At 69.0% G+C, this 57,671-nt stretch carries 43 protein-coding genes, 1 tRNA gene and 1 pseudogene (2 of these 45 cut by a window edge); 29 read left to right on the forward strand and 16 right to left on the reverse strand.

Annotated features, from left to right (window positions below):
* From ACZ7LS_RS15600 to ACZ7LS_RS15620, 5 genes are all read left to right on the forward strand, one after another.
* Nucleotides 1–431 carry the 3' portion of a DUF5063 domain-containing protein gene (locus ACZ7LS_RS15600; RefSeq protein ID WP_356515286.1) on the forward strand. The gene continues 238 nt to the left of window position 1, outside the view, so the window shows 431 of its 669 coding nt (coding positions 239–669); its start codon lies beyond the left edge, outside the window; its stop codon occupies nucleotides 429–431.
* Between the two features lie 234 nt (nucleotides 432–665).
* Nucleotides 666–1,937 (forward strand): aspartate kinase, encoded by a 1,272-nt coding sequence (locus ACZ7LS_RS15605; protein ID WP_382521090.1) that lies wholly within the window; start codon nucleotides 666–668, stop codon nucleotides 1,935–1,937.
* 43 nt (nucleotides 1,938–1,980) lie between these two features.
* Nucleotides 1,981–3,039 (forward strand): aspartate-semialdehyde dehydrogenase, encoded by a 1,059-nt coding sequence (locus ACZ7LS_RS15610; RefSeq protein ID WP_382674769.1) that lies wholly within the window; start codon nucleotides 1,981–1,983, stop codon nucleotides 3,037–3,039.
* Between the two features lie 422 nt (nucleotides 3,040–3,461).
* Nucleotides 3,462–4,037, forward strand: coding sequence for a SigE family RNA polymerase sigma factor (locus tag ACZ7LS_RS15615; protein WP_385134898.1), 576 nt, complete (start codon nucleotides 3,462–3,464; stop codon nucleotides 4,035–4,037).
* Nucleotides 4,034–5,425 (forward strand): hypothetical protein, encoded by a 1,392-nt coding sequence (locus ACZ7LS_RS15620; protein WP_385134896.1) that lies wholly within the window; start codon nucleotides 4,034–4,036, stop codon nucleotides 5,423–5,425. Before ACZ7LS_RS15615 ends, ACZ7LS_RS15620 begins: the two co-directional genes overlap by 4 nt.
* Before the next feature lie 132 nt (nucleotides 5,426–5,557).
* On the opposite strand, the gene ACZ7LS_RS15625 is transcribed toward ACZ7LS_RS15620, so the two are convergent.
* From ACZ7LS_RS15625 to ACZ7LS_RS15635, 3 genes are all read right to left on the reverse strand, one after another.
* Nucleotides 5,558–6,310, reverse strand: coding sequence for an SURF1 family protein (locus tag ACZ7LS_RS15625; RefSeq protein ID WP_385134895.1), 753 nt, complete (start codon nucleotides 6,308–6,310; stop codon nucleotides 5,558–5,560).
* 96 nt (nucleotides 6,311–6,406) lie between these two features.
* Complete coding sequence (locus ACZ7LS_RS15630) at nucleotides 6,407–8,194, reverse strand: S9 family peptidase (protein WP_382674781.1); 1,788 nt, start codon at nucleotides 8,192–8,194, stop codon at nucleotides 6,407–6,409.
* A gap of 163 nt (nucleotides 8,195–8,357) precedes the next feature.
* Entirely contained in the window at nucleotides 8,358–8,990 is a 633-nt protein-coding gene (locus ACZ7LS_RS15635) for a TetR/AcrR family transcriptional regulator (protein WP_382968768.1), read from the reverse strand.
* An 87-nt stretch (nucleotides 8,991–9,077) separates the two neighbouring features.
* Between ACZ7LS_RS15635 and ACZ7LS_RS15640 the strand changes: the two genes are divergently transcribed.
* On the forward strand, nucleotides 9,078–9,794 hold the full coding sequence (locus tag ACZ7LS_RS15640; RefSeq protein WP_385134893.1) for a hemerythrin domain-containing protein: 717 nt from the start codon (nucleotides 9,078–9,080) through the stop codon (nucleotides 9,792–9,794).
* Nucleotides 9,795–9,864: 70 nt separating this feature from the next.
* On the opposite strand, the gene ACZ7LS_RS15645 is transcribed toward ACZ7LS_RS15640, so the two are convergent.
* The gene (locus ACZ7LS_RS15645; protein WP_385134891.1) at nucleotides 9,865–11,142 is read right to left on the reverse strand and encodes an FAD-dependent monooxygenase; all 1,278 of its coding nucleotides are present in this window, start codon (nucleotides 11,140–11,142) and stop codon (nucleotides 9,865–9,867) included.
* A 171-nt stretch (nucleotides 11,143–11,313) separates the two neighbouring features.
* On the opposite strand from ACZ7LS_RS15645, the gene ACZ7LS_RS15650 reads away from it, so the two are divergent.
* The 4 genes from ACZ7LS_RS15650 to tatA all read left to right on the forward strand — a co-directional run bounded on the left by ACZ7LS_RS15650 (nucleotide 11,314) and on the right by tatA (nucleotide 15,386).
* Nucleotides 11,314–11,607: a twin-arginine translocase TatA/TatE family subunit gene (locus tag ACZ7LS_RS15650; RefSeq protein WP_385134890.1), complete on the forward strand. Its 294-nt coding sequence runs from the start codon at nucleotides 11,314–11,316 to the stop codon at nucleotides 11,605–11,607.
* 88 nt (nucleotides 11,608–11,695) lie between these two features.
* On the forward strand, nucleotides 11,696–12,064 hold the full coding sequence (locus ACZ7LS_RS15655) for an ArsR/SmtB family transcription factor (protein ID WP_382521075.1): 369 nt from the start codon (nucleotides 11,696–11,698) through the stop codon (nucleotides 12,062–12,064).
* Between the two features lie 64 nt (nucleotides 12,065–12,128).
* Nucleotides 12,129–14,990: an HAD-IC family P-type ATPase gene (locus tag ACZ7LS_RS15660; RefSeq protein ID WP_385134904.1), complete on the forward strand. Its 2,862-nt coding sequence runs from the start codon at nucleotides 12,129–12,131 to the stop codon at nucleotides 14,988–14,990.
* 129 nt (nucleotides 14,991–15,119) lie between these two features.
* Complete coding sequence (gene tatA, locus ACZ7LS_RS15665; RefSeq protein WP_385134888.1) at nucleotides 15,120–15,386, forward strand: Sec-independent protein translocase subunit TatA; 267 nt, start codon at nucleotides 15,120–15,122, stop codon at nucleotides 15,384–15,386.
* A 28-nt stretch (nucleotides 15,387–15,414) separates the two neighbouring features.
* Here tatA and ACZ7LS_RS15670 read toward each other — a convergent pair whose 3' ends face one another.
* The 3 genes from ACZ7LS_RS15670 to ACZ7LS_RS15680 all read right to left on the reverse strand — a co-directional run bounded on the left by ACZ7LS_RS15670 (nucleotide 15,415) and on the right by ACZ7LS_RS15680 (nucleotide 20,324).
* Entirely contained in the window at nucleotides 15,415–15,681 is a 267-nt protein-coding gene (locus ACZ7LS_RS15670) for a hypothetical protein (RefSeq protein ID WP_382521072.1), read from the reverse strand.
* A gap of 90 nt (nucleotides 15,682–15,771) precedes the next feature.
* The gene (gene htpG / locus ACZ7LS_RS15675; RefSeq protein WP_385134887.1) at nucleotides 15,772–17,781 is read right to left on the reverse strand and encodes a molecular chaperone HtpG; all 2,010 of its coding nucleotides are present in this window, start codon (nucleotides 17,779–17,781) and stop codon (nucleotides 15,772–15,774) included.
* A gap of 161 nt (nucleotides 17,782–17,942) precedes the next feature.
* Nucleotides 17,943–20,324, reverse strand: coding sequence for a helix-turn-helix domain-containing protein (locus ACZ7LS_RS15680; RefSeq protein ID WP_385134885.1), 2,382 nt, complete (start codon nucleotides 20,322–20,324; stop codon nucleotides 17,943–17,945).
* Nucleotides 20,325–20,507: 183 nt separating this feature from the next.
* Between ACZ7LS_RS15680 and ACZ7LS_RS15685 the strand changes: the two genes are divergently transcribed.
* The 7 genes from ACZ7LS_RS15685 to ACZ7LS_RS15715 all read left to right on the forward strand — a co-directional run bounded on the left by ACZ7LS_RS15685 (nucleotide 20,508) and on the right by ACZ7LS_RS15715 (nucleotide 29,733).
* Complete coding sequence (locus ACZ7LS_RS15685) at nucleotides 20,508–21,770, forward strand: AfsR/SARP family transcriptional regulator (protein ID WP_385134883.1); 1,263 nt, start codon at nucleotides 20,508–20,510, stop codon at nucleotides 21,768–21,770.
* Nucleotides 21,767–22,462, forward strand: coding sequence for a DUF6585 family protein (locus ACZ7LS_RS15690; RefSeq protein WP_385134882.1), 696 nt, complete (start codon nucleotides 21,767–21,769; stop codon nucleotides 22,460–22,462). Before ACZ7LS_RS15685 ends, ACZ7LS_RS15690 begins: the two co-directional genes overlap by 4 nt.
* Nucleotides 22,463–22,579: 117 nt before the next feature.
* Nucleotides 22,580–23,119 (forward strand): hypothetical protein, encoded by a 540-nt coding sequence (locus ACZ7LS_RS15695; protein ID WP_385134881.1) that lies wholly within the window; start codon nucleotides 22,580–22,582, stop codon nucleotides 23,117–23,119.
* Nucleotides 23,120–23,194: 75 nt separating this feature from the next.
* A complete protein-coding gene (locus tag ACZ7LS_RS15700) occupies nucleotides 23,195–23,830 on the forward strand; it encodes a hypothetical protein (RefSeq protein WP_385134879.1) in 636 nt (211 codons plus the stop codon).
* Nucleotides 23,831–24,510: 680 nt separating this feature from the next.
* The gene (locus tag ACZ7LS_RS15705; RefSeq protein ID WP_385134878.1) at nucleotides 24,511–24,903 is read left to right on the forward strand and encodes a hypothetical protein; all 393 of its coding nucleotides are present in this window, start codon (nucleotides 24,511–24,513) and stop codon (nucleotides 24,901–24,903) included.
* An 806-nt stretch (nucleotides 24,904–25,709) separates the two neighbouring features.
* Complete coding sequence (locus ACZ7LS_RS15710) at nucleotides 25,710–25,838, forward strand: hypothetical protein (protein ID WP_267958655.1); 129 nt, start codon at nucleotides 25,710–25,712, stop codon at nucleotides 25,836–25,838.
* Nucleotides 25,839–25,932: 94 nt separating this feature from the next.
* Complete coding sequence (locus ACZ7LS_RS15715) at nucleotides 25,933–29,733, forward strand: CHAT domain-containing protein (RefSeq protein ID WP_385134876.1); 3,801 nt, start codon at nucleotides 25,933–25,935, stop codon at nucleotides 29,731–29,733.
* Nucleotides 29,734–29,883: 150 nt separating this feature from the next.
* On the opposite strand, the gene ACZ7LS_RS15720 is transcribed toward ACZ7LS_RS15715, so the two are convergent.
* From ACZ7LS_RS15720 to ACZ7LS_RS15730, 3 genes are read right to left on the reverse strand one after another with little or no spacing between them, the layout of a single operon-like run.
* Nucleotides 29,884–32,055 carry a phospholipase D-like domain-containing protein gene (locus ACZ7LS_RS15720; protein ID WP_385134874.1) on the reverse strand — a complete coding sequence of 724 codons (2,172 nt, stop codon included), beginning with the start codon at nucleotides 32,053–32,055 and terminating at the stop codon, nucleotides 29,884–29,886.
* Between the two features lie 14 nt (nucleotides 32,056–32,069).
* Nucleotides 32,070–32,555 (reverse strand): hypothetical protein, encoded by a 486-nt coding sequence (locus ACZ7LS_RS15725; RefSeq protein ID WP_385134873.1) that lies wholly within the window; start codon nucleotides 32,553–32,555, stop codon nucleotides 32,070–32,072.
* Nucleotides 32,548–34,059: a hypothetical protein gene (locus tag ACZ7LS_RS15730; RefSeq protein ID WP_385134871.1), complete on the reverse strand. Its 1,512-nt coding sequence runs from the start codon at nucleotides 34,057–34,059 to the stop codon at nucleotides 32,548–32,550. The genes ACZ7LS_RS15725 and ACZ7LS_RS15730 overlap by 8 nt, the downstream gene beginning before the upstream one ends.
* Nucleotides 34,060–34,474: 415 nt before the next feature.
* Here ACZ7LS_RS15730 and ACZ7LS_RS15735 point away from each other — a divergent pair, with 415 nt between their 5' ends.
* From ACZ7LS_RS15735 to ACZ7LS_RS15790, 12 genes and pseudogenes are all read left to right on the forward strand, one after another.
* Complete coding sequence (locus ACZ7LS_RS15735) at nucleotides 34,475–36,649, forward strand: hypothetical protein (RefSeq protein ID WP_385134869.1); 2,175 nt, start codon at nucleotides 34,475–34,477, stop codon at nucleotides 36,647–36,649.
* A 40-nt stretch (nucleotides 36,650–36,689) separates the two neighbouring features.
* Nucleotides 36,690–38,327 carry a class I SAM-dependent DNA methyltransferase gene (locus ACZ7LS_RS15740; protein ID WP_385134868.1) on the forward strand — a complete coding sequence of 546 codons (1,638 nt, stop codon included), beginning with the start codon at nucleotides 36,690–36,692 and terminating at the stop codon, nucleotides 38,325–38,327.
* Nucleotides 38,324–39,523, forward strand: a complete 1,200-nt coding sequence (locus tag ACZ7LS_RS15745; RefSeq protein WP_385134867.1) for a hypothetical protein — start codon at nucleotides 38,324–38,326, stop codon at nucleotides 39,521–39,523. The genes ACZ7LS_RS15740 and ACZ7LS_RS15745 overlap by 4 nt, the downstream gene beginning before the upstream one ends.
* The gene (locus ACZ7LS_RS15750) at nucleotides 39,520–42,786 is read left to right on the forward strand and encodes a type I restriction endonuclease subunit R (protein ID WP_385134865.1); all 3,267 of its coding nucleotides are present in this window, start codon (nucleotides 39,520–39,522) and stop codon (nucleotides 42,784–42,786) included. The genes ACZ7LS_RS15745 and ACZ7LS_RS15750 overlap by 4 nt, the downstream gene beginning before the upstream one ends.
* A 482-nt stretch (nucleotides 42,787–43,268) precedes the next feature.
* A pseudogene (locus ACZ7LS_RS15755) lies at nucleotides 43,269–43,729 on the forward strand (ATP-binding protein).
* Nucleotides 43,730–43,904: 175 nt separating this feature from the next.
* Nucleotides 43,905–46,388, forward strand: coding sequence for an AAA family ATPase (locus ACZ7LS_RS15760; RefSeq protein ID WP_385134863.1), 2,484 nt, complete (start codon nucleotides 43,905–43,907; stop codon nucleotides 46,386–46,388).
* On the forward strand, nucleotides 46,385–46,765 hold the full coding sequence (locus ACZ7LS_RS15765; protein WP_385134861.1) for a hypothetical protein: 381 nt from the start codon (nucleotides 46,385–46,387) through the stop codon (nucleotides 46,763–46,765). Before ACZ7LS_RS15760 ends, ACZ7LS_RS15765 begins: the two co-directional genes overlap by 4 nt.
* A 109-nt stretch (nucleotides 46,766–46,874) precedes the next feature.
* Nucleotides 46,875–48,080: a TIGR04141 family sporadically distributed protein gene (locus tag ACZ7LS_RS15770; RefSeq protein WP_385371124.1), complete on the forward strand. Its 1,206-nt coding sequence runs from the start codon at nucleotides 46,875–46,877 to the stop codon at nucleotides 48,078–48,080.
* Nucleotides 48,081–48,370: 290 nt separating this feature from the next.
* Nucleotides 48,371–48,628 (forward strand): helix-turn-helix domain-containing protein, encoded by a 258-nt coding sequence (locus ACZ7LS_RS15775; RefSeq protein ID WP_385134857.1) that lies wholly within the window; start codon nucleotides 48,371–48,373, stop codon nucleotides 48,626–48,628.
* Between the two features lie 125 nt (nucleotides 48,629–48,753).
* Nucleotides 48,754–49,080: a helix-turn-helix domain-containing protein gene (locus tag ACZ7LS_RS15780; protein WP_385134856.1), complete on the forward strand. Its 327-nt coding sequence runs from the start codon at nucleotides 48,754–48,756 to the stop codon at nucleotides 49,078–49,080.
* Between the two features lie 39 nt (nucleotides 49,081–49,119).
* The gene (locus tag ACZ7LS_RS15785; RefSeq protein ID WP_385134854.1) at nucleotides 49,120–50,637 is read left to right on the forward strand and encodes a LacI family DNA-binding transcriptional regulator; all 1,518 of its coding nucleotides are present in this window, start codon (nucleotides 49,120–49,122) and stop codon (nucleotides 50,635–50,637) included.
* Nucleotides 50,638–50,940: 303 nt separating this feature from the next.
* On the forward strand, nucleotides 50,941–51,393 hold the full coding sequence (locus ACZ7LS_RS15790; RefSeq protein ID WP_385134853.1) for a hypothetical protein: 453 nt from the start codon (nucleotides 50,941–50,943) through the stop codon (nucleotides 51,391–51,393).
* 223 nt (nucleotides 51,394–51,616) lie between these two features.
* On the opposite strand, the gene ACZ7LS_RS15795 is transcribed toward ACZ7LS_RS15790, so the two are convergent.
* The 6 genes from ACZ7LS_RS15795 to ACZ7LS_RS15820 form a co-directional block, all read right to left on the reverse strand.
* The gene (locus ACZ7LS_RS15795) at nucleotides 51,617–52,513 is read right to left on the reverse strand and encodes a phosphorothioated DNA-binding restriction endonuclease (RefSeq protein ID WP_385134851.1); all 897 of its coding nucleotides are present in this window, start codon (nucleotides 52,511–52,513) and stop codon (nucleotides 51,617–51,619) included.
* A 56-nt stretch (nucleotides 52,514–52,569) separates the two neighbouring features.
* Nucleotides 52,570–55,242, reverse strand: a complete 2,673-nt coding sequence (locus ACZ7LS_RS15800) for an ATP/GTP-binding protein (protein ID WP_385134850.1) — start codon at nucleotides 55,240–55,242, stop codon at nucleotides 52,570–52,572.
* A 164-nt stretch (nucleotides 55,243–55,406) separates the two neighbouring features.
* Entirely contained in the window at nucleotides 55,407–56,225 is an 819-nt protein-coding gene (locus ACZ7LS_RS15805; RefSeq protein ID WP_385134848.1) for a hypothetical protein, read from the reverse strand.
* Between the two features lie 86 nt (nucleotides 56,226–56,311).
* Nucleotides 56,312–56,992 carry a DUF488 family protein, N3 subclade gene (locus ACZ7LS_RS15810; RefSeq protein WP_385134846.1) on the reverse strand — a complete coding sequence of 227 codons (681 nt, stop codon included), beginning with the start codon at nucleotides 56,990–56,992 and terminating at the stop codon, nucleotides 56,312–56,314.
* A gap of 243 nt (nucleotides 56,993–57,235) precedes the next feature.
* Nucleotides 57,236–57,309: transfer RNA gene (locus ACZ7LS_RS15815), tRNA-Pro, on the reverse strand.
* Nucleotides 57,310–57,413: 104 nt separating this feature from the next.
* Nucleotides 57,414–57,671, reverse strand: the end of a protein-coding gene (locus ACZ7LS_RS15820; RefSeq protein ID WP_382521049.1) for a metallophosphoesterase. It continues 681 nt past the right edge of the window; only the last 258 of its 939 coding nucleotides appear in the window; the start codon falls outside the window, past its right edge; it ends in the stop codon at nucleotides 57,414–57,416.

The following is a 57,671-nucleotide window of genomic DNA, read 5'->3' on the forward strand; positions in this document are numbered from 1 at the left end:
AGCCGGACGTCGACGACCTGCGCGAGCGCTTCGCCGTGATCCTTGAGCCGATCGACGTCTACTCCGAGGTCTTCGACCCGTACGAACCGCGCAAGGCGCCCGTGCCGTCCCGGATCTCCGACGACATCGCCGGTGTGGTGACGGATCTGCGCCACGGCCTGGCCCACTACCGCGCGGGCCGGACGACCGAGGCGCTGTGGTGGTGGCAGTTCTCGTACTTCTCCAGCTGGGGTTCCACCGCGTCCGCCACGCTCCGCGCCCTTCAGTCGCTGGTCGCCCACGTGCGCCTCGACCAGCCGCTCCCGGCCCTGGACGGTCTCGACACCGACCAGGATCTGACCGAGGAGGCCGAGGACGTGCTGGCGGAGGAGGCCGGCAAGGTGATGGCGGAGGAGATCGCGACCCCGCTGGGCATGCGCACGCTCAGGTGACGCGAGCGGCTCGGGTGTGACACGGGCGGTGTGAGCGGGCAAGGCTTCGTGACGTGGGCCACGTTCCCGCGTGTACCGCGCCATCGGGGGCATGCATGCACACCGAGCGGCCGTGTCCGTCTCAAGGTGATCACGGAGTGGGCGGGACATCTCACGATGTGGTATAGCCGGGACGCCGTGCGGCCGCTCGTTAAACTGAGCCGACAGTGACTATGGACTGAGCGAGGAGCGCACGTGGGCCTTGTCGTGCAGAAGTACGGAGGCTCCTCCGTAGCCGATGCCGAGGGCATCAAGCGGGTCGCCAAGCGGATCGTCGACGCCAAGAAGAACGGCCACCAAGTGGTCGTCGTGGTGTCGGCGATGGGTGACACGACGGACGAGTTGATCGATCTCGCCGGGCAGGTATCCCCTATCCCCGCCGGGCGTGAGTTCGACATGCTGCTGACCGCCGGAGAGCGGATCTCCATGGCCCTGCTGGCGATGGCGATCAAAAACCTGGGCCACGAGGCCCAGTCGTTCACCGGCAGCCAGGCGGGCGTCATCACCGACTCGGTCCACAACAAAGCGCGCATCATCGATGTCACGCCGGGCCGGATCCGTACGGCGCTCGACGAGGGCAACATCGCGATCGTCGCCGGGTTCCAGGGGGTGTCCCAGGACAAGAAGGACATCACTACGCTGGGCCGTGGCGGCTCGGACACCACCGCTGTCGCGCTCGCGGCCGCGCTGGAGGCCGAGGTGTGCGAGATCTACACCGATGTGGACGGCGTCTTCACCGCGGACCCCCGGGTCGTGACGAAGGCCCGGAAGATCGACTGGATCTCCTTCGAGGACATGCTGGAGCTCGCCAGCTCCGGCTCCAAGGTGCTGCTGCACCGGTGCGTCGAGTACGCACGCCGTTACAACATCCCGATCCATGTCCGTTCCTCGTTCTCGGGGCTCCAGGGCACATGGGTCAGCAACGAACCGCAAGGGGACCGCAAGGTGGAGCAGGCCATCATCTCCGGTGTCGCCCATGACACCTCAGAGGCGAAGATCACGGTCGTCGGTGTCCCCGACAAGCCCGGCGAGGCCGCGACGATCTTCCGCGCCATCGCCGACAACGAGATCAACATCGACATGGTGGTGCAGAACGTCTCCGCCGCGTCGACCGGTCTGACCGATATCTCCTTCACGCTGCCGAAGACCGAGGGCCGCAAGGCGATCGACGCGCTGGAGAAGACGAAGTCGACGATCGGGTTCGAGTCGCTGCGCTACGACGACCAGATCGCCAAGATCTCGCTCGTCGGCGCCGGCATGAAGACCAACCCGGGCGTCACCGCCGGATTCTTCGAGGCGCTCTCGGACGCGGGCGTGAACATCGAGCTGATCTCGACATCCGAGATCCGTATCTCGGTGGTCACCCGCGCGGACGAGGTCACCGAGGCCGTGCGCGCCGTGCACACCGCCTTCGGGCTCGACAGCGACTCCGACGAGGCCGTGGTCTACGGAGGCACCGGACGATGAACGCGTCCTCCGCGCCTCGCGGCGCCGCGCGGAGCGCCGCGCGATGAACGGCGGGCCGACGCTCGCGGTCGTGGGTGCGACCGGGGCCGTCGGCGCCGTGATGCTCCAGATCCTGTCGCAGCACGCGGACGTCTGGGGCGACATCCGGCTGATCGCCTCGCCGCGTACGGACGGCGGCAAGCTGTCCGTACGCGGCGAGGCGACCGAGGTCGTCGCGCTCACCGAGGCGGCTCTCGACGGTGTGGACGTGGCGCTGTTCCTCGTACCGGACGAGGTGTCCGCCCAGTGGGCACCGGTCGCCGCGGCCAAGGGTGCCGTGGTCGTGGACAACTCGGCCGCCTTCCGCATGGACCCCGACGTCCCGCTGGTCGTACCCGAGCTGAACCCCCATGCCGTACGGGCCCGTCCGCGCGGCATCGTCGCGAGTCCGGGCTGCGCCACACTCTCGATGATCGTGGCGGTGGGCGCGCTGCACGCCGAGTTCGGGGTGCGGGAGCTGACGGTCTCCTCGTACCAGGCGGTCAGCGCCGCGGGACAGGACGGCGTCAGCGCGCTGCGCGAACAGCTCTCCCTGGTCGCCGGTACGGAGCTGGGCACGCGCCCCGGCGATGTGCGCCGCGCGGTGGGCGATGCCACCGGGCCCTTCCCCGCCCCGCTGGCGCTGAACGTCGTGCCGTGGTCCGGGTCCGCCCTGGAGGGCGGCTGGTCCTCGGAGGAGATGGCGATCCGCGAGGAGACCAGGAAGATCCTGGACCTGCCGACGCTGCGGGTGTCGGCGACCTGTGTCCGGGTCCCGGTGATCACCGGGCACTCCCTCGCCGTGCACGCGCGCTTCGAGCAGGAGATCACGGTCAGCCGGGCGCACGAGATCCTGGCGACCCAGCCGGGCGTGGTGCTGTTCGACAACCCCGGAGCGGGCGATTTCCCCACGCCCGCCGATGTGGTGGGGACGGATCCCACCTGGGTGGGGCGGGTACGGCGGTCGCTGGACGACCCCCGGGCGCTGGAGCTGTTCGTCTGCGGCGACAATCTCCGCAAGGGCGCCGCGCTGAACACCGCTCAGATCGCCGAGGCCGTCGCCGTCGAGCTGTCCCGGCCGTAACTCCGGTCCGCCCGGGAGCGGTCGCCGCGTGGGGGAGCGAAATGGGAAGGCCAAAGATCCACAAAAGTTTGTAGAATCTGTGAACGTCCTGTGGGCAATTCCACGCTCTATGCCTCTTGAACTGGGACGTTTTCGTGTTCGACGATGCGCATCCGTCTTTCTGCGAGAGCTCTGCAACCGCTGGACGGCTGAAGGCGTCTCTGCGGTCGCCCCTTTGCGATGTCGCAAATATGGGGCATAGGGGGAGATCAGTTACGCATGAGGGTATTTGGTGCAGCGTCAAATGGGATGGCGTGCGCGTACAACCCTGGTGGGGGGAAGCGTGTCCAACTGGCGTGGCAGAGGTTCTCGAAATCACAGCGATCGGCCCGGTGCGCGGCGCGACAGTGCGTCCGCTCCGTGGGCCCCGCACACCCGGCGGCATGCCGGTGATCGCCCCCATGCCCGCCGCGCGGCCCGCACGTATACCGTCCCAGCGCGACGGCGCTGACGAGGCGATGGCCGCGGGTACCACCGTCGACCACCTGACCGAGACCTACCGCGCCCACTACCGGTCGCTGCTCGGTCTCGCCGCACTGCTGCTGGACGACACGGCCTCCTGCGAGGACGTCGTCCAGGAAGCCTTCATCCGGGTCCACTCCGCGCGCAATCGCGTACGTGAGCCGGAGAAGACCCTCGCGTATCTGCGGCAGACGGTCGTGAACCTCTCCCGCTCCGCGCTGCGCCGCCGCATCCTCGGTCTCAAGCTGCTCTCGAAGCCGATGCCCGACATGGCAAGCGCGGAGGAGGGCGCGTACGACCTGCTGGAGCGGGACGCGCTGATCAAGGCCATGCGCGGACTCCAGCGCCGGCAGCGCGAGGTGCTGTCCCTGCGGTACTTCGCGGACATGACCGAGGCGCAGGTCGCCGAGACGCTCGGGATATCCCTGGGCTCGGTGAAGGCATACGGCTCGCGCGGCATAGCGGCGCTGCGCGTCGCCATGGAGGCCACGGCATGAGTGGGCGCGAGGACCGGCACGGATTCGGCCGGGGCGAGAGCCCCGACGGGAATCGCGGCGAGGACCGCGGCGAGCGCCGCGCGAACGAGCTGGCCGGGCCGGACGCCCCGACGGACGACCTGACTGGGAACGGAATTGTGAACAACGGGCCGGAGAATGAGCTGAGCGGCCTCGGTGACACGGGTGCCGACAGGTGTAAGGACGCCGCCAAGGGCGGCAGCGGTGACGGCGGCGGCCGGGCCGGTGACGGCGGCGGCCGTGGTGACGGCGGTGGCCGGGCCGGTGACGCCGGCGGGCGTGGTGACGGCGGTGGCCGGGCCGGCGATCGTGGTGCCGGTGACGGCGGCGAGGTCGCGAGCAACGACCTGAACGGCGTCCTGAACGGGGACGAACTGGCGCTGCGGCGGATGCTGCACGGCGCCGTGGGCGACCTGCGGCCGTCCGACGGCGCCCTCGACCATCTCCGCAAGGCCGTACCGACCCGGCGGGCCAGAAAGCGCCAGGCGGTCGTCGGCGTGGCGGCGGCGGCGCTGCTGTTCGGTACGGCGGTCCCCGCCTTCGTCCATGTCGCCAACTCCACCGACGTGATGGACGACCGGGCCGTCAGCACCGGCCACGGCGAGCGGGCGCAGGGCGGCACCGACGCCGACAAGGACACCACGGGCGGCAAGAAGGACGCGGACGGCCCTTCCGACAAGGTGTCCGCCGACGAGGACGAGCCCGACAGGAAGGACGAGCCGGACGGCGGGCGTACGTCGGGTTCGCCGAACGGCGGCAAGGACGGCTCGGCCGACCCCGACGCCTCCTACGAGACCGCCTCCTCGCCCCCCTGCGATTCGAGCCAGCTCCTGGTCGTGGGCCAGACGGGCTCCCCGGACGCCGGCGGCACCGTCTACGGCAGCTTCCGCGTCTCCAATGTCTCGGCCTCGGGCTGTTCGGTCACCGGCCGCGGCACGGTCAACGGCCTGGCGACGGGCGCGGCGGACCAGAGCAAGATCGTCGTCGCGCCGCACACCGCGGGCGACCCGGCGACCGGGCTGCCCGACCCCTCCCAGGAGGCATCGGCGCTGGTGCTGCCGCCGAACGGCGCGTACGAGGTGAAGTTCGCCTGGGTGCCCTCGGAGACCTGCCCGACGACCGGCGCCTCGCCCGACCCCTCCCCGTCCGAGGACGGTTCGGGGGGCACGACCGGCGACCCCGGTACGGGACCCGACACCGGCACGGACGGCTCGAAGACGGAGCCCCAGCTCACCACCGACGGCGGCACGCTGGACGGCTCGGTCGCGGTGACCCACACGGCGGAGCCGGGCGCCCCGAGCGGCCAGACGAGCATCTCCAACGCCTGCGCGGGCACCATCTACCGGACGGGCGTCCTCAACGCGTCGTAGTGCCAGGGCGCGGGGCACACGGGATCCAGGACACGGTTCACAGGATTCCAGGACGCGGGTCACGGGAGTCCAGGACAGGATCACGGGCGTCCAGGACGGTCACGGGACACGGCCCTGGCGGGACCGGAAGGGCTAAGCGGCGGTCTCCAGCCCCAGTTGCCTGTCCCTGATCGCCTCCGCCTCGCGCCGGACGAGCCGGAACCACATGAAGACCACGAAGCCGGCGAACACGAACCACTCGCCGGTGTAACCGAGGTTCTGGAACGCCTTGAGGTCGAGCCCGGTGTTCTGCGGCGCGCCCGCGGGCACGGCCCGCAGCCCGTCCGACGCGGTGCTGACGGTGACCCAGGCGTCGTACACGTCGTACGGCACGACATTGACCAGCGACGCCGCGCTGATCATGGCCAGCTGTCCGCGCGGCAGCCCGCCGCCCGCCCGCACCCCGTCGGAGCCGCTGGACTCGGACGCCTGGAGCGCCCCGGCCACGGTCACCTCGCCGGTGGGCGGCGCGGGCGCCCTCTCACCGCTGGGCAGCCAGCCGCGCACCACCGGCAGCGCCTTGCCGCCATCGGTACGGAGCATGGTCAGCACATACGAACCGGTCTTGCCGTCCAGCTCCCGGTCGGGCACCAGGAACTGGTCCTCGTAGCGCCCACTGGCGGTGGTGTGCCGGCCCGAGGTCTTCTGGTCGACCGGCAGCAGTGTCTCCAGCGCCGCCGCGGGCCGCTCACCGGGATCGGGCGCCGCCGTCGCGGCCTCGTGCGAGGCGACGCGGTCCTCGAAGCGGCCCAGCTGCCAGATCCCCATGAAAATGCACACGGGAATCGCCAGCAGGACGAAGACGTTGATCCCCAACCAGCGCGGAGTCACCAGGAAGCGGTACACCCCTCCACGGTACGGAACGCCGCCCAGGCCCCCGGTCCCGGGTCCCCCGTGGAGGCCCCGGGCCGCGGCCTCCCGTCACCTCACCTCACCCTCGTCTCACTGTGCGACCTCCCCCAGGTGCCTGACCGCGAACTCCAGCTCCAGCCGGACCTGCTTGATCCGCTCCTCCACGACGAGCGAGCCATGGCCCGCGTCGTACCGGTACACCTCATGGACCGCGCCCCGGGCCGCCAGCCTGTCCACGTAGTTCTCCACCTGGCGGATCGGGCAGCGCGGGTCGTTCACGCCCGCCGAGATATAGACCGGGGCCCGGACCGCGTCGACATAGGTCAGCGGTGACGAGGCCGCGAACCGCTCCGGCACCTCCTCGGGCGTACCGCCGAGCAGCGTGCGGTCCATCGCCTTGAGGGCCTCCATCTCGTCGTGGTACGCCGTCACATAGTCGGCGACCGGCACGGCCGCGAGCCCCACGGCCCAGGCATCGGGCTGGGTGCCGAGACCGAGCAGGGTCAGATAGCCGCCCCACGAGCCGCCCGACAACACCAGCCGCGCCGGATCCGCCAGACCGGACGCGACCGCCCACTCCCGGACCGCCGCGATGTCCTCCAGCTCGATCAGCCCGATCCGGTGCTTGAGCGCGTCCGTCCACTCCCGTCCGTATCCGGTGGAGCCCCGGTAGTTGACCCGGACGACCGCGAAGCCGTGGTCGACCCAGGCGGCCGGGCCCGCCGCGAACGCGTCGCTGTCATGCCACGTCGGGCCGCCGTGGATCTCGAAGACCGTCGGGAACGGGCCCTCGCCCTCCGGCCGCTGCACGAGCGCGTGCACCCGGCCACCGGGGCCCTCCACCCACGCGTCCTCCACCGGCACCGACGCGGGCGCCGCGGGTCCCGGCGGATCGAGCACCACCCCGCCCGCCGTGGAACGCACCTCCGGCGGCTGGGCCGCAGACGACCACAGATACTCCACGCTGCCGTCGGGCCGGGCCGTCGCCCCCGAGACCGTCCCCGCCGGGGTCTCCAGCTGGACCAGCGCGCTCTTGGCGAAGTCATAGCGCCACAGCTCGCCGCGGGCCTCGAAGCTATGGGCGACCAGCAGCCCCGATCCGTCCGGATACCACTCGGCGTTGACATCGCCGGGCAGCTCGATGGCCAGCTCGGTCTCCTCGCCCGTCAGCGGATTCCAGACGACCGGCTCCCAGCGGCCCCGCCGCTGATGGCCGATGAGCAGCCGGCTGTCCCCTTCCACCGGCGCGAAGCCCAGCACCTCCAGGCCCAGCTCGCGTGTACCGCCCTCCGTGTCGTCCAGTTCGGCCACCACCGAGCCGTCCAGCCGCAGCACCCGCACCGCCGAGTGCATCGCGTCGCCGTGCTCGGTGTGCTCTATCGCCAGCAGCGAGCCGTCGTGCGACAGATCACCGACCCCGGCCGACTCGCGGTGCCGGTAGATCTCCACGGGCTCCTCGCCGGGCCGTACGACATGGAGCGTCGAGCCGTCCTCGTCGGTCGAGCGCCCCACCACCGCCGTGCCGTCCCGGCCGAGCGCCAGCCCGGCCGGGTAGGAGGGGGCGAGCCCCGCCACCGCGGGCTCGTCACCGGCTCCGTCCGCCCCGGCGCTGAACCGCTGCCGCATCCAGACCCCGAACTCGTCCCCGTCCGTGTCCGAGAACCACCAGATCCACTCGCCGTCGAGCGAGAGCACGCCGTCCGTCGTCCCGTTCGGCCGGTCCGTCGCCTGCCGCTGCTCACCGGTCGCGCGATCCCACGCGTACAGCTCGTACGTCCCCGTCGCGTTGGAGACGAACAGCGCGCGCTCCGGCGCGTCCTCCGCCCAGTCGGGCAGCGAGACCCGCGGCGCCCGGAAGCGCTTCTCCCACTCGGGCATCGAGGCCGCGGCCGGGGGCGGGGGCGGGGCCGCAGCCGTGCGCGTCGCCGTACCCGCCGCCGCGCCCGCCGTCGAGGCCGCTGTCGAATCCGGTGTCGAACCGGTGATCTCAGTCATGCCCCCTATTCTGCGCCCGGCCCCTGACATTCCGTCGGCGTCCCGCTCAGCCTGTGGATAACTCCTTGAGCAGCATCTTCGTGGCCACGGCCGCCAGCTCCTTCTCGGCCTGGTCCCAGGTCCAGCCGCAGTCGTCGACGAGCGTGCGCCAGGCGCCCAGCCCGAAGCAGAACCACAGCACGTCCGCGCACCGCTCGACGGTCATCCCGGTCTTGAGAGCACCGAGGCCCTTGAGGTGTGAGGCGATCTCGCGGAGGGCACATGTGTAGATAGAGGTGCCTTCGTCCCAGAGTGCTTCCGCCGCCTCGTGCACGGGCAGCGCGCTGTAGAGGATCGCGATCGACTCGCGGTGCTCCTCGTTGCTGAGCCGGGTGCGGTGGGCAAGCAGGGCGATGGCGGAGACGGCGTCCTCGGTGCCCCGTATCCGCTTCACGGTCTCCTGAGCGCCCGAGTGCGCGGCCGCGCGGTGGACGGTCTCCCGCAGTATGTCGAGCCGGCCCCCGGCGCTGGCGTACACCGTCTTGACCGCGGTCCCTGCCTCGCGGGCGATCTCGGCGACGGTCACCTGCGCGAAACCCCGCTCAAGGAAGAGCCGCCGCGCCGCGTCGATGATGTCGCGCCGTGTGGCGGCCGCGGTGAGTGCGCGGCGAGGGGAGTGGTACGGGCGTCCGTCAGCCATATGGACATTTTAGGTTAAAACGGGCATTTATTGCAGTACCTTTGAGTTCAATACATAGGGGCTCACCCCTATCTCCGAGGGACAGAAATGAAGGTTTCATCCGCGCTCCGAGCCGAACGCTCGCGCATATACGACGAACTCCTCGCCGAGCACATGATCATGCGACGCGGCGCCGCCCTGGTGGCCGTCTCGTTCGCGAATCTCGCCGACGGTCAGCCCGTCGACGTCAAGACGCTGGTCAGCACCTCCCGCTGGCTGATCGACTACATCACGAGCCACCACGGGAGCGAGGACGAACAACTCTGGCCGGCGCTGCGAGACCTGTTTCCCGCCGCCGTCGCCGAACTCGACGAGATGCTCGTCGAGCACCAGGCGCTCGACGCCGAACTGCACACCCTCGCCAGGGCGGTCGACGCGATCGACGCCCGGGAGGTCACGGGCGGGCGCGCCGAGGTGCTGGTGGTCATCGGTGAGGCGGCCATGTCCGGGCTGCCGTCGGCCCAGCGGGTCCGCGAGATTCTGGCCAGGCACTTCGACGAGGAGGAGCCGGTCCTGCTGGAGCTGTTCCCGCAGGTGCCGGACGCCGACCTCGCCCGCGTACGGAAGGGCATCTTCCATGGCTGCTTCCGCGGCAGCCCGCATCTGCTGCTCGGCCTGATGGAGGACCCGGACCGGATCCCCGGATACGCGGCCGTGCTGAGCGCCTTCCCGGCGTCGGTGCGGTGGCTGCGCCCGGTACTGCTGGCGCGCTACCGCTCCACCAAGAAGGCGCTGGCGGTGACGACGTACCTCGACAGGATCTAGATGACGGCGATGAAGGCGATGACGTACTGGACTGGGCGAAGGGGCTGGTGACGACGTCCCCGTACGGGAGCTAGCCGCGTGAACGGGCGTGCAGCGTTCGCGCGACCCTCGGGCCCAGCCAGCGCTTGAGCCTGCGCAGCGGCTCCAGCTGTTCCGCCGCCCGGTCGATCCGGTAGTACAGCTGGGGCGGGATGTGCGGCAGCAGGGGGGAGTGCCGCTGCCCGAGCAGCGCGAACATCTGCGCCGGGGCCAGCTGGATATAACGCGGAAGGTTCTCGTACCACTGGGCGCTGTAGCGGGCCGCGCTCTGGACGGGGAGGAGGGCGGACCTCCGTTCCCGCTCGTACTGGACGAGGGCGGGCCGCAGTTCCGGGTGTGCGTCGTGTGCGTCGTGTGCGTCGTGTGCGCCGTGCGTGTTGTGCGTGTCGTGTCCGCGCCGCTTGCTGTGCCCGCGCAGCGCGCCGGCCAGCGCGATGGCGTCCTCCAGTGCGAGCGTGGTGCCCGCGCCGATGGAGTAGTGCGTGGTGTGGGCGGCGTCGCCGAGCAGGACGAGATTGCCGCGGTGCCAGGTCCGGTTGGTCAGGGTGCGGAAGTTGAGCCACTGCGCGCTGCCGTCCGCCTGCGACCGGCCGATCAGCCGGTGCCCGTCCAGCGGGCCCGCGAAGAGCCGCTCCAGCAGGGCCAGGCCGTCGGCCTCGCTCGCCCTGTCGAGCCCGAGGCCCGCCCACGTCGCCGGGGAGCACTCGACGATGCAGGTGCTCGCGTCCTCGCTGAACCCGTAGGCGTAGCACCAGATCCAGCCGTGCCCGGTCTCGACGAAGGCGAAGGTGAACGAGTCGAAGACCTTGGTGGTGCCGAGCCAGATGTAGGTGTTGTGGCCGGCCGTGGCTTCGGTGCCGAAGTGCCGGGCGTGCCGCTCGCGCAGGGCGCTGCCGACTCCGTCGCAGGCCACGACCAGATCGGCGTCGGGCAGTTCGGCGGCGTCGGTGATCGTGTGCTCGAACTCGACGCGTACGCCGAGAGCGCGGGCCCGCTCGGTGAGGATGCCGAGCAGCCGGCGCCGGCCGATTCCGAACCCGGTGTCGCCGTGGTGCACCGTCGTACGGTCGCCGACGTGTGCGACCCCGTCGCTCCAGCGGACCGAGTTCTCGCTGATGGCGATCGCCGATTCCGGGTCGTGGACATGCAGCTTGTCGATCAGGCTGCCCCAGTAGGTCACGCCCCAGCCGTAGGTGGACCCGGCCGCGTTCCGTTCGTAGACGGTGATGTCATGGGACGGATTCTGCCGTTTCATCAGGATCGAGAAGTACAGGCCGGCGGGCCCGCCGCCGACGCACGCGACCTTCACAGGTGCTCCCGGTTGTCCCGTTGTGACACTGAGTGATCAATTGCGGACGAAGAGTAGCAGGCTGTGGTGCGGTTGGCTCGGCATGGGCTTGTTGGGTGGTCACCCCGTGCTGAATACTTCTACATCGCTGTAGAAGTCGATCCGTTCCGTTACCGGGAGAGAGCAGACCTGATGTTCGGCTTGAGTGAACTGGCCCTGATCCTCATCGTCGTCGCGGTGGTCGTCGGGGTGAAGAGGCTCCCTGAACTGACCCGCTCCGCCGGCAAGGCCGCCCGCATCCTCAAGAGCGAGAAGAGGGCGCTCAAGGAGGAGGGCAAGGAGGAGGGCAAGGTGGCGAGCGCGACGGAGCGTCAGGAGGCCGGCAGGACGTCCGGCGCCGTCCCGCAGGAGGAGCGTCGTGTCGTCACGGGCGTCATCGTCGAGCGGGACGACGTTCCCGCGCGGGACTCCCGCGACAAGCCGTAGCCCTAGACTGAACCGCTGGTTCGGGCCTTCAGGTATGAGGACATTCGGGTTGACGGGGTGACGGCCCGCGCGGGACGGGAGAGCGATCGTGACGCCAGGTGTGCCGGCGGGTGCCGGCGGCTTCGAGGACCCTCCTGCCGAGGTGCTGGCCGAGGCCGCCGCCGCGTTCGGGCTGCTGGCGTCGTCCGCGCGGCTGCACATCATGTGGGTGCTGGCCCAGGGCGAGAGCGATGTGACCGGACTCGCCGAGCGCGTGGGCGGGGCGCTGCCCGCCGTGAGCCAGCATCTGACGAAGCTGAAGCTGGCCGGTCTCGTACGGTCGCGGCGCGAGGGCCGTCGCCAGGTGTACTTCGTCGACGATCCGGATGTCGTGACCGTGGTCCGGCTGATGGTCGGACAGCTGACCGACCGCGCGGCGCACGCTCCGGCGCGGCGCGTCCGCGACATCACGGCCTGAGTCCGCGGTGCCCGACCCCGTGGCGCCGGACCCCGTGGCGCCCGACTCCATGGCGTCCGACTCCATGGCGTCCGGGGCTGGTGTGTCCGGGGCCGATGTCTCCACGGCGGCCGGCGCAGGGTCCGGGCCGGGATCCGGTCCGGGGTCCGGGTCCGGTGCCGGCCGCGGTCCCACGGACCTCTGGGCGCCGGGCGGGGCGCCGGGCGGGGCGCCGGGCGAGGACGGCAGCCCGCCGGATCCGGCCGCCCTCACCACCCTCCAGGTGCTGCGGCGCCTGGACAGCGGGCCACGCGGGCTGACGGACGCGCAGGCCGAGGAGCGGCTGCTCCGGTACGGCGAGAACGCGGTGCCGGAGTGGCGTACGGCGTCCTGGCCGCGGCGTTTCGTACGGAGCACGCGGGATCCGTTCACCGCCGTACTGCTCTGTCTCGGGGTGGTGTCGGCCACCGTCTCCGCCTGGGGCACCGCCCTGGTGATCCTCTCGCTGGTCGTGGTCAGCTGTCTGCTGCGCTCGTCGGGGGAGCACCGGGCCGACCGTTCCATGGCCGGGCTGCGCGAGCTGGTGGCGACCACGGCGACGGTGCTGCGGCGCGGGAGTGACGGGGGCGGCTCGCGGACGAGGGAGATTCCGGTCGACCAGCTGGTGCCGGGCGATGTGATCCGCCTCGGCCCCGGCGATCTGGTGCCCGCCGACGTACTGCTGCTCCGGGCGAGCGGGCTGACCGTGCATCAGGCGGCGCTGACGGGGGAGTCGGCGCCGGTCGAGAAGTACGCCGTCGACGCGGCGGGCCCGGAAGGCGTCGGGGCGCCGGACCGTACCCCCGCGGCGGGCGAGGCGTTCGCGGGGGTGTTCGCGCAGCCGCGGCTGTGTTTCCAGGGCAGCAGTGTCGCCTCGGGCAGCGGCACCGCCGTCGTCGTGGCGACCGGGACACGTACGCGGTTCGGCGCCGCGCGCGGCCGGCCGGGGCGCCGTACGGCCAGCGCCTTCGACCGGCAGGTGCACGGCATCTCGTGGGTCCTCATCCGGTTCATGCTGCTCACCCCGCCGCTCGTCCTGATGGCCAACGCCGCCCTGCGCGGCCGGGGCCTGGAGACGCTCCCCTTCGCGGTCGCGGTCGCCGTCGGTCTCACGCCCGAGATGCTGCCGGTCATCGTCACCATCGCCCTGGCCCGTGGCGCCTCACGCCTCGCGCGCCACCACGCGGTCATCGTCAAACGCCTGCCCGCGCTGCACGACCTCGGCGCCGTCGACGTACTGTTCCTGGACAAGACGGGCACCCTCACCCAGGACCGGCCGGTGTTCGGCGGGTCGAAGGACGCGTACGGCGATCCCGACCCCGAGGTGCTGCGCTGGGCCGCCGTCAACGCCTGGTGGACCCTGCAACTGGCCGATCTGCCCGCCCCGGACGTCCTCGACGACGCGATCCTCGACGCGGCGGACGAGGAGGATCCGGCGCGGTACGAGGGCGTGGCGGCCCTCCCGTTCGATTCCGTACGGCGTCTCTCCACCGCGGTCGTACGACGGCCCGGCAGCCTCGGCACCCACACCCTCGTGGTCAAGGGCGCGGTGGAGGCCGTACTCCAGCGGTGCGCCCTCGACGACGAGGAACGGAACCGGCTCACCGCGCTGGCCGCCCGCGAGGCGGACAGCGGTCTGCGGCTGCTCGCGGTCGCCACGGCGGAACGGCCCGCCCGTCACCGCGACTACACCCCGGCCGACGAGCGCGGGCTCGACTTCCTGGGCTTCGTCGCGCTCCACGACGCGCTCGCTCCGACCGCGGCCGAGGCGCTGAAGGCGCTTGCCGCGCGCGGCGTCACGGTCAAGATCCTGACGGGCGACCACCCGGGCACGGCGGCCCGCGCGTGTCTGGATCTGGGCCTCGACACGGCCGCCGGCGGGCTCGCGGGCGGTGGGCCCGGCGTCGGGGGCGCCGGCGGGCTCGGGGGCGGCGGGCTCGGCGTCGAGGGCGGCGGCGGGCTCGGGGGCGGCGTCGGAGAGGTGGTCACCGCCGAACGGCTCGACGCGCTCACCGACGCGGAACTCGCCGAGGTCGCCCGGCGCACCACCGTCTTCGCGCGCTGCACACCCGAGCACAAGGCCCGTATCGTCGCCGCCGTCCGCGCCGACGGGCACACCACCGGCTTCCTCGGCGACGGCGTCAACGACCTGCCCGCGCTGCACGCCGCCGACGTCGGGATATGCCCGCGCGACGCCGTCGACGTCGTCCGCGAGTCCACCGATGTCGTGCTCGCGCGGAAGGACCTCACCGCGATCGAGCACGCGATCGGCGCCGGGCGCCATTCGAGCGGCAATATCGTCACGTATCTGCGGATCACGCTCTCCTCCAACCTCGGCAATGTCATCGCGATGCTCGTCGCGGGGCTGCTGCTGCCGTTCCTGCCGATGCTTCCTGCTCAGGTCCTCGTACAGAACCTGTGCTTCGACGCCGCGCAGCTCGCCTTCGCGTACGACCGGCCGCGGCCCGAGGCGCTGCGCCGGCCGACGGAGCTGCGCTCCCGGGCGTTCTTCCGGTTCATCACGGGTTTCGGTCTCATCAACGCGCTCTCGGACCTCGCGACGTTCGCGCTGCTCGCGTCGGCCTCGCACGGCGTCGTGGACGGGGACGGCCAGGCGGAGTTCCACTCCGGATGGTTCACCGAGAACCTGCTCACCCAGGCGCTGGTGATGCTGCTGTTGCGTACGAGCGCACGCCCCGCGTCCGCCCGAGGGGCACCGAGCCCCGTCCGCTGGGCCGCCGCCGGGCTCGCCGTGACCGGGCTGCTGCTGCCGCTCTCGCCGTTCGGCCCTCTTCTGGGCATGTCCGCGCTGCCGGGGCTCTCCTACGTACTGCTCGGCGCGGTTCTGGGGCTGTACGCGGCCGGACTGGTCTTCGCGCGGCGGCGTATCGGCGGCGCTCAGCTGTAGGGGCGCCCGGCCGGCGGACCCTCATGGTTGTACAGTTGCGCAATACGGCAATTCATGGTCGACGGGTGCACGGCTCGTCGACGGGTCCGCGGTTCGATGAGGGGAAGATGAGGGGAAGGCGGGGCGGCGATGGTACGTAACGGGTTGGAGCCCTGGCATCTGCTGATCGTGGCGATCGTGATCATCGTGCTGTTCGGCTCGAAGAGGCTGCCGGACGCCGCGCGTTCGGTGGGCAAGTCCCTGCGCATTCTCAAGAGCGAGGCGAGGGCGATGAAGGGGGAGGGCGCCACGCACCCCGCCCCCTCCGGTCGCGCCCCCTCCGGTCGCGCCCCCTCCGGTCGCGCCCCCTCCGGTCGCGCGCCCTCCGGAACCGCCGGCGATGACGCGGGGCGCTGAGCGCTGAGCGTGGTGCGCGCGGCTCAACTCAGGGGCTGGCCCTGTCGATTCCATACCGCAGCGGCTCGCCCTGCACGCGCGGATCCCGCCGGTATACGTAGACCGCCTCCGCCTGCGCGCCGCCCGCGGGCCCTTCCAGCTCGCAGGGGTACGTCACCTGCACCACGGCCGGCCGGTCGGTGACCCGCATCCGTATGCCGTCCGCGGGTCCGCCGTCGAGCACCGCGGTTTCCCATTCCGTCCTGCCCGTATTCACGTCCGGGTGCCTGCCCGGATCCCTGCCCTGAACATTCATGCGAACACTTTAAGGGTTGCGCAAGTTTAGGACTATGGGTGAGATCCGGACAGGGCCGTACGCGGCGCGGCGGACGGCGGCGGCGCCCGGCTACAGGGTGCGCTCCAGCCGGTCCGCCATCAGCTTGATGAAGCGCGAGGGGTCGCTCAGCTCGCCGCCGTCGGCCAGGAGGGCCATCCCGTAGACGAGTTCGGCCGCCTCGGACAGTCCCGCGTCGGCGTCCCGTTCCGTGTGGGCCTTCCGCAACCCGGTCACCAGCGGGTGCGTGGGGTTGAGTTCGAGGATGCGCTTGATGCGTGGCACCTCCTGGCCCATGGCGCGGTACATGTTCTCCAGGGCGGGCGTCACATCGTGGGTGTCCCCGACGATGCAGGCGGGCGAGACGGTGAGCCGGGACGAGAGCCGTACCTCCTTCACGCTCTCACTCAGCTCCGTCGTCATCCATGTCAGCAGACCGGCGAACTCCTGCTGCCGCTTCTCGCGTTCGGCCTCGACCTCCTTCTTCTCCTCCTCGGTGTCGAGATCGACCTCGCCCTTGGCGATCGACCGCAGCTGCCTGCCGTCGAATTCCGGTACGGACTGGACCCACACCTCGTCGACCGGGTCGGTCAGCAGCAGCACTTCGAAGCCCTTGGCCTGGAACGCCTCCATGTGCGGCGAACTCTCGATGGCCGAGCGCGACTCGCCCGTCATGTAGAAGATGTGCTGCTGGCCCTCCTTCATGCGGTCCACGTACTGCCGGAGGGTGGTCAGCCCCTCCTTGTCCTGGGTCGACGCGAACGAGGAGACGCCGAGGATCGCGTCGCGGTTCTCGAAGTCGCTGAGGAGACCTTCCTTCAGGACCCGGCCGAATTCCTTCCAGAACGTCGCGTAACGCTCTGGGCTGCCGGACATCATGTCCTTCAGCGTCGACAGCACCTTCTTGACGAGGCGGCGGTGCATCAACTGGATCTGGCGGTCCTGCTGGAGGATTTCCCGCGAGACATTGAGCGACAGGTCCTGCGCGTCGACGACACCCTTGATGAAGCGCAGGTATTCGGGCATGAGCGCTTCGCAGTCGTCCATGATGAACACGCGCTTCACATAGAGCTGGACTCCGCGCTTGTGCCCCTGCATGAACAGGTCCTGGGGCGGGTGGGACGGGATGAAGAGCAGCGCCTGATATTCGAAGGTGCCCTCAGCCTGCATACGGATGGTTTCGAGCGGGTCGTTCCAGTCGTGACTGATGTGTTTGTACAGCTCGCTGTACTCGTCATCGGTCACCTCGCCCCTGGACCGCGCCCACAGCGCCTTCATGGAGTTGATCGTCTCGGTCTCGCGCGGGACGGCACTGCCGCCGTCCTCGTTCGCGTCCGTGCCGGCGTCGGCGTCGGCGGCGGTGCCGGTGTCGGCGGCGCCCGTGTCGGCGCCCGTGTCGGCGTCCGTGTCCGCGTCCGTGGGCTCCTTGGCCATCTTGATGGGCCAGGTGATGAAGTCCGAGTACCGCTTGACGATCTCCTTGATCTTCCAGGTGGACGTGTAGTCGAAGAGCTGGTCGTCGATGTCCTCGGGCTTGAGCCGCAGCGTCACCGACGTACCCTGCGGCGCGTCGTCGACCGTCTCGATGGTGTACGTACCCTCGCCGCTGGATTCCCAGCGTGTCCCCCGGCTCTCGCCCGCCCGCCTGGTCAGCAGCGTGACCTCATCGGCCACCATGAAGCTGGAGTAGAAACCCACGCCGAACTGTCCGATGAGTTCCTCGGAGGCGGCCGCGTCCTTGGCTTCCTTGAGTTCCTTCAACTCCTTCAGGAACTTCGCGGTGCCGGAATTCGCGATCGTCCCGATGAGCTGCACTACTTCGTCGTGCGACATGCCGATGCCATTGTCGCGAACGGTGAGCGTGCGGTGCTCCTTGTCGACCTCGATGCCGATGTGGAGATCCGATACGTCTTCCCGCAGCTTGTCGTCGCGGAGGGACTCCAACCGCAACTTGTCCAACGCGTCGGAGGCGTTGGAGATGAGCTCGCGCAGAAATACGTCCTTGTTCGAGTAGATCGAATGGATCATCATCTGCAGGAGTTGACGCGCTTCTACCTGGAACTCGAATGTCTCGATAGGCATGTTGCCCGGATTCCTTCCCCGATTACTCGTCAGCGCCAATGCAGTGGGCCGGCTCACATGGTATCCAGCCGCCGCGGCGCTCACAGGGGGAGCGGCGAGAGCGGGCTCACAACGCCGCACAGCCGGGGCCGGGGCCGGATCCAGGGGGGAGGGAGGAGGCGCTATTTTTGGCGGGTCTGGACGAGGTGGCGTTGCAGGCGCGCGTGGCGGAACTGGTAGACCGCGCCGGCCTGGCGCAGTACGCCCCGCCGGTAGGCGTCGTCGAGGAACGCGACGACGGCCCAGGGGAGGCGTCCCGTCAACGGCAGCCAGATGCGGGAGAGTACGAGCCACTGGCCCCAGGCCGTCAGGCACAGGGTGTAGCCCAGGGCGCCGCCGAGGCCGCTGATGGAGCTGAGCATCAGTCCGTCCGTGGAGTTCCAGGCGAGCCGGCCCAGGTGCCCCTGGAGGAGGTCGACCACCGCTCCGCCGCCGAATCCGACCACTGCCCCGAACGTGGGTGCCCATATGAGCAGTTGGGTGGTCGCGGTTCTGCGGTTGGTGTTCAGGACGCTGCGTGGGTTGACGGCGGAGACGATGTCGAGCGGGGCTTCGAGGAGGCCGATCAGGCAGAAGGTGAGTCCGGTGGCGGCGCTGAAGACCAGGCCGTAGACGGTCCCGTCGATGAGCCCCGTACGCAGCGCGGCCGAGGGCCCGACGTTCCAGCCGTACGCGTGCAGCAAGCCGACCGCGAATCCGTAGGCGAAGCCGAAAAGCGCCCCGCCCAGCGTCCCGATCACCAGTCGGGGGCCGGCCGTCCATGTGATGGCTTCTGTCCGGCGGCGGATCCGCAGCCGTACGGCGGACGGTGTGACGCGCTTGCCCGTGACCGTGTACGTGAGCCAGTGCACGAGCCCGAACATGAGGCCGGCGAGGAGCCCGACGATCGCCGCGTCCAGGAGGGGGCCCGCGAGCGAGCCGCGGAAGGCGGCGGCGACGGCGCCGTCGACGAGGCCGATGGCCAGTCCGGTGATGAGCGCGGTGACGAGGGTGCGGGTGGAGCGGCGCAGTCCGTTGCCGATGCGCCACCAGGCCAGGTCGGGGGTTTCGAGCTGGGTGAGGTGGTGGGCGAGGTAGCCGAGCCAGTGCCGGGCGCGGTCCGGGTCGACGTCGCGCGGGCCGTGCCGGTGGCGGTGGCGGTAGACGGTGGGGAGGAAGTTGTCGAGCAGGTGGTCCTCCAGCTTCTCCGGGCTGCCGAACCGTTCGGAGTCGAGGAGGGAGACCGGATCGTGGTCGGGGGTGTCGCTGTAGACGGTGCGGGCGAGCGCGACCATCAGCGGTGTCGCCAGGACCGTGGCCAGCGGGGACACGGTCCCGTCCGGTAACCGCTCGCGCAGTTTCCTCAGTACGGGGTCCCAGGCGCCCGCGGCGGGGTCCGCGCGGTCGGTCTTGCGGGTGGTGCGGGGCAGGTAGTGGTCCAGGTCGTCGAGGGTGAGGTCGGTGAGTTCGACCGGCGCGGCGGAGGTCAGTACGTCGGTCTCGTCGACCGCGGCGGCGTATTCGGCGGGACGGCTGGTGAGCAGGAGGGGGAGGGTGGTCGCGTTGAGGGCCTCCAGCGCGGGGCGGCGCAGCCCGTCGGCCATCTCGTCGAAACCGTCCAGTACGGGGAGTACGCGACCGGAGTCGACCAGCGCGGCGGCCAGGCTCACCCTGCCGGGTCCCCGGGCGGCAGTACCGGGGTGGTCGCGCATCAGCCGTTCGGTCAGCCAGTCGCGCAGGGTGATGGTGGTGGGGTTCCAGGCGCCGATGCTGAAGATGACCGGAATGGGCTCCGCGGGGGTCCGCGTCGTCAGGTAGTCGAGGACGAAGCGCAGGGTCAGGACCGTTTTCCCGGAGCCGGACCTGCCGAGGACCACCAGCCGACCGGAGGGGACGCTCCGGTAGATCTCCGCGATCTTCTCCAGCCGGCCGCTCAGGTCCAGGGGGTCGTTCGCGGCTCCCGGTGGGAGGCGGCGGATGTTGGTCCAGTGGTCGGTGAGTCTCGTGGGGGCCGCCTTCCAGCGGACCGGCAGCGGGTAGGGGTCCTGGATCTGGCGTTGTTCCTCCTCGCGCTGCCAGCGGGCGGCCACCGCCTCCGCGAGTTGTTCCGTCGCGTCCGCCAGCGCATCCCGTGCCGCCAGCGCGTCCCGTGCCGCAGGAGCGGGCCGTGCCGCCAGCGCGTCCCGTGCCGCAGGAGCGGGCCGTTGCGAGACCAACGGCTCGGAATCCGGATCCGCCGGCCCCGGCTTCCCGGTCGGCTCCTCGATCGGCTTCTCGGTGCCGGGCCCACCGCCGCCCGGGTCGCCGGGGACGGCGGCGCTCAGCAACTCCTCACGGTCCTCGGGCCGTACGGCGAGCGCGTCGGCCAGCTGCTGCACCGTCGTCATGCGCGGGTTGCGGCGCTTGCCGGTCTCCAGGCCGCGGACGGTGCTCACGCTGACCCCGGAACGCCGCTCCAGCTCCTCCTGGGTCAGCCCCGCCCGTTCGCGCAGCCGTCGCAGGACCGTGCCGAACTCACTGGCCACAAGTCACGGCCCTTCCTCTGGAGTTGTCGCCTTTCCGCAGGTGGGGGACTTTAGCGCGGCCACCGGTCACATATGACCGGTTCAATGCGCTGTCCACGTTTCCTCCACGTAGGCCAGTTTCGATGGCATCGACGTGATCGACCGGGGCGAGGGATCGACCGGTCCGGAGAACGGGGAACCGCTATGCCGACGACGGCCGCGCCTCAGGGGCGCCTGCGGCTGGACGCGTGCCCGGACGGCGCGGATGGCGGGCGGACGGTGACCGTGCCTCAGGGGCATCCGGGGCTGGACGCGTGCCCGGACGGCGCGGATGACGTGCCGACGACGGCCGCGCCTCAGGGGCACCCGGGCGTCACGGTTCAGGGGCACCCGGGCATTACGGTTCAGGGGCACCCGGGCATTACGGACCTCACCGCTCAGGAGCGCGAGGTGCTCTACGCGCTCGGATGCGGCCTGGGGGACACCGAGATCGCCGCCGCCCTCGCCCTCACCGAGCGGGTGGTGGCCGGGCGGCTGGGGCGCGTCCTGGTGAAGCTGGGGCTGCGTGACCGGGCCGCCGCCATCGTGCACGCCTTCGACTGCGGCCTGGTCCTGCCGGGACAGGGCCCGCGCGGGCCGGCGGCGGCGCCGGACAGCACCGTCCGGCAACGGCCGGGCCGCCCCGCACCCGGTCCCCGGCTTCGTATCTCCCTGCTCGGCCCGTTGCGTACGTGGCTCGCGGGGCAGCCCGTGGACGTCGGCCCGGTGCGGCAGCAGGCCGTGCTGGCGGCGCTGGCGCTGAGCCGGGACCGTACGGTCAGCCAACGGCAACTGCTGGACGGCGTATGGGGGATGGACCAGCCGGACGGGAACGTCGTACCGGTCTACGTGTACCGGCTGCGCAAGAGCCTGCGTCTCGGGGAGTGTCCGGACTCGGTGATCCGGCGCGACCGGTACGGCTACGGGCTGGTACGCGGTGTGGCCGAGCTGGACGTGGCCTGCATGGAGGACCTCGTCACCGCGGCCGGGGAGGCCGAGCGGGCCGGCGACCTGTCCGAGGCGGTGCGGCTGTGCGCGCGGGCACTGGAGCTGTTCCGCGGTGAGCCGCTGGCCGGACTGCCGGGTGGGCTCGCCGAGTTGGAGCGGCTGCGGCTCGCCGAGCGCAGGGTCGCGCTGGCGCGGCGGAAGGCGGGCTGGCAGCTGAGGCTCGGCCGGGACGCCGAGGCGATCGCAGAACTGTCCGCCCTGGCCCTGGAGGAGCCGCTGAACGAACCGGTCGCCGCGACGCTCATGCACGCGCTGCGGCACGACGGTCGGCGGGCCGAGGCGCTGGCCGTCTTCGACCGCGCCGGCCGGCGGCTCGCCGACGACCTGGGGGTGGTGCCCGGCGAACTGCTGCTGCGGGCGCGGTGGGCGGTCCTGCGCGGGGACGGCGACGGCGGCGACGGTCGGGCGGGTGCGGCGTGATCGAGGGGGCGTCCCGGGGCCGCGACGAGGAGTTGCTGCTGGCGCGGATCTCCGCGGCCGCGGGCCGGGCACACCTCGGCAGGCGACGCGCCACCTATCAGGCGCCGCTCACCGAGCGGGGCATCTGGCGGACCGCCGCCGCCGGCGCGCGTCGCCTGCTGCGGGCCGGCGGCAGGAGGAGGCCGGGCTCGGGCGGGCGGCTGGACCTGTACGAGCACGGGATGACGGTCGCCGTGGACGGGCGGATCCATGTCATCCGCTACGACACCACGGTGGTGCGGCGGCGCGGGGTTCTGTCCCCGCGGGGTACCACCCGCGCCCATGCGCTCATCGACGTCAACGGCGAGCGGATCGTGCTGCGTTGCGGTGACTTCGGCCACCCGGAGGTGTGGGGGCCCGAGATCCGCCGGGCCGTCACCGACGCCCAGCTGCCCCGGGCCCTGGCCGCACTGGCCCGGGGAGCACGGCTCGACTTCGGCCCTGTATGGATCACCGCGGACGAGGTCGGATCCCGGCGGACGTCCCTCTCATGGGCGGAGGTCGAGCGGATCGAGATCCTCAGCGATTCCGTCGCCATCCGCGCTTCCGGGCGGTGGCTGGTGTGCGGAACCGTCGCGTCCGAAATCCCCAACCTCGGCGTCCTCCACGCGCTCGCCGAGCACTTGGCCGACGCCGAGCGGGACGACGCCTGATCGCCCTGGGAGCCCTGGTCCTGCTCCTGATCATCGCCTCCCGGACATGACGACACGGACAACGACAACGACAGCGACAACGACGACAACAACAACGGCCGGAAGACGGAGGATCGCATGGTAGCGCTGGGCGGGGACATGACGAACGCGCTGATCGACAAGGCGAGGGCGGAGCGCGAGCGGCGGCGGAGCGGACGGAGCCGGATGTCCGCGCTGGTCACGCTGGCGGTGGTGGGCGGCATCGGGCTGCTGCTGGCCCTGACGGTCGGCGGAGACCCGGACGAGGCGCCGACCTGCGACGACAAGACCATGACGCGCGACGACGTATGCGTCATCTACTCAAGTGGCGGCGGGGGCGGCTCCTTCTCGTACGAGGAGATGACCGACCGCCGCGAGTCGGGCGACACCGTGCTGCGGGGAATCGGGTTCGGCCTCGCCGGGCTCTGCGCGGTGCTGATGATCCCGGCGGCGGAGCGGTTGGACCCGTCCAGACCCTGGGGCGCCCCGGTCACCGGGCCCTGCCCGCGGTGCGGCATGACGAACCGCCGGGAGAAGAAGACCACGCACAGCGTCTCCCAGGGCGGGACGACCTACCACTGCACGGGCATCGTCACCCTGTGCGCCGACTGCGGCTTCAGTGCCGTCAGACGGCCCTGACGGCGGCCGGACCCAGAACTCCCCTGGGTACGGCTACTCATGCACCGCGCGACGCCGACGCCTACCGTCACGGGCATGTCCCAGAGCCCTGTACGCGGAGCCCAGCCCTCCGGGCGGTCCGTCCTGTATGCCGTCACGGGGCTCATGATGGCGGCGCTGCTGGCCACTGCCGTGGTGGCGGGAAACGTCGTGTGGAACGGCACCCCGTATCCCTCGGCCGACCCCGACACGGTCGCGCAACGGCTCAAGGCCCGGTCCGACGATCTGTACGACGACTTCGCACTGCCCGAGAAGTACGCCGCGGGCGCGGGCAGGATCGATACCGGCGCCTGCTACTACCGCGGGCTGAGGAGCATCGCCCACATCGACGAGGCACGAAGCGACGTCCGCGGCTTCGCCCTCGACTGGAGCGTGCCCGACGTCCCCGAAGCCACAGCCCAAGACGCACAGCGGCGCCTGCGCCAGCGACTGGTGCAGAAGGGTTGGAATCTCACCCACGAGGGCGACCGCGCAGGTGCGACCTTCCGCGAACTAGGCTTCCGATTCGAAGACCCGGTGGGCGGCGACAAGGTAGACGTGCAGTGGAACGACTCGACCACGACGCTGTTCATCAGCGTCTACGCCCCCTGTGCGCAGGTCCCCGACGAGTTCGTGGAATACGACGGGTCTGAGGCCGACTGGCACCCGAAAGAGCAATCCGCTCGGCTTTGAAGGAGACCTCCCGACAGGAAAGAGGAGGAGATCACCCGGCTCGTCGGGCGCTCCGATACCGCCGTGCCGGAAGAGGCGTACCGCAAGCAGATCCGGCCGGTGATCCAGACGGGCACCGCGATCACGGACAGCGTCTTCCCCCGGGAATCCGGAGCGGTAGTCACACAGATAGTCACGCGGCAACGCCAGAGGGCCCAGCTACACTTGCACACTGGGCCCTCTGAACTGCACTTTTGGCTGTCGGGGTGGCGGGATTTGAACCCACGACCTCTTCGTCCCGAATTAGGTCCGATCATGTTGCCCACCAGCTGCGAAGGATGTATGCCCAGGTCAGGCTGTTGGTGGCCGTTGGTCTCGAGTGGTGTCGCGAGGGCTCTGGGAGAAGATCTTCTCCCAGATTTCTCCCAAGCGGTGGGGTGACAGCGTGACAGTTGCTTCAGGATGTCGCGTTACGAAGGCGAATTTGCATGCTGCGGTACGCCGTCAGCGGCAGCACGGCGCATGGCGTACCACCGTCTATGCATTGCTCGCGCAGAGGATCGGTTGCACCGTCCTTTCAAGTACCTCGACGTCTCTCTGCTCTGGCTGAGGGAGTTGGCCGAACCCGCGGGTGTACCTGCACGTTTGGAGCAAGAATGGTGGCCTGGTAGATCAACAAGGCGCAGGGGGCGAAGTTCTGTATGACGAGCCAGGTGGAAGTAGGCGGCCTGAGGATCGCCAAGGCGCTGTCGTACGTGTGTGGGCATCGGGACGAACTCGCCGCGCTGCTTGACGAGGACGACGCCGCCTTGCGTGCTGTCGAAGCCGCAGTCGGCAGGCCGCCCGCAGACGTCTCGCTCACTACCCTTCTGGACGCCTTGCACGCAGCAGTTCGATGCGCAGGCGATCCATCGGGGGTGTATGGGGGAATGGGCCGCAGCGTGATGTCGGCCGGTGTTGCTGGTTTGGACGTCGTGTACCGGTGTCCCGTGCAGCTGTGTATCGGTCGATCCGGTCAGGAAGTGGACGGCGACGTGCCACGCTGCCAGTTCGCCGCCGGCGCGACGGCGCTGATCCGGGAGAGGCTCCCGTAGTGGGAGGGCTGCTCAGTGAACTCAGCAAGAAGCTCGCCGAGCGGTGGCTGACTCTCCTCGTACTTCCAGGCGCGCTCTATTTGGCGGTCGCCGCAGCCGGACACACTCTCGGGCAGAGCGCTGCGCTCGACGTGGGGCGGCTTACTCACGCGATCTCGGACGCTGCCCGGGCTCCCGTGGCGACTGCGGTAGGCGGCCAGGTCGTGCTGCTTGCTGCCATCTTGGCCGGTGCGGCCGCCGCTGGTCTTGCTGCCCAGTCCCTCGGCTCCGTTGTCGAGCGTATGACCCTGGCTGCCAGCTGGGGTGCATGGCCGTGGTTGTTCGGTGAGTTGGCTGAGCGGTACGTGGCACGCCGGCAGCGTTGCTGGGACGCGGCACGGGCGGAGTACGAAGCTCTACGGCTTCTGGAACGCGCTCCGCGACCGGCTGACCGTCCCAGGCCCCGGGAGCGTCACCGCGCTGCCCACAGGTATGAACGTATCTCAGTGGAGCGGCCTGAACGGCCGACTTGGAGTGGTGACCGGATCCACGCCACGGCGGTTCGGCTGGACCGAGATGCACATATCAATCTCCTCATCCTCTGGCCACACCTTTGGCTAGTGCTGCCGGAAGAGATACGTGGCGAGATCAGCAGGTCCCGCGCCGCGTTGGCGCGGGCTGCCGTCCTCGGTGGATGGGCCCTGCTCTATCTGCCTCTGGCCTGGTGGTGGTGGCCTGCAGCGCCGCTAGCCGCCACGATGGTGGTCGTCTCGGCACGTCGCCTCCGTGCTGCGTCGGACACCTACGCCACGTTGCTGGAAGCATCTGTGCGCCTTCACCTGGCGGACCTGGCCGACAAGCTGCGCATCGAGGAACAGCCGATGGGTCCTCTGCTCGGTGGCGCGGTCATGCGACGGCTGAGCAGCCCGGCGCCTGCGGCGGAACCGGCTTCGTGAGCTCCGTCGAATTCAGAGGCTCGCCTCGGCAGTCCTGGGCGGTGCGGCAGTCAGATCTACCGGAGACGGAGATCGGGAAGTGACAGGACGGTTTATGCAGGAGCGTGAGCAGGATTTCGCAAGGAAAAGCGAAGTGGAGAAGCGCATTGGCGTAGTGGAGTTACGGCTGGACCGGCTCGCCCGCGAACAAGATCCTCGGGTGGTGCTGGAGCCGGAAGCACTGGTCGAAGCCCGTCAGCTTGCCTCGATACTCCACGATGACGAGTCCGACCTGGAAGGTTACTACCTCCTCGGTTGGTTGCATGTCTCCAGGTACAAGGCACTTCCCGAAGGGGCTGGGCAGCGGGACAGAGAGGAAGCCGTAGCGAAGTTCACGCCCTGCTTCGTGTTCGGCGCAGATGAGGAGGATCTGCCGGACGAACTCCTTCCAGATGTGGCCCAGCGCGCGCTCGGCTTCGTCTGGAGGATCCAGCAAGGGATGAGTGCTTCGCCGAGCCCGGCTTTGCGCGCAAGAGTGACCGATCTCCTGCGCCGTATCGCGACCGCTATCCCCCGTGGAAAAAGCGAGTACGCGGAAACGCTGTCCAATCTTTCCGTCATCCTGAGTTCCCACTTCGACGCGGGTGGCGAACTGGCGGATCTGGACGCGGCGATCGACGCGGCCCTGGGCGCAGTGGAAAGCACGGCAACAGGGCATCCGAAACAGCCGGGCATGCTGTCCAACTTGTCAGGTGTGCTGATGACGCGCTTCACTCATACAGGTGCCACGGCGGACCTGGACGGTGCGATCGAGACCGGCCGATTGGCAGTCCAAGCTTCTGTGGGCTCCGCTGTCGGCAGGGCTGGCGGGCTCAACAACCTGGGTACCGCGCTGAAGACCAGGTTCACCGAGAGCGGCATCCTGTCGGACTTGGACGCGGCGATCGAAGCCTTCCAGGAAGCCTCAGCCCTCTGTACCGAGGACCACGAGAAGGCGGGAGTTCTTCACAATCTGGGGACTGCCTGGCACGGCCGATATGAAAGCACCGGCGCGCTGGCGGATCTGGACAACGCGATCGAGTGCTGCCAGGCCGCAGTCGAGGCGGCTCCCGAGGAACATCCTGCGCGCTCCATGTTCCTGTCTGGGCTCGGCACCGTCACGCTGACTCGATTCCAACGCACTGGTGAAACAGCGTATTTGGGCCGATCTGTTATTGCGTTCCGGGAAGCTCTGGAGATACTCCCGTCGGGGCACCGGGCTCGTGGGCTTCGTCTCTCCGGCCTGGGGCAGGCTCTCCTGGCGCGATACCGCATCGGCGGCGACAGATCCGATCTCGATACGGCGATCGAGATGAACCGCGCTGCCTCCCGGGAAATTACCCCGCATCAGACCGAGTTCAACGCGGTTCTCAACAACCTGGCCATCTCCCTCGGGCAGCGTTTCGAATGCACTGGTGACATGGACGACCTGGACGAGGCGATCAGTGCCAGTCGTGCTTCCGCTCAGGCCACCGCGGACGGTCACGTCGACCGGCCGACGCGTCTGTCCAACGTCGGTCTGATGCTGTGGACTCGGTTCAAGCACACCGGGGCGTTGTCGGACCTGAACGCCGCCATCGAGTTCGCGCACGGAGCCGTGAAGACGGCACCCCGTGAACACCCCGCCTTGGCGGCGATGCTGTCCAATCTCGGCACAGTGTTGTTGCAACGTTACGAGCGGAACGGGGACCCTCAAGACCTCGACGAGGTGGTCCGAAGAAACCGCGAGGTCCTCGGCATTACGGATGCAAGTAGTCCTGACCGCCCTCGCTTTCTCGCGAATCTGTGCACCGCCCTGCACACCCGTTTCCAGCGCCTTGGAGGCTTTGAGGACCTGGACGGCGCGGTCGCAGCGGGACATGACGCGACCGCTACCGTTCCGTCCCACCACCCTGAGCGCCCCAGGTACTTGTCCTTGCTGGGAGGTGTGCTGACCGTCAGGTTCGAGAGGACCGGGTCCATAGCGGATCTGGATGACGCGGTGGTTGCGTGCCAGGCTGCGCTCGACATCTCGTCCGCGGAACATCCGGAGCGCGCCGACTACCTGTTCCAGCTCGGTGCGGCCCTGTATCGCCGGTATCAGCGGACTCACACGCGGCACGACTTTGATCGCGCACTGGCCGCCCATATGGAAGGCGCGCGAGCCGACGGGGCCAGGCCCTCGATTCGTATTCGGGCCGCTCAGGCAGCGGCCTCAATGACCGGACGGTCGGATCCTGATCTCGCAGCCGATCTCTTGGCCAGCGCCGTACACCTGCTGCCCGAAGTGGCAGACCGCCGACTGAGCCGTGGTGACCAGCAGCACGCCATGGGCAAGTGGTCCGGGCTGGCCGGAGATGCGGCGGCACTGGCTCTTGCTTCTCGCGAAGGTACACCCGCTGATCGAGCAGCGCGAGCACTGCAGCTGATCGAGGTGGGCCGCGGCGTCCTCCACAGCCAGGCGCTGGACATGCGGAGCGACCTCGCAGAGCTTCGCGAGCGCCATCCCGACCTGGCCCATCGCTTCGAGGTACTTCGTGACGAGCTGGACCGGCCGATGGAATTGGCTTCCCTCACGGAACCCGACGGACAAGTCAGCGCCGCCGTACGTGCGGTCGATGCCGAGGAGCAACGACGCAGCCGCGCCGACCAACTTCAGGCCACGCTGGGGAATATCCGAGCGCAGGACGGATTCGCCAGCTTCGCTCGTCCCCCCGCCGTCAGTGACCTCCTGGCACAAGCCACCTCCGGCCCGGTGGTGAGCTTCAACGTCAGCCGCTACCGCAGCGACGCACTGCTGTTGACGTCCGATGGCATCGAGTCCCTGAACCTGCCCGACCTCACGTACGACCTCGTCATCGACCAGATACAGACCTTCCATAGGGCCCTGGAAACCGTTGCGGATCCGCGCATGTCGCCCCTCACGCGAAAGGAGGCGCAAGCGACGCTTCACGCTGTCTTGGAGTGGCTGTGGGACGCGGCGGCCGAACCGGTCTTGCGCAGCCTTGGTTTCACTGGTGAGCCCTCTCCCGGACAGTCGTGGCCCCGCGTCTGGTGGGCGCCTGGCGGGCTCCTCTCGCTGCTACCTCTGCACGCTGCCGGCCATCACTCCGAGTCGCTCCGGGCGGACTTGAGAGACGGGGTACCGCCGACAGTCATGGACCGTGTCGTCTCCTCGTACACCACCACGATACGCGCACTGCACCACGCGCGCCGTCGTCACACCTCAGCGCCGTCCGTGAGCCGGTCACTGATCGTGGCCATGCCCACAACTCCGGGCGTTCAAGGTCGCCTGGACCACGTCTCGGAAGAAGCCGCACTGCTGTGCGGCCTGCTGCCCGAGCCGACGCTCCTCATGGCGCCGGGTGCAGAAGCTGACGGCATGACCGTCCCCGGGCCGGAGACACGACCGACCAAGGCTCGGGTCCTGAAGGCCCTCTCCGATTCCGGGATCGTTCATTTCGCGTGCCACGGTGCCCACGACCCCGACGACCCGTCCCAGAGCCTGTTGCTTCTGCACGACCACGAACGTGATCCGCTCACGGTGGCGAGCCTTGCAGGAATGAAGATGGACTCGGCCCAACTGGCCTACCTGTCAGCGTGCCGAACAGCGTTCATGGAATCCGTGGAGCTGATCGACGAGGCCATCCATCTCACATCTGCCTTTCAGCTCGCGGGTTTTCCCCACGTCATCGGTACCCTCTGGGAGATAAACGACGAGGTTGCCTCGCACATGGCAGCTGACTTCTATGCTGAGCTCGGCGGGGTCACCGACCAGCATGGTGGCCTCGACACGGACGTGGCGGCCCGTGCTTTGCACCACACTGTGCGCAAGGTCCGTGATCGCTATCCCAAGGCCCCCTACCTCTGGGCGGCCCACCTGCACGCCGGGATCTGAACGCGGGCGGTGTCGCCGCTGAGACGCGGCATCGACATGCATACTGCTGTCGATGCCGCTTGCACCTTGGTCTCGACTGATCGTGAGTGCGCGGTGATCGGGTGTCCGTGACGCGGATCTTCCGCGATGGACATGTAGAAACTCCCCAGCCTATGGCTCACATTGTGGTGGACGGGGTCCGACCAGGCCGAGATCCGACAGGACTTGGTGAGCCAGTTCAAAGGGCTGGTTGCGGGGGCCGTGGGGTACGGAGGTGGCGGATTCGAAGCCGCGCTGTGCGGCGAGGGCTCTGGGGCCTACCAGCCCGGTGAGCCGGTAATGCCGCCAGAGGGGAATCGGCCGGCGGGCATCGACCACGATGAGGTCGGGCCGCCGCCAGACGACCAGCGCCCAGGCTCCTCCGCCAGACTCCGAGCCCGAGTCGGCCCAGGCCCCGACCAGGGGCGCGTCCTCGGCGGCGCCCACTGCTTCGAGTGCCACCAGCGCGGGGTTGCTGAAGCGGCCGGTGACATGGAGGAGGAGTCGTCCGTGACGGTGTACGTCGCGCCCCTTCTCGGCGAGGGACCATACGGCGTCGGCGAGGGGATCGTCCTGGACGACGTCCGACGCGACATCGAGCACGGCGGCCGGGTCCACGGCCGGGCCGAAAGCTGTGTCGAGCAGTGTCGTGTACTCCGTGACGTACGTGGAATCCACTGCGGGAAGTAGGTAGCCGACTGCCTGGGAGGCTTCGTTGAAGGCGAGTGTCTCAGGGGTGATTTCGTAGCGTGGGGCGTGGCTTCGGAGCACGGCGAGGGCGACTGCTGCGAGGCTGCCGACCTGGGGCTCGATCCGCTGGGGGAGGTCGTTTCGGTTCAGTGCACGGACGGCCTGGGAGAGCAGTGGCACCCAGCCGGTGTGCGCCGGCGGCCAGGCGCCTGCCGCGACGGTCCACAGGGTCAGCCGGACGACGAGCATGCGCTCCGGTGGGCCCAGATGGGGAGCGAGGGCGACGAGGCGCTCCACCCAACGCCGGTATCTACGGCGGACTTCCTGGTCGGCCTGCCGGAGGTCGGGCAGGGTGGCGGCGCTGCTCGCTTCCGCATCGGCTGCCTCGGGGGCGTGCTCTGCTGCCACGGCCTCCGCGTCGTCATCGTCGAGGGTGGCTTCGATGTCATCGATGAACCGCTCGTCCCAGGAGACGGGCAGCAGGTCCTGAAAGGAGGTGCTGATGTCGGTGGGCAGGGGGAGCCCCAGCGCGAAGCGCGTGAGCGGATGTCCGACGCGTCCGGCGCATTCGTCCAGATAGCGCTCCCAGCCGTCCTCGTCGCCGTCCAGCGGGGCCGTCGTGACCGCACCGCCAGTGCTGCTGCTTGCGGATACGCCCGCTGGGGTGGGGGTCAGTCCCGTACGGAGGGTTTCCAGGTCGCCCAGGAATCGTTCGGCGAGCCGGGGATCCGCGAACAGGTCGGGAGGCCGTGTCGTGGGGGCCTGGGACTGGATCGGGGTCATTCGGCGCAGGGCACGGTCAGGGTCGACGACGAACACGATGTTGCCGAAGCTCGGTACGCCGTCGCTGTCGACTACGACCAGGCGCACACGGCTGCCCGCATCGGCCGGAGCCGTCACCGTCAGCGTGGCCTGTCCGGGCGGGATGTCGGCGATGCGCTCCCACGCCTCCGGCGGCGCTGCGGCCTGAGACAACTCCAGGTGAGCGGTGTCGGAGAGAGGCCGGGCCACGCTGATCTCCAGGCCGTCCGGTACGCGTAGGGCCCCGAGCAGCAGCGGCCCACTGCCAGCGATGGGGCGGGGAAGGGGCGGCACTGTGTGCAGCCGGGCGGCGGGCTCGTCGGTGCCGTCCGGAAGGAGGGTGGCCGTGATGGGGGCGATGATGCCGAGTTCGCAGTTGCCGCCGTCGCTCTGGGAAAGCAGCAGGGCCGCAGCGGAGAGGTTCGGGCTGCCGGTCAGGGCCCACCGCTGCCCCTCGGAGACCCACTCGACGAGTTTCCCGTGGCGGTACCGCTGGTCGTTGTCGCTGATGACGCGTCCGTCGTACTCCTTCACCAGGGCGGCGACCGACGGACCGTCGAGATCGCTGAGTCCGGGCTGGTAGGCGAGGGTGAATTGGCTCGGACGGAAGCGTTCGAGCAGCCGCCGCAGTGCCATCGAGCGCCGGTCGTAGAAGGGCGCGGACACGGCCAGTTCGTCGACAGGCCCCTGCGGCAGCTGATCGATGATCGGGGAACGCAGACTGCTGACGACGCGGACCCGTGGCGCCGTGGGCGTCCTGTCGCGGTGGAGCCGGTCCAGCAGTGCTGCGACCCGACCCAGCGCCTGTGGCACTCCGGCGGAGAACCTCACCTTTTCCGGGAGGCCGCGCAGCCATGCCGACAGCTCCGAAACTGCGGTCGGACTCTGCTCGCGTCCACCCGCAGAACCGTCCACAGTTCGGCGTTGGCCTGCCAGCCGGCCAGCGTGGTGTTGCCGGAGCCGAGGGCGATGGTGGCGTGCTCCGGTCCGGCGAGGACCATCAGCTTGGGATGGAACGCTGCACCCTGGGCGTAGGCCAGACCGGCGAGGTAGCTACGGCCAGCCCGCCGGACGGATCGGGGATCGTTGCGGGTCATGGAGACGTCTCCCGCCACCGTGACGCGTGCGCCGGTGGCCTGAGTGACGCCGAGGGCGACCTCCTCGAAGAAGCCGAGATCGGCGGTGAAGCTGAGGAAGAGCGCTTCTTCCAGACCCCGCCCGCCCGTGCGCTCCTCGTCGAGGATGAGAGTCAGAGGCGAGGCGAACGCGGTCGGTGGCTCCACCACTCCCGATGCCGGTGCGGTCTCAGTCAACGAGAGCCCTCCCGCTACTGGTCACCGACCAGTGCTGGTCGTGGTAGCGCAGTACCCCACAGGTGGCCAGGACGGTCCCGAGCTGGTCCAGCCGTAGCCCGACGTCACCGCGCCCCTCCTGGCTCGTCCGGTACAGCAGCCCGCCCCGCTCGTGCAGCCGGGTCGGTAACCACAGCGTGCCGTCAGCACGTCGGCGGGCCTTGGCCAGCGCGATCCGCTGCGACCGCGCCACCAGGTCGTAGGTGAGTCGGCGGGCCACATCGCGCAGTTTCATGGGCCGCGCTTCGTCAAGCCGCCGCTGGACCCATTCCGGGCCGAGTTCGACACCGCGTTGGCCAAGGAACGCGTCCCGGACCCGACCGGTGAGTTCGTCCACCCGACGGGCACTGGTGGCAAGCACCCGCAGTTCGGCGAGGGGCAAGGGATCACCCGCCCACCTCAGGTCGTGCTCGGCGGGCAACGGCGCTCCGGACGTGCTCTGCGTCGCGGGAAGGGAGGACAGGAACGCGTCCACCGTCATGTCGGGAAGCTCCGCGGCAAAGCGGTCGGCCACTTCCTCGATCGGCACCAGCCCGTCGACCTGCTCCACGAGCCAGGACCACAGGCGGCGCCACGCTCCGACGGAGTAGTTCCGCAGCACCGCTCCGCGCCAGGCACCGGCCGCGTCGATGCCGCAGGTCACGGGATCGGTGGTCAGGAAGTCGCCGAAAGCGAGCACATGGCCGATGTCGCGGGTGAAATATCGGACGGGATGTGTGGCGACCACACGAGCCAGAAGCTGAATTGTCTGTCGTCGCGCTGCCGAGCGGGAACCTGCTTCGGCCGGTGCACCGGGCTTGCACATGAGGTTCGCCAGCCACGCCCCGTCAGGATGCTCACCGCCCACACACACGCACAGCCGGTCCCCGAAAGAGGCGAGATCATCCACGTTCAGCGTGTCCTCGGCGGTCAGTTCGAGCAGCCCGCCCAGCCCAGCTCGTAGTGCCGCGGCCTCCAACCGCGGTCCGGGAACCGGCATGGGGCCCGCACCGAGGATGCCGAGCGCGACCTCGGATCCGGCGTACGGTGCCCAGAACCCCCATGAGTTGCCCACGTACCCGTCCTTGCCCGGGACCTCGGCTTCGGACATGGTGACCGTGCCGGCGTGCAGCCGCCGGGCAAGGGCATCGACCCCATGAGCACGCGGCAGCCAGTCCAGAGCCTGCGGATGATGCGCGAACGACACGGCGGCCAAGGCCACTTCCGCGCGGCGCAGCAGAGTCTGGGCGGCCGGGACCGTCAGGTCTTCCGCATCGGCTTGCGCCGCGATCAGCCCGTGCAGTGCGTAGTAACGCCCGTGCGGCGTCTGCGTGGTCACCCCGGGGATCAGGTGATCGACCATGCGCGCCACATGCCGCTCCACCGAGAGCGGATAACGGCCCGCGGCGACGTCCAGTCCGGGGCGGCTCCAGCCGGGTCCGTCCACGAGCTCCGGTGTCTGCCCCTTCTCGCCGACGGCGGCCATGCGCTCAACCATCGGACCGAGAGCGGTTGAACACCGCTGGCCGGTAGGTGCGCCGCGCAGTGAACCCTTTTCGGCAACACGGACCGCGGCTGTGCTCGACCATTTCCCGCTGCCACCCCCCTCAGCGCTGTTCAGTCGGGAAACTGATCCGTCATTCTGTCGCATCTCTCGGGGGAGTGGCACTTCGGATGTGAATCACCCAGCTGGTCGAGACAGCTCGATGGGGCGACTCTCATCAGGGTCTGATAACCGTCATTATCAAATGAAGCTGCACTCCCGTTGTCGGGGTCGGCGTATCGTCTTGTGGCGTCGGGCGGGAATCTGCTGCAAGCGGAGCCGTGACGTGAGACAAGGCCCAGCCTGGTTGCCGAAGCGGCTGATGCGACGATAGATGAGCGGGGGAGGGATGCGCACAGTGGTCACTAGTCTGCCGGACCCGGCACTCAGCTTCCCAGGGCCGCTGCCCCTCCTGGTGTCGATGGCCGACATCGCGACGTTCGCCCGGGTGAAGCGCCCTGTCGTGTCCACCTGGCGTCGACGTCACCCGGACTTCCCCGCCGCCATGTCCGAGAACTCGGGACGGCCGCTGTTCGACGGCGCGCAGGTGACCGACTGGCTGATCGCCTCCGGCCTTGGCAACGCCGCCCCGCAGGAGCTCCGATCCGAGCTTGCCCTTTTCGGCATCATCGCGCTGCGGGACCGTTTCACGCCGTGGCAGCTGGTCGAGACGCTGGGCAGCTTGCTGTGCCTGCGCCGGCTCGACGGCCGGCCACTGGCCGACGATGCGAACGTCTCCCCGGCCTCCCCGCCCGACGCCGAAGCCGACGAGGCCCTCTGGTCCGCGCTGCTGCGCCGAGCCGAACGGATCGATGCCGAGGACGATTTCGTACTCCGCGAGCTTCGCGCGATCGACGCCACGGCGGCCCCACTCGCCCGCCTCGCCGAGGACCTGGCCGAATCCGCCTACGACGAGCGCGGCGCGTACGAGTGGCTGCTGGCCGCCCGCTCCCGGCTGGGCCTGGACTCCCTCGCCGCAGACGCTGTCACCCCGGAGGTGCGGAGCCTGCTCACCCAGCTCACCGACCTCCGCGTCCGCCTTGAGCAGGGCGAGTCCCTCACGCTCGCCGACCCGCACGCCCGTGCCGGTGACCTGCTCGCCGCGCTCCTCGACGACACGGAGGACCGCGACCGTGTCACCGTCCTCGCCGCCGATCCCGACGACCGGCTCACCCGCATCACCCGCCGCCGCCTGCTGCTGGCGGGCATCAGCGAACTCGACCTCGACGTCCAGACCGGCACCGATCTGGAGGAACGCTTCGCAGACCCGGACCTCGTCGTCACCCAGCTCCCGTACCGCCCCGGCGAGGACCGCTCGGTAGCCGTCGTCCTGACGGAGCTCGAACGCGTCGCCTACCTCCTCCGCCCCGGCTGCACGGCCCTCGTCCTCGGACCGGCCGACGCGCTCGTCGACGAGCTGAAGAGCACGGAGGCCGCCCAGCTCCGCTCTGCCCTCCTACGCGAGAACATCGTCGAGTCGGTCATCGCGCTTCCCGGCGGAGTCCTGCCCTTCCGCCCCGGCTACCGTCCCGCGCTGTGGACGCTCACGCGCGGTCCCGTCCCGGCGGCAGAGGGCAAGGTTTTACTGGCCGACATCAGCTCGGAACAGCTCACGCCGGGTGTGCGCATGCGACTCGCCGAGGACGTCCTCCTCTGGCGGGCAGAAGGCTTCCGAGGACTCGACGGTCACGACCCGCGTTACGGCCGTGTGGTCCCCGTCGCCGACCTGGACCGGGCCTTCGGCGGTCCGCTGACTCCGCCCGCGCCGCCGGCCTCCGCGATCTGGTCCGACAAGGTCACCGAACGCCCCGCCCTGATCGCCGAGGCCGAGGCCCGCCTGGAGCGCGCGACAGCGGATACCCGGGCGTACGAGGACGAGCGAGGCTCTTACCGAGGGGCCGTAATGCGCAGGGTCGGTCGCCTCCCCAGGCGCACCACCCTCGGCAAGCTGATCACCGCACGCAGGGTGACCCGCCTCCCCGGCCACCGTATCGACGAAAGGCAGCTCACCCGGGACGGCCACCACACCGTCCTGGGTCCCGAGGAGATCACCGGCGAACGACCCGTGGGCGACCGCCGCATCGACCGCCTACTGCTGGCGACGGCGTACGAACGGGCGGCGCTCACCGAGCCCGGTGACGTCGTCTACACCCTCGCGCCCCGCCTCGGCGTGTATGTCGACCACGACGGCTTCTCGGTCGTCGCGTTCCCAGCCCGCATCCTCCGCGTCAACGCCGACGCCACCCGCCCGCTCACCCCCCGGGTCTTGGCGGCCCTGCTCGGCACGGCCCGTGGCACGGCCCGCAGTCCCAGCGCCGTACGTCCCGCCCGCCGTATCGAGGACTACCAGCTCCCCGACCTCGACCCGGACGAGGTCCTGCGCTTCGAAGCCCTGCTGGACGAGACCGAACGCCGGGAACGCCTGCTGCGCGCCCAGTCCGACGCCCTCGCCGAGGCTCGCCGCCTGACCATCGCGGGCCTGGCCGACGGCACCCTCACCCTCGGCGAAGCCCGAACCATCAACCGCACGTAACCCATCCACACCACCCACCGACGAGTCGGAAGAAGGAACGATGCCACCCCGCAAGCGAGCCGCGGCAGCCGCCGGACAGGGCGAACTGCTCAGTGTCTCCAGCACCAAGGAGATCCAGGACATCCTGTGGAAGGCTGCGGACAAGCTCCGCGGCTCCATGGACGCCGCCCAGTACAAGGAGTTCGTGCTCGGTCTGGTTTTCCTGAAGTACGTCTCCGACGCCTTCACCGAACGCCGCGAAGAACTGGCCGCCGACCCCGAACTGGCCCAGATCCCCGAGCACCGCCGGGCGGCCTTCCTTGAGGAGAAGGACGAGTACACGGAGAAGAACGTCTTCTGGGTGCCCCCGACCGCCCGCTGGGACCACATCTCCGAGAACGCGGCCAGTGCGGAGGGCGGTGTCGGCAAGCTCCTCGACGCCGCCATGGACGAGGTGATGAAGGCCAACAAGACCCTCACCGGTGTCCTCCCGAAGATCTTCAACCGCGACAACGTCGACCAGAAGCGCCTGAAGGAACTCGTCGACCTGATCAGCGACGCTCGCTTCACGGGGCATGGCGACCGCCCCGCCCAGGACGTCCTGGGCGAGACGTACGAGTACTTCCTGGAGCGCTTTGCGCGGGCGGAGGGCAAGCGGGCCGGCGAGTTCTACACGCCGGCGAGTGTGGTCCGCCTGATCGTCGAGGTGCTGGAGCCCTACGAGGGACGGGTGTACGACCCGGCGTGCGGCTCGGGCGGCATGTTCGTGCAGAGCGGTAAGTTCGTCGAGCGGCGCAAAGGCAAGGACCACACGCACGACATCGCGGTTTACGGCCAGGAGGCCAACGAGCGCACGTGGCGTCTGGCGAAGATGAACCTCGCCATTCACGGTATGGACCCGAAGGGCGTCGGCGACCGCTGGGCGGACACGTTCGCGGACGACAAGTTGCCTGATTTGAAAGCCGACTTCGTCATGGCCAACCCGCCGTTCAACATGTCCGACTGGGCGAGGAAGTCGGACGACAGGCGGTGGCGGTACGGCACCCCGCCGCAGTCGAACGCGAACTACGCCTGGCTTCAGCACATCGTGTCCAAGCTGGGGGACCGAGGCAGCGCGGGCGTGGTCCTGTCCAACGGCTCGATGTCGTCCAAGCAGTCAGGCGAGGGCGAGATCCGCGCGGCGATGGTCGAGGCGGACCTGGTCTCCTGCGTGATCGCCCTGCCGGGCAACCTGTTCCGTACGACTGCGATCCCGGCGTGCCTGTGGTTCCTGACGAAGGACAAGTCCCCGCAGGGAACGAAGGCGTTGGAGGACCGGCGGAGCCGGGTCCTTTTCATCGACGCTGGCTCGATGGGCACGATGATCGACCGCACGGAGCGGATCCTTACGGAAGAGGACCTGGAAAAGATCTCCGACACGTACCACGCGTGGCGGGGCACGAAGTCAGCGAAGGACAAGGGCCTTACGTACGAGGACGTTCCCGGCTACTGCTACAGCGCCACACTGGAGGAGATCGAGAAGCACGACTATGTGCTCACTCCGAGCCGGCATGTGGGGGCGGCGGAAGTCGAGGAGGACCCGAACGCCGAGCCAGTAGAGGATCGGATCGTTCGGCTGACGAAGCAATTGTTCGAGCAGCTAGACGAGTCGGCTCGGTTGGACGCGGTGGTGCGGAAGCAGTTGGGGAGGATCTCTTGAGCACCGTAATGGTGAAATTCGGGGAGCTGCTGGAATATCCGCTACGCAGCGGAGTCACTGTGTCCAAAGACCGTCGAGGCGTCGGCATCAAAATGATCAACATGGGAGAGTTGTTTCGCTACCCCCGACTGGGTGACGTCGAAATGGCGTTGGTTAATATTGACCATGTAGATGCAGATCGATTCTTGGTGCAGCCGGGCGACTTGCTATTCGCCAGGCGTTCACTAACTCTCGAGGGCGCCGGAAAATGCGCCATTGTTAATTCGGTGCCCACGGCAACTACTTGGGAAAGTTCCATCATTCGGGCCAGATTGACCCGAAAGAAAGCGAACCCTCATTTCTATTTCTATCTTTTCCGCTCTCCTCTCGGCCGACGATTGATGGAAAGCATCGTTGAGCAGGTTGCCGTTGCTGGCGTGCGGATCAGTGACCTGCGAGAACTCCTGGTGCCGCATCCCTCGCTTCGCGAGCAGGACGCCGTTGTGGACGTCCTGGGGGTGTTGGATGAAAAGATTTCGGTCAACGAAAGCATCGCGATCACTGTCGACGACCTGGCATCTTCCCTCTACAGGAGAGCAGTAGAGGGGAGTGGCGCAATGCGCAGCATTCCGCTCGGCGAGATCGCAGATGTTAATAGGGTTGCAACGAAGCCCAAGGAAGGAGGGATGCTCAGGTATGTAGATATCGCTGCGGTCGGTGTCGGCACATATGATTGGCCCGCAAGGGTTCCTTGGAGTGAGGCGCCGGGGCGAGCTCGCAGGAAAGCTTTCGCCGGTGACACGATTTGGTCCACCGTTCGCCCTAACCGACGCTCGCATGCCCTCGTACTCGATACTGACCATGAACTCGTTTTCTCCACTGGCCTAGCCGTCCTGAGCCCGAGAAGCGTAGGCCCTGCGCTTCTCTATGAGGTCACGCGCACTGTCGATTTCCAGAACTATCTGGAGAAGGTCGCGGAAGGTAGTGCCTACCCCGCTGTTCGGGCAGAACGATTTAAGCAAGCCCCGGTCGTGCTACCTGCACCCGAAGATTGCGACAAATTCGAGGCGGTTGTAATGGACCTGCGCCTTCGTTCTCACCAAGCGAAGGTGGAGTCCCGCACTTTGGCATCCCTGCGAGACACACTCCTCTCCCAGCTAATGTCCGGCAAGCTCCGCGTCCGAGACGCCGAGAAGATCGTGGAGGACGCCGTATGACCACCGAAAGCAGCAGCGAGCCCACCCACACTCCCGCCCACCTCGACGCCAAAATGACCGAGTCCACCTGGGAGCACCTGGCCCTGGACGAACTCAGCCAGCTCGCCTGGGAGGTCAAAGCCGGCAAGGACCTCGCCCCCGGCACCGGCCACCGCCGGGACTGGGACGACGTGATCCTCCACGACGAACTCCAGGCAGCCATCGAGAAGCTGAACCCGGAGCTGACCTCCACCGCCGTCCACGAGGCGATGCGTATCGCCACCGACCCCGCCTCCCGCGAGGCATACCCGGAGAACAAGCAGACCCACGAGTACCTGACCACCGGCATCCGCCTCACCTACACCGACGAGTTCGGCGCAGAGCAGACCCCCACCGTCCGCCTCGTCGACTTCACGGACCCCGACGCGAACAGCTACCTCGCCGTCAACCAGGTCACGGTCAGGGACACCGACGGCAGCCACCGCCGCTTCGACATCGTCCTGTACGTCAACGGCCTGCCCCTGGCCGTCGTCGAGTTGAAGAGCGCCTCCGACGAGAACGCGACCCTCAAGTCTGCGCACGCCCAACTCCAGACGTACGTCTCGGAGTTCCCGATCGCGTTCCGCTACAACGTCCTCTGCTTGGTCTCGGACGGCATAACCGCCAAGTACGGCACAGCGTTCACGCCGTACGAGCACTTCGCGCCCTGGAACGTCGACCACGAGGGCGAGCGCGTCGACACCAACGAGCCCGGCTACGACGGTCTCGACGCGCTGAACCTGGCCCTGCATGGTCTGTTCATGCAGGAGCGGTTCCTCTCCCTCACCCGCAACTTCGTCAACTTCCCCCCGCCCAAGCCGGGCGAGCCCCTCTCCGGCAAGCGCATCGCGAAGCCGCACCAGTACTTCGCCGTGAACAAAGCCGTGGACGCCGTCGTCGAGGCGTCGCGGACGAACGGCCAGGCCGGCGTTGTCTGGCACACGCAGGGCGCGGGCAAGTCGGAGGAGATGGTGGAGACGGCGGCGCTAGTCGCCCGCCACCCGGCCCTCAACAACCCCACCATCGTCGTCATCACCGACCGCAACGACCTTGACGACCAGCTCTACGACACCTTCCTCGACAGCGAGACCCTGCTCGGGCAGAAGGCCCACCAGATCGACACGCGCGAGGAGTTGCGCACCGAGCTGACGCGACGCAACGTCGGCGGGATCGTCTTCACCACGCTCCAGAAGTTCGGCCTGAGCAAGGAGGAGAAGGACGCCGGCAAGTCCCACCCTCTCCTCTCCGAGCGCCGCAACATCCTGGTGATCGTTGACGAGGCCCACCGCTCGCACTACGACAGCCTCGACGGCTACGCTCGCCACCTGCGCGACGCCCTGCCGTACGCCACCTTGCTCGCCTTCACCGGTACGCCGATCTCGAAGGCCGAGGCCGACACCCGTGCCGTCTTCGGCGAGTACATCGACATCTACGACCTGAAGCGCGCCGTAGACGACGGGGCCACGGTCCGCGTCTTCCACGAGCCGCGTGTCATCAAGGTCGACCTGCCCAAAGGCGTCGACCCGAACAAGCTCGACGAGCAGGCCAACACTCTCACCGAGGGCATGGACGACGCCGAGCGCCGCCGCGCCATCCAGTACGCCACGACGATGAACACCGTCTACGGTGCCGAGGACCGCATAGCGACGCTCGCCGACGACCTGATTGCCCACTGGGAGCAGCGCCGCGAGCTGGTCAAGCCTGACATCGGCGCCCCCGGCAAGGCGATGGTCGTGTGCGCGACCCGCGAGATCTGCGTATGGGTCTTCGACGCGCTGGCCGAGCGGCGGCCCGGCTGGGTCAGCGACGAGGTCGACAAGGGCGTCATGAAGATTGTCTTCCACGGCGACCGCTCGGACCCCGAGCACCTGCGCGAGCACTCACTGCGCAAGTCTCAGCAGAAGGTCGTTCAGAAGCGAGCCAAGGACCCCGACGACGAGCTCGAACTGCTCATCGTGCACTCGATGCTGCTCACCGGCTATGACGCCCCGCCCATCCACACCCTGTACATGGACCGCCCGATGCGGGGCGCCAACCTGATGCAGGCGCTCGCCCGCGTCAACCGTCGTTTCCGTGGCAAGCAGGACGGTCTTCTGGTCGGCTACGCGCCCCTCACCGACAACCTGACCAAGGCCCTGCGCGAGTACTCGGACCAGGACCGCAAGGACCAGACCCTCGGTGCGGACATCGAACGAGCCGTCACCGAGGTCAAGAACGAGATCGCCACCATCAAGGGGCTGCTGGCCGGGAGCCGTTGGAAGGAGTGGCTGGCCGACACCGGCCGTCCCGACTCCCGCAAGCGCGCGCTGCGTCTGATCGCCGACTTCCTGCGTGACCCGAAGAACCCGGGCAACAAAGTCGATCCTCCCGCCAAGCCGCTCTCCGTCCGCTTCAAGGACAGCGCGGCCCGGCTGGACCGTTTCTACCGAGTCTGCGCGATGAGCAAGGAGATCGCCGAGCGCTGCGAGGACCTGGACGACTGGCGTCGTGACATCTCCTTCTTCAGCGAGGTCCGGGCCTGGATGATCAAGCTCGACGCCGCCCAGCGCGAGGCCAGCGGGGAGCCGGTCAGCGCCGAGGTCCAGCGTTACCTGCAGGCCCTCGCGGCCTCGGTCGTAGACGCCGACGACATCACCGACCTGTACGCAGAGGCCGGGATCGGCCGGCTGGACATCACCCGTCTCAACGAGGCGCAGCTGCGCAATCTGGAGAACTCGGAGACCCCGCACCTGGTCACCGAGGCCCTGCGCCGCATGATCCAGCAGAAGATGCGCGAGGTGACCAAGCACAACGTCGTCCGAAACGAGAGTTTCACCGAGCGCCTGAACGACCTGATGAGGCGCTACATGCTCCAGCAGCTCACCAGCGCCCAGGTGATCGCCGAACTCGCCGCCCTGGCGCGGGAGGTATCGGCGGAGGCCCGCCGCGGCGAGCGGTTCGACCCGCCGCTGACCCACGCAGAGCTGGCCTTCTACGACGCCGTCGCACACCGCGACATGGCCGAGGCGATGGAGGGCGGCGACGACACGCTCGCCAAGATCGCCCGTGCCCTCGTCAAGGACATCCAGAAGAACCTCTCCGTCGACTGGCTCTCCCGCGAACCCGTCCGGGCGAAGCTCCGCACCCGCATCCGCCGCGTGCTGGCGATGTTCGACTACCCACCGGAGGAGGAGCGCGAGGCGGTCGACCTGGTCCTCAAGCAGATGGAGATCGTGGCCGCCCTCTGGGCGCCCGCTGCGAAGTAGCAGCGCATACGGGAGGGCGCCCCAGGGGCGCCCTCCCGTCACGGCCAGGTGCGCTCGACGTGGTCGTGCCATACGGCGTAGGCCGCCGGGCTGCTCTTCTCGACGGCCTGGCGGATCGCGTCACTGCGTGCGACGAGAAGCTTGACCATCTCGACGCTGTGAAGCTGCTGGTTGTCCAGGTAGAACAGCGCCGCCTCGCGCTTCAGAACGGGCTGAATCTCCAGATCCCAGATGATCCGCCCGTCCTTCGACAGTGGGACCCAGGACCGGTCGAGACCGTAAGTGATTTTCCTCGTCCGGAACGTCCTGCCCGTCGTCAGGAAAGACGTCCCCGATGCGGTGAACCGTCCGCCCGCAGGCTCTCAGTCCTTCCGCGACACGGCGACCGAGGTTCCACTCGCGCCTAGTCCTCTGTCCGCAACAGACCCGGCGCTACATGTGCCACGTACTGCCGGATGAGCACCGCCCGCTCCGGGTACTCCATGAGCCTCCGCGACCAGTCCCCGGGCTTACCGAGCGAACTGCCGTCTCTCGTTGCGCAGTTCGCCTCCTCACCGGCGGGGTGCACGGCTCGCCCGGCGGTTTGCCATGCGGCACATGGACGAGTGGGGGTATCCGCCAGCGCCGGACGCGTCGTGCGCGGTCGCCCTCGTCGTCGCCGAACTCGCCGCGAACGCCGTGCGGCACGGCCGGGTGCCCGGACACGACTTCGGTCTCCGAGGCGCTCGACACGGCGGCGGGCCTGGTCCGCGTCGAGGTCACGGACGCGGCCGCCACGAAACGGCCCCGGGCGACGCCGCCTCCCTCGGCTCCCGAGAGCGAGTCGGGCCGAGGACTGCTCCTGCTGGATGTCCTGGCCGTGCGCTGGGGTTCGGCACCCCGTCACCCGCTGGGCAAGGGGGTGTGGACGGAAAGTATCTATCGCTCCCTCAATTGCCATTGAAGAAGCCTGCATTGTGATAACCAGGGTTATCGCTGAGAACATGGACTGAGTAACTCCTCCACCCTCTAACGTCTGTTCCGTCACACCGGGCTCGTGCAAAGCGAGAGGCTCACCCCTCTCGCTCACCGCACGAGCCCGGCCCCGGAACCAACCGCGACGGAGAGCGGAGAGCGCCATGACGGAACACCCCACACAGAGCGAGCCGAACGACACGAACGCAACTGACGATCAGGGCGATCAGCACCGAGGCGCCTCCTCGGCCCTCTCCCGCCTGACCGCCCGCCTCGAAAGTTCGGCGCTCGCCGAGGCACCCCGGGAACTCCTGCGAGAGGCACTGGGCGCCACCGCGACGGAGCCCTCCGGCACCCCCGCCGCTCCGCACCCGGACCAGCGGGTGTTCCTCGACTCCATCAGCGTCAACGGCTTTCGCGGCATCGGCCACAAGGCACGTCTGCCGCTGACCGCGAAGCCCGGCGTCACCCTCGTCGTAGGGCGCAATGGCTCCGGGAAGTCCAGCTTCGCCGAGGGCGCCGAGACGGCGCTCACGGGCCGGACCGCCCGCCTCGACAAGGGGCGGGGCGAGGTGTGGCGCCGGCACTGGCGCAACCTGCACGACGGGGCCGACCCGAAGGTCGAGGTCCGCCTCGCCATCGCGGGCGACCCCCGGCTGTCCACTCTGACGTGCACCTGGTCCGGCGACGACGTCACCGCCCCCGAGGTCGAGTTCAGGCGGCCGGGCCACGGCCGTCGGCCCTCCGCCGCCATCGGGTGGGAGCGGGCCCTGAAGGACTACAGCCCCTTCCTGTCGTACGCGGATCTCGACAAGGTTCTCAACGGCAGGCCCAGCGAGCAGTACGACTCGGTCGCCGCCATCCTCGGACTCCGCGAACTGACCGACGCGGACGAGCGGCTCCAGGGCATCGAGAAGGCGCTCGACTCCGCGCTGAAGCAGGTCGAAGCGGAACGGCCCGTACTTGCCGAGGCGTTGTCCGCGCTGGACGACCCGCGGGCGGTACGCGCGCTCGCGGTCGTCGGCAAGGCGGGCGACCCCGACTTCGTCGAGCTCGACGCCCTCGTGACCTCACTGCCCGAGGCGGACGAGGGCCGTCTCCGGGAACTGCGGACGACCGCCGCGCTGACCGGACCTGACCTCGGCGCGGTCGGCGCGGCCGTGGACCGGCTGCGCGAGGCCATCGCCGTACTCGACGACGTACGTGCCTCGGGCGCCGAGGACGCCCACCAGCGCGCGGAGCTGCTGGCCAAGGCCCTGGAGCACAGCCGTCGGCACGAGGACGAGGACACCTGCCCGGTGTGCGGGTCCGACTGGGCGCTCGACGAGGCGTGGGCCGAGCGGGCCGGTGAGCAGGTGGCGAGCCTGCGGCGGGAGGCCGCGACCGCGCGGGAAGCCCGCACCGGACTGCGGGACGCGGTGGACGCCGTCCGCTACCTCGTCACGCCGGTCCCCGCGTGGCTGCCCGCCCCGCTCGTGGACCCCTGGGAGGAGTGGCAGGCGTGCCGGGCGATCGACGACGCCGAGCGACTCGCCTCCCGCGCCGAGACCGCCGCGCTCGTCCTCGCCGACGCCTGCGCCGCGCTGCGCGAGGAGGCCCTGCGGGAGCTGGAGAAGCTCGACGAGGAGTGGCGCTCCTGTGTCACCCGCCTCGCGGGCTGGCTCGACCGGGCCAGGCCCGCGTACGCCGGCAGGCCCCGGCTGTGCCAGGTCAGGGCGGCCCGTAAGTGGCTCAAGGAGGCGCGTGCCGAGCTGCGCGAGGAGCGGCTGCGGCCGTTCGAGGACCACTCGCAGCGGATCTGGGAGGAACTGCGTCAGCAGAGCAACGTCGATCTGCGTTCCGTGCGCCTGACCGGTAGTGAGAAGGCCACCGTGCGCAAGCTGGTGATGGACGTGTCTGTCGACGGCACGGAGGCCGCGGCCCTCGGCGTGATGAGCCAGGGCGAACTGCACTCCCTCGCGCTCTCGCTCTTCCTGCCGCGCGCTGCCGCGCCGGACAGCCCCTTCGGTTTCGTCGTCATCGACGACCCCGTGCAGTCCATGGACCCCGCCAAGGTCCACGGTCTCGCGAAGGTGCTGCATGACCTCGGGGAGACCCGGCAGGTCGTGGTCTTCACCCACGACACGCGACTCCAGCGGGCCTTCACCAACCAGGAGCTCCCGGTGACCGTACTGGAGGTGGAGCGGGCGGGCCGGTCTGTGGTGACCGTGAACCGGGTGACCGATCCGGTCGGTCAGGCACTGGCCGATGCACGCGCCCTCATCCGCACGCGAAACCTCCAGCCGGTCGCGATGACCCATGTGCTGCCCAGCCTCTGCCGCGCCGTCCTGGAACGGGCCTTCTCCGAGGCCGCGTGGCTGCGGCTGCACCGGGCGGGGCTGGCCGAACACGAGGCAGAGAAGACCGTCGCGGGGGCCGTCACGCTGATGGACATCGCCGCCCTGGGGCTCTTCGGAGACCCGTCGAAGAGGGCCGGTGAGGTCTACCGCGAGCTGCGCAGGCGGTGCGGCCCCGGGGCGGTGGACCTCATCCGGCAGTGCCAGGAGGGCGCCCACCCGTCGGGCACCTCGATGCCGGACCCCCACCGGTTCGTGGACAACATCAAGGCCGTCGCCCTGACGGTACGAAAGCCCGAGGAGGGGCCGTGAACCAGACGATTCGCCAGCTGCTCGACACCGCCGACCTGCTCCTCACGGACACCAGCGAGCCCGCCACGCCCGCTGCCACCACGGCGAGCCGGTGTCGAGGCGCCGCCTTCGCCCTCCGTGTCGCGCTGGAGAGCGCGGTCGCCGACCGCCTCACCGCCCACCGGGCGCCGCGCGCGATCCGGGAGGGCACCCAGCGGGCCGCGTTCCTCTGGCTCCGCGGTTGCGCCGAAGCAGGAACGGCCCGCCGCGCGAAGGCCGTGTGGAGCCAGCTCTGCCTGGGATGCCATTACCACCAGTACGAGATCGGCCCGACGGAGGACCAGATCCGCGCGTGGCGTACCGAAGTCGCGGTGATCGTCGCCCTGTTGGCCCGCTGATCCGCATCGGCGCCAGGAGAGGCGCTGCCGGGAGGAGACACACGTGAGAACGACACCACGAGGACGGTTATCGCGACCGTTCACAAAGACCAGAATGAGGAGCGGCACCATGACGGCCCGTACGTCCAAGCGAACTCTGTACCGGCTCAGGGGCGTGCCTCCCACTGTCGACGCGATGTTCGACGCCCTGGACGTGGACCAGTTGGAAAGGGTCGACGCGGATTTCGACGTCCCCGAGAACCTCGGTGTACCGGCGGTCCTGGTCACCGGCAGCTTCGAGCAGCCTGTGGCGAGCTGGTGCGACGAGATCTTCCGAACGACGGGTATCGAGGTGTCACGGCCCGTCAACCGCTCGGCCGGCCTGCTGATGCTGGCCGTCGACGGTCAGGTGTACGCGATCGGTTACGACCAGGGTTTCCGCCTTGTGCCCGACCGCCTGAAGGACCACCGCTTCGGGCTGAGCTTCGCGTCCCGCCGGGTGGACCCTGCGAAGATCCGGGACCTGGTGTCGCACACTCCCGGCGGAGGGCGCACCGACATCACCCTGATCCCGAGCGGGGCCTCGGTGTGGAGCCTGGGCATCGTCGAGCACGCGCAGATCGTGCGCCGCCTTGGCGGCCACCTGGACAACATCCCGCTCACCATCTCCCGGGACAACCCGGGGAAGATCTCCAGTGCCGAGGGCGGCGCCGGCCTGCGCATGCGGCTCGGTGTGGAGGGCGCCGACCTGATTGCCGATATCCGTGCGATCGCCCGGGTGTTGCGCGAGGAGAAGCCGAGCCCGGAACTGGAGTTCGTCGAACACGTCGTGCCCGTCGACGATCCCAGCCTTGTCACCCGCCTGGAGGCCGTCCTCGATGACCTTCTGGGGCAGGAGCCCGACGGGAGAATCAGTGTCGCCGTCCCAGCCGACCATTGGGACGACTACGTGGCTGCCCGAGCGTTCAGGGCCAGGATCAACAGCGACGCGGCCGGCCGTTCGACCGACGACTTCGACCTCGATTACGTGCTCTGCCGTGCGCGCATCCAGCGTGCGGGCAGCCGCGTGGCCGCGCTCCAGGAAGGAACCGTCACTCTCTATCGGCACAACCGCGCCGACCGGGCCGACGAAATCTGGACGTCCAGCGCGCTCCGCTGGATCGAGGCGGAAGTGTTTCTCGACTTTTGCCGGTTCTTCTGTCGGGCGGTGCACGGGGAGGGGTTGGCCCACCGCCCCGGCCGAAGGCGCGGGGGAGGGCTGGTGGCGTCGTATAGCCAAGACAGCCACATCCATGCCGCACAAGTCCAGCATTCCGCCCAGAAATCAGACAGCTGACGGCGAACGCTTACTGCGAGCCAGGCATTTCCAAAATTATAAACCCGAATCCGCCGCTGCCGAAATAACGGACCGTCAGGCGAAGGCAGAAGCATCATATCGGCAAGCCGTTGACGCGCCGCCGACGGGCAAGCTACAACACGACGCCCCACGTCACAGTGTCGATCGACGCATCCCTTCGAGCCCCGTCCCCGATCCCGGAAATCCCTCCGCAGCGTACGGCGCGGAGCGCAACATAGCCGACGATCGCCGGTTACCAAAACCGGCGATCGAGCCTTTCAATTGGAGCCATGCCCCCACGCTCATTGGAAATCGGGCCAGCAGGAATGCAGGCGGCCCGTGCCATCGAAATCCTCCGTGCCGAACGCGGCCTGTCACAAAGGCAGTTGGCCGACCGTGTGACAGCCCTCGGCCACCCGATGTCCAACACCATGCTGTCCCGTATCGAGCGCGCCCAGCGCCGATGTGACGTCGACGACCTCGTCGCGATCGCCGAGGCCCTCCACGTTCCGGCACCCGCGCTCCTGCCTGGCCTCCGCGCAGTCTGAACCGCCTTCGCCCCGCCGCGGCTCGCCCCATCCCACAGCCGAGTAAGGACCCACCCCTCTTGCACCACACCGCAACGCCGCCTGCTCTCCCACGCCCGCTTCCCCGGGCTGAGGGCGAAGCATCCTTGCCCCGCCTCTACCGCCCCGAAGAGATCGCCGAGACGCTCGGCTGCTCTGCCTGGTGGGTCAAGGACCGTGCGCGAAGGCGCCTGATCCCGCACACGCGGGTCGGTCGCGCATATCGCTTCACCGCCGGACACCTCACCGAGATCATCCGCATCCACGAAGAGCCGGCCCCGCAGTCCGCGCAGCGCAACCCTCCCCGGACGCCTCAGCCTGCGCCGACAACTACGTCATCGCCTACGGGGCGACTGCCCCAGTCCCCGACGCCCTCCGCGCAACGTCTCCAGGCCCGACCACCCCGCAGGTCCCAATACGGCACTGCGGCCTAGCACGACACGGCAGACCACAGGAAGGAGGGAGCACGAGGCATGGGCTTCGCCGAGAGACGCGGCAGTTACTGGCGCGGCAGGTACAAGGTCAGCGAAGGCAAGTACGGCACCGTCGCCGACCCGACGGGTGCGGTGGTCAAGTTCGCCACGAAACGCGAGGCGAAGCAGGCCGCAGACGAGGAAGAGGCCAGGGTCCGGCGCGGCACCTGGCGCGACCCGTCCGCCGGACAAGAGACCTTCGGCGAGTACGCCAGCCGCTGGTACGACGCCCAGGACCTGGCCGCATCCACCATGCAGAACTACCGGCGTCACATCGAGGAGCACTTGCTCCCCGACTTCGAGGACAAGGCCCTCGCGGGCATCCTCCGCACAGACGTGGACATCTGGGAGAAGCAGGAAAAGGCCGTCTACGCCGCATCCAGCGTCAAGACCTGGCGATCGACGCTCCACCTCATCCTGGCCGACGCCGTGGATGAGGGCCTCATCGCCGCCAACCCGGCCACCAAACGACGCGGACGCGGCAAGCGCGCCGGCCGTTCCCGTGACCGGGGACCCGAGAAGGTCATCACCGATCCGCTCGGCCTGCTGCTCATCGCCGAACGCGCGGCCCTGCTGTCCGGGCGCGACGACGAGTTCGTCGCCGTGATCCTCAAGGGATACACGGGCATGCGGTGGGGCGAAATCGTCGGCTTGGAAACCGAGTTCGCACGACCTGACGCCGTACGGGTGGAGCACCAGTTGTACGAGCTGGACTCAGGCGAGCTGATCCGCTGCCCGCCCAAGGACGACAGCTACCGCAGCATCGACGTGACGGACTGGTTGTCGGCCCTGGTCGCCGACCACATCGCCCGTACGAAGCCGACGCCGTGCGCCTGCCACGGCAAGAGGTACGTGTGCCGTGGCCAGGGCACCGCTCGCACCGGTGGGCACACGGGCGCCAAGCTCGTGGACGTCGCTCGCCGCGCGGAAGTTTCCAGCGGCACTGTGTCCAATGTCCTCAACCACCCCGAGCGGGTACGAGAGGACACCCGCGTCCGGGTTGAACGCGCCATAGCCGAGCTGAAGTTCGTCCGAGGAGGCGTCCCGACGGAGAACGCCGCCCACTGGCGCCGCAACGGCTTCGCCACCTGGCTGTTCGCGCCGGCCACCTCCGGCTGGTACCCGAAGAAGGCACCTCAGGAGGCCCGCCCAGTCCCGCTGCTCGGCGAGCCTTGGCCCGGCATCCCGGTCCGAAGCCGCAACGCCCGTGGCCGGGCCGACGCCTGCTGGCTGCCCGTCGCCAGAGGACTCACCCCGCATGGCCTGCGCCACTCCCATCGCACGCACATGGAAGACCTCGGCACCGAGAAGGTGCTGATGGACGAGCGCATGGATCACATCGACGGCTCGGTCTCGGCCCGCTACGCCCACGTGACCCCTGGCATGCGCGAGCGTCTCAAGGCCGGCCTGACCGAGCAGTGGGATGCAGCGCTCGATGCCAGGTGTGGCCTGCACCCGCGATCGCCGGTCGCCGTACTCGATCGGCTGCTGCGCGCTCGCGCCACGACGATGGCCTGATGGTCGGGAGACGGGCTCCGGTTACCTCGAATGGAGCCCCTCTAGCGCGCGACGTGTGCGGTTCGGTGGTCTTGGCGGTGGTACTGGTATGGCGCGGCGGATCTCCCCGATTTGCCGGGACGGGTTGGGAAGGGGCGTACGCTGTGCATGGCAGATCGCGCCTGCCCGCTCCGAGTCATGATGGCCCACGTCCATCATGGCGGCGAAGACAAGGTTCCCCGAATCGCGCAGCAGCGTTCCGTCAGGTCATCCAAGTATCCGCGGCGGGGTGGACGTGGGGCGTCCCGTCAGATGGAGCACACGATGACTAGGGACCGTCGCCGCAAGGCTGAGATTCACGCCCACCAGGCAACCACGGGAGCGGCGTATCTGGTGGCCCGCCGACAGATCGCTGCCTTGGCCGAGGTGATGCAGCAGCATCCGCGGCTCAACTCCTTCGGCATCGGCGTCTTCAATCCCCTTCGCAAAACGGCCGAGCAGCGCCGGGCCGAACTCGCGATCGGCCGCGAGGAATTGGCCGGAGGCGTGGTCATGGTGATGGAGACCGCAGCGTGGCTGCGCGAGAACATCACGTCGATCAAGACCCCTACCGTCAGCAGCTACACCGTGAAACACGTGATGCAGCGGGCAACCGGCAGGTACGTCACCAATGGTGTGTTCATCGCGGCCGCTCTCGTCGCTGGCTACACCTTCAAGTACGAGCAGCCGAATGTGCTGTTCGGCATGAGCGCCCGGGACCTGAAGCGGATGAACTGAGCACCCCAGAACGGATCCCTCCGGCCGTCTGAACGGGCCTCAAAGGGCTCGGTCTTCCACGGGCATTTCATCGTGTGCGCAGGACCTTAAAGGTCCTGCGCACACGATAGCTTTAGCCAGGGCGTCGGCAGTAACAGCCGCGAGATCAACGGAATCTGACGGAGGATCCTCGGCGGGTGGCGACGCACTCCTCACCTGTGGGTCGCGGTCGACGATTCGACGGTCATGCGGCCGTGGCGGGGCGTGGGCTGCCGTGGAAGACCTGGCTGGTATGCCAGGAGCGGTGGATCGCGGCGACGGGGTGTGCGCCCGGTTGAGGTCCGATGAGGGGGCGGTCGGCGAGCGCGATGACGTGTTCGCGGGCGGCTGGGCTGTAGCCGACGAACCGCTGGGAAACCAGGACGCGGTGGCCCTCGCCCACACCGAGGACGCCCTTGTCGAAGAGCTTGTGGTGCAGCGAACACAGGCACAGTCCGTTGTCGACGTCGTCCGGTCCGTCGAACGCCCACCAGCGCACGTGCGCGGCCTCCAGCCCGACAGACACCGCGCCGATACGGCCATCGTAGCCGCAGAAGGCGCACTGGTACTCGTAGGCCGTCAGGACCTGCTCCCGCATCCGCGGATCCCGCCGCCTCCGCACGGCGGCCGAGAGTTGTCCGGTCTCCGCCGGCTCCAGCTCCAGGCCGACGGATTCGCACAGGTCGCCGTGGAGGGAAGGCGGGAAGTGCAGGTCGAGCAGGACCCGTGCCATCCGGCCGAGCAGCTCCGGCTCCCGCCGCAGCGCCGCCCGCAGCTCCGGCGCCAGTCGCCCAGCGGCCTCCGCGGCCCGCAACTCCCGCACCCCGCTGCCGGGGCTGCCCGGTCCGCGATCGGTGCGCACCTCCCACACGCCGTCGCTCACCAGGTGGTGGAACGGGTATGCCGGAGTCGTCCTGTTCGGCGGCCCGTACTCGGTCAGCAGCCGCTGCAGATCCTCCTCCACCGCGCTGTACCGCAGTTCGCCGGCGGCATCCTGCTGGAACCGACCGAGCGCGTACAGCAACAGCAACGGCTTGTGCGGAGCGCGGGTCCCGCTTCTGGTCCACTGTCTCAGTTGCGCGGTGCGCTCCAGCCAGTCCATGACCGGCGATCGTAGCCGCGCTTCGTCGACCAGCGATCTGCGCGTGTGGGGAAAGCCTAACGAGGCGTGGCGAGTTGACTGCGACGTGCCGTGACCAGGTGGCGCCATCGTGCGCGGGTCCGTTGTTCTCCGTCGATCCACCGTGCTCGCGCGGTGTGCTCGGGAAGCGGAAGGCCGGCCATGAAGTGGGCGATGTCGACGTAGTAGGCGTAGTCGCCGCTCTGCGTGAGTTCGCGCAGGCGGGTGATCGCGGTGGCGAGGCCGTCCTGGGCGTCGAGGACGGCGTGGTGGAAGCACAGGGCCAGTTGCAGCTTCGCCGCGGCGTAGGCAATGCCGGAGACACCGATTTCGGCGAGCAGTACGGCCGCCCGGCCGGGCAGGTCGGCGGCGAACCCGGCGTCGCGTACGAGCACGGCGATGCGAGCGGTCATCTCGCTGGAGCGCAGGCTGAGGTGGGACAACAGCCGTTCCGCTAGATCGAGTTCGTCATCGGCCCGAAGCTGATCGGAGAAGGAGACGGCGAAGGCGAGATGCGCCTGCACCATGGCGGTCTCGCCGACCACACCGTGCTCCTCGGCTTCGCTCCGGCCTGCCAGGTAGGCGGCTACCGCTCGCTCCATGTCACCCTGCACCCACCACACGTCTCCCAACACCCGATGGTGCCTCCCCTCCCAGCCCAGTCTCCCCGCGGCTTCGACCGCGGTCGGGAAGTCTCCGGACAGGCGGCTCAGGTGTGCCAGGCCGCGCCGAGCCGCGGAAGAGAGCCGACCCCCGGCTGAAGCGACGCGCTGCATCCCGCGACGCGAATCGTCGGTCAGACCGAGGTCTCGCTGGGCCTTCGCCAGGTAGTACGTGGCCAGTTCGACCAGGTCATCGGGGAGCAGCTCCGAGGCGAGGACGGCCGAGAGCCGACTGGACGTGCGTTCACGGTGCTCGTGCTGGCGCCGGGCGATGGCGCTCAGCGTTTCGACCAGGGCATCTGCCGAGGTCTGCAGACCACCTGATGACGTGGCATCGGCGGCGGGAAGCGCCAGCGGTTCCCAGACGGAGTCCCCCACGTACTGGAATGCGGCATCGGCGAGCCAGCCGAGATCGAGACGGAAGTCCCGTGCGAGGAGCAGTCCTTGCTGGAGACAGCCGACCAGGACTGCGCGACGGTGTCGCAGGTCCTGGCGCCACTGTGATTCCAGTGCGTGGAAGGCTCGTTGGGCCGCGCGCCGCCAGTCCTGTTCCGACCAGCAGTCGTCACTGCTGTCGTCTGCGTTGCGAATGGCGGAGCGGATCAGGTCGTGGACGTGGAAGGGCCACACACCGGAGGAGGACTCCCGGATAAAGGGGCGCTCGGTCAGCCGTAGGGCGGGCGCGTCGTGGTCCATTCCGGCGGCTTGGGTGGCCAGGGGTACGGAGAACGCGCTGAGCAGGCTGACCGAGCGGAGCACGTGGCGCTCATCGGCGGTCAGGTCGCTGAGGGTACGGGCGATCAAGGCGGGAAAGTCGTGGTCGAAGTCGGTGACCTGCGGCTGTCTGCCGCCGCGCCGGAGTTCCAGATAACGCATGACCGACAGGTCCAGGTAGAGAGGCAACCCGTGCGAGCGCTCGGTGATGATCCGGCGGACCGGTTCGTCGATCAGCGGCTGCCCGTCGCGGCTCAGCCTGCGGACCAGGTAGTCCTCACAGTCTTCGGGAGAGAAGTCGCCGATCAGGACCTGACGGCCCGATATAGCTCGCCCCACATGTGCCGTGTCGGCTGCGAGACCGGGCCACGCGTGCGGCCCGGTCCAGTCGACCTGCCCCTCCAGGCTCGTCTCTCCCCACTGGAGGCGGTTGCGTCCGGTGACGACGAAGAACGCGTTGGGCATCAACCACACGGTGCGTTGGAGCAGACGCTCGAAGTCGCGGTGCGTGCGGTCGCCGGTGTCCTCGAAGGTGTCCAGCAGGATCACGGGCAGTGCGCTCTTGCCGACGGGGATTTGGGCCAGGTCCCAGGCGAGGAGGTGCGGGTAGAAGCTCAGGGCTTCCAGGTCGGGCTCGGCCTCCAGGAGGTCAGCCAGGCGTGAGCAGCCGGCGAGGGCGCGTACAGACTGGCGCCGTTCGCGTAACGCCTTGATGAGCGCTCCGGCCCCGTGCCCGAGCGCACTGCCGACTGTGCCGGGCAGGAGCAGAGCCTGGGCGACATCGCTGAGGGCGGACTGCATCTGCTGCGGCAGGGCGGCAGCGGCGCTGAAGCGGCTCAGCAGCCCGCCCCGGCGCAGGTAGTCCTCGATCGGTTCGCCCGGGTGGTTGTGCTCCCAGTAGCGGCGCAGGGCGAGGTCGAAGGCGGGCAGTGGCCGGCCGAGCGCGGCGACGGCAAGACGGATGGTGAGGATGACGCGCTCGAAATCCATACCCGCGGCGCGCGCGAGATCGATACGAACTGGCAGGGTCCGCTCTTCGGGGTGGGATGGCGATTCCCATTGCGCCGGGCGGTGCTCGCTGCGGGCCAGCGATGCCTCGATCTTTCGGGAGAGCGTGGACTTGCCGATCCCGCCCACACCGTGGAACACGAGGATGTTGTGGCGGGGAGCTTCCAGGTCCTCCACGTCGAAGTCCGCACGGGTCACGTGCCGTATGTGCTCGGCGAGGCCGGCCGTTACGGCCTGCCACTGTGCCTGCCGGTTCGTGAACGCCTCGCTGGCGGCGATGCTCCGGTCGTTCGAGCTGAACAACGTGCGAAGATCCCGCCCTGCCACAGCTCCCCCTGACGATCAACTGAATGCGAGCGACGCTCCGTTGACGACAGCATGGCATGCCCGCATCCAGACAGGTCCGCAGGCCGCATCCGGCACGCGGCAGTTCAGCCGACGGCCTCGGTCAGGGGGCGGTGACATGGGTTCCCCATCCTGCGTACTCACCCTCACAGGTCGAACAGGCTCTCCTGGAAGTTCTCGACGACATCCCGTCGCGGGTAGAACAGGCCCAGCAGCAGGAACGTCTTGGGGCGGGCCGCGACGTTCCCGACGAAGCAGTGCACGGCCTTCTCCGCAGTGACCATCCGGTCGAACCAACGCTCGCGAAGCTTCTCCTCCACGCCGTCCTTCCCGTAGTGGCGAAAGAACTTGCGGTACGACTCGCCCGCCTCCCAGTCCCTCAGCCCCATGTCGTGACCAGCGCACTCCTGATCCGCGCATCGGAAGCTGTACCGGAACTCAAGTGGCACCCACTCCAATTGGCGGAGGTCCTGTGCGAGTAGATCCAACTGATCTGCCAGGGCCGCCTTCGAAGCTGGCCAGGGCTCGGCAGGAGCGAAGCGGAAGCCGGCGAACTCCGCTGGGCGGAAGACGCCAAGCGACGTTCCCCGAAGCTCCTGGTCCCGCTTTATGGAGCACAGGGACGGCGCTACGAGGGGCTGCACATGCGAGAGGCGTTCGCGCCAGCCGTCCGCTGTCCCGAGGCGCTCGATGACCTTGAGACTCTGCAGGTTGGGGCGCAACCTTTCGGGACGGCGGTCCCCATGGTGTCGCTGCACATCGACCTCGACGATCGAGTACTTGGCGAACTGGCTTTCTTCGTTCAGCAGCCGGAACGGAACCGGGAAGAGCCGCACATGCTGGGGCGCCCCTTGGTCGAGCCGTATGCCGGCCACGCAGCTCGTCTCGTGGTACTTCGCGGACAGTTCCGGATAGGTCTTGACTGTGATCATGATCCGTGCGCGCTGCCAAATCCCCGATCCCATGGTTGCCCCCTCCACTGATCTCCCGATCCGATTGGAGGAGAGGCATGCGCCACCGGCAAGGGCGCGTACAGGAGCGAGGGGCGAAGTCAGGCCAGGGGAATTACGGGCACGGCGGCCCGCTTGCGGACCGTCTCCAGGACGACCTGTCGGTGGCAGCGGCTTTCGTCTTTCTCGAAGCACAGCACCGCGACCCGGGACTGCCGGGCATGCTCTGCGAGGCGCTCAAGATCGGTTTGCGCTTCCTCGGACCGCAGCACTCCACGGAACCGAGCCCGGCCCACGTCGAGGCGGCCCTCCCAGAACGGCGCCCGGTTGTCCTTGGGATTGCCCAGGCCACGCAGGTGGGTGTATTCGATGCCGGCCTCGGCGAGTGCCTGCCCGAGCCGAGTCTTGCTGAAGCCCTTCTTGCGGCTGATCGGCGTAAGTCGTACGTCCGCCACGACATCAATACGGCTGTCGAGGAGAGAGGAGACGAACGAGTCGATGTCCCGGCCTTCGTACCCAGTGGACCAGAGGCCGGGAGCGACCTTGGTCTCCTGGAAGAGTTCATCGAGGGAGACTTCAAGTGCCTCGGCGACTGCTCCGACGGTGAAGAAACCTGGCTGGATCGCTCCCTCGCTCTCCAGACGGGCCAGCGTTCCTACGGCGATGCCAGCTTCCTTGGAGAGCCGCTCCCGCGACCATCCTCGAGCCTCCCGCATCGCTCGCACGCGCTGGGCGAGTGCTCGGGCGTGGTCGTGGGGACGCGCTGAGTGATGGCTTGCCATGTGTCGTGATCCTAAGGGCGGTTGAGGCGGGCGGGCATGGTGTTCCCGGCCGACTACTAGGCTGGATTCGCGAACGCGCAGGTCCGAGTGCCCTAAGCCGCCGCACTTCAGACGGCCTCACCAGTCACCCACTGGGAGAACCCGACCAAGATCTTCTCCCAGATTTCTCCCAAGCGATCTCCAGGAACCACTCAGGGGCCTGATCCATCAACTGGATCAGGCCCCTGACCTGGTACTTCACTGTCGGGGTGGCGGGATTTGAACCCACGACCTCTTCGTCCCGAACGAAGCGCGCTGCCAAGCTGCGCTACACCCCGATGCCGCCCGTGTCGCGGCGACATCGATTACTTTAGCCCACCGCTGGCCGGAGACGAAATCCGGTTTCGGGGGCGGCAGGGGCCGGTGAGTGGGGCCCCGGGGGTCAGGGGCGGGGGGTCAAGGTCAGGAGTGTGGCTTCCGGGGGGCAGGCGAAGCGGACCGGGGTGTAGCGGTTCGTGCCGCAGCCCGCCGAGACGTGGAGGTAGGCGGTGTGGCCGCCGGAGCGGTGGGTGGAGAGGCCCTTGACGCGGTCCGTGTCGAGGTCGCAGTTGGTGACCAGCGCTCCGTAGAAGGGGATGCAGAGCTGGCCGCCGTGCGTGTGGCCCGCCAGGATCAGCGGGTAGCCGTCGGCGGTGAAGGA

It is taken from the genome of Streptomyces sp. NPDC039430 (assembly GCF_055639435.1).

What these genes read in the sequence shown, in the direction of transcription:
- ACZ7LS_RS15760 (WP_385134863.1), top strand. Translation starts at nt 43,905, where the DNA reads ATGACGGAACACCCCACACAGAGCGAGCCGAACGACACGAACGCAACT.
- ACZ7LS_RS15810 (WP_385134846.1), bottom strand. Translation starts at nt 56,992, where the DNA reads ATGGCAAGCCATCACTCAGCGCGTCCCCACGACCACGCCCGAGCACTC.
- ACZ7LS_RS15770 (WP_385371124.1), top strand. Translation starts at nt 46,875, where the DNA reads ATGACGGCCCGTACGTCCAAGCGAACTCTGTACCGGCTCAGGGGCGTG.
- ACZ7LS_RS15695 (WP_385134881.1), top strand. Translation starts at nt 22,580, where the DNA reads ATGGTAGCGCTGGGCGGGGACATGACGAACGCGCTGATCGACAAGGCG.
- ACZ7LS_RS15795 (WP_385134851.1), bottom strand. Translation starts at nt 52,513, where the DNA reads ATGGACTGGCTGGAGCGCACCGCGCAACTGAGACAGTGGACCAGAAGC.
- ACZ7LS_RS15730 (WP_385134871.1), bottom strand. Translation starts at nt 34,059, where the DNA reads ATGGCCGCCGTCGGCGAGAAGGGGCAGACACCGGAGCTCGTGGACGGA.
- ACZ7LS_RS15715 (WP_385134876.1), top strand. Translation starts at nt 25,933, where the DNA reads ATGCAGGAGCGTGAGCAGGATTTCGCAAGGAAAAGCGAAGTGGAGAAG.
- ACZ7LS_RS15620 (WP_385134896.1), top strand. Translation starts at nt 4,034, where the DNA reads ATGAGTGGGCGCGAGGACCGGCACGGATTCGGCCGGGGCGAGAGCCCC.
- tatA (WP_385134888.1), top strand. Translation starts at nt 15,120, where the DNA reads ATGGTACGTAACGGGTTGGAGCCCTGGCATCTGCTGATCGTGGCGATC.
- htpG (WP_385134887.1), bottom strand. Translation starts at nt 17,781, where the DNA reads ATGCCTATCGAGACATTCGAGTTCCAGGTAGAAGCGCGTCAACTCCTG.
- ACZ7LS_RS15650 (WP_385134890.1), top strand. Translation starts at nt 11,314, where the DNA reads ATGTTCGGCTTGAGTGAACTGGCCCTGATCCTCATCGTCGTCGCGGTG.
- ACZ7LS_RS15705 (WP_385134878.1), top strand. Translation starts at nt 24,511, where the DNA reads ATGACGAGCCAGGTGGAAGTAGGCGGCCTGAGGATCGCCAAGGCGCTG.
- ACZ7LS_RS15635 (WP_382968768.1), bottom strand. Translation starts at nt 8,990, where the DNA reads ATGGCTGACGGACGCCCGTACCACTCCCCTCGCCGCGCACTCACCGCG.
- ACZ7LS_RS15640 (WP_385134893.1), top strand. Translation starts at nt 9,078, where the DNA reads ATGAAGGTTTCATCCGCGCTCCGAGCCGAACGCTCGCGCATATACGAC.
- ACZ7LS_RS15630 (WP_382674781.1), bottom strand. Translation starts at nt 8,194, where the DNA reads ATGCCCGAGTGGGAGAAGCGCTTCCGGGCGCCGCGGGTCTCGCTGCCC.
- ACZ7LS_RS15660 (WP_385134904.1), top strand. Translation starts at nt 12,129, where the DNA reads ATGGCGTCCGGGGCTGGTGTGTCCGGGGCCGATGTCTCCACGGCGGCC.
- ACZ7LS_RS15775 (WP_385134857.1), top strand. Translation starts at nt 48,371, where the DNA reads ATGCCCCCACGCTCATTGGAAATCGGGCCAGCAGGAATGCAGGCGGCC.
- ACZ7LS_RS15790 (WP_385134853.1), top strand. Translation starts at nt 50,941, where the DNA reads ATGACTAGGGACCGTCGCCGCAAGGCTGAGATTCACGCCCACCAGGCA.
- ACZ7LS_RS15610 (WP_382674769.1), top strand. Translation starts at nt 1,981, where the DNA reads ATGAACGGCGGGCCGACGCTCGCGGTCGTGGGTGCGACCGGGGCCGTC.
- ACZ7LS_RS15785 (WP_385134854.1), top strand. Translation starts at nt 49,120, where the DNA reads ATGGGCTTCGCCGAGAGACGCGGCAGTTACTGGCGCGGCAGGTACAAG.
- ACZ7LS_RS15805 (WP_385134848.1), bottom strand. Translation starts at nt 56,225, where the DNA reads ATGGGATCGGGGATTTGGCAGCGCGCACGGATCATGATCACAGTCAAG.
- ACZ7LS_RS15670 (WP_382521072.1), bottom strand. Translation starts at nt 15,681, where the DNA reads ATGAATGTTCAGGGCAGGGATCCGGGCAGGCACCCGGACGTGAATACG.
- ACZ7LS_RS15700 (WP_385134879.1), top strand. Translation starts at nt 23,195, where the DNA reads ATGTCCCAGAGCCCTGTACGCGGAGCCCAGCCCTCCGGGCGGTCCGTC.
- ACZ7LS_RS15750 (WP_385134865.1), top strand. Translation starts at nt 39,520, where the DNA reads ATGACCACCGAAAGCAGCAGCGAGCCCACCCACACTCCCGCCCACCTC.
- ACZ7LS_RS15740 (WP_385134868.1), top strand. Translation starts at nt 36,690, where the DNA reads ATGCCACCCCGCAAGCGAGCCGCGGCAGCCGCCGGACAGGGCGAACTG.
- ACZ7LS_RS15615 (WP_385134898.1), top strand. Translation starts at nt 3,462, where the DNA reads ATGCCGGTGATCGCCCCCATGCCCGCCGCGCGGCCCGCACGTATACCG.
- ACZ7LS_RS15685 (WP_385134883.1), top strand. Translation starts at nt 20,508, where the DNA reads ATGCCGACGACGGCCGCGCCTCAGGGGCGCCTGCGGCTGGACGCGTGC.